The organism is Halorussus marinus, from assembly GCF_004765795.1.
GTDB classification, from domain to species: Archaea; Halobacteriota; Halobacteria; order Halobacteriales; family Haladaptataceae; genus Halorussus; species Halorussus marinus.
The window spans coordinates 436,180-489,583 of sequence record NZ_SBIV01000002.1 but is presented as its reverse complement, the minus strand read 5'-3'; the positions used below and the strand labels follow the sequence as shown (position 1 = coordinate 489,583).

Sequence of the window (53,404 nt, the reverse complement as noted above, 5' to 3'; positions counted from 1 at the left end):
GCGCGCGCTCGGGATCGAGACCTGAATCCGGCGGCCGGCCGCCACGGGCAGAGGCGTTTTGGTCCGCGCGCCCGTGTGTGTGTCCGTGGGGGTTCCGGAAGAGGTGGGCCGCGTCGCCGTCGAGACGTGGCGCGAGGCTCGCGACCGGCACGTCACGTTCATGGCGGGGAGCATCGCGTACCACGCGTTCGTCTCGTTGCTCCCGCTGTTGCTGTTCTTGCTGTTCGCGCTCTCGACGGTCGGTAACGCGGCGCTCACGCGCCGGCTCACGTCGATCGCGGGGACGTTTCTCACGCCGTACGCCCGGCGACTGCTGTTCGACTCGCTCGACGCCGGGTCGGCGCTGGCCGGCATCTCGGTTCTCGGTGCGCTCACCCTCCTGTGGGGGATGTCGAAGATCTTCCGCGGGCTCGACGTGGCGTTCTCTCAGATCTACGGGATCCGCGAGCGCAAGTCGCTACTCGAGCAGTTCGAGAACGCCGCCGTCGTCTTCCTCGCGCTCGGGTTCGCGGTCGGGCTCCTGGCTCTCGCCGGCGCGATCGGCTCGCTGACGCCCGACCTCCCCTACCGGACGGTTCTCAATCCGCTACTGCTGGTGGTCGGGCTCTCGGTCGCGTTCTTCCCGATCTACTACGTGTTCCCGGACGTGCCCGTCACCGCCCGCGAAGTCCTCCCGGGCGTGGTGCTGGCGGCGATCGGATGGGCGACCCTGGAGGGGATCTTTCACGCGTACGTGACGGTCGCCGGCCGGTACGAGGCGGCCTACGGGACCCTCGGGAGCGTCTTTCTGGTGCTCGTCTGGCTCTACTTCGGCGGGGTGATCCTCCTGTTCGGCGCGGTGCTCAACGCGGTGTTGGCGGGCCGGACGCGCGACGAGCACGCGCTCGGGATCACCGACGAAGCGAGCGCCGCGGGACCGATCGAAGAGCGCGGCCCCGACGCCGGCGTCCGGTCGATCGACGGCACCGACGACCGGCCGCGCGTCGTCGCCCGCGACGGCCGGGGAGCCGACCTCGAACCGACCGTCGAAGCCGAGGACGCCGACCTCGGCGCGGAGGTCGCGCGACTCGCGGCCGAAAACGAGCGCCTCAAGCGGCGCAACGAGGCACTCACCCGGCATCTGGAGCGCCAGCGCGACTCGGAGTCGGTGTGGGAACGGGCCAGACGACGACTGTTCGGCGAGTAGCGCGGCCCCACAACATATACGGCTATGTCTCGACTATCGCACATATGCCGACGTGGGAGTATCGGACGCTTCGACCGCCTCGCTCGAAGACGATGGACGAGGCGATCGATCCGGAAGCCGAACTGAACGAACTGGGCGCCGAGGGATGGGAACTCGTCGAGACGGTCGACTACATCGGGGGCGGAACCAAGTACCTGATCCTCAAACGGCCGGCGTCGGGGAGCGAGGACGCGCATGCGTGAGGGCGACGGCGACGACCACCCCCTGACCGGAGACGACGTCGAGACGGGCGACACCGTCCGCGCCCGCGCCGACGAGAGCAGTCTCAAACTCCGACTGTTGCTCCAGACGAACCGCCTCGTGGTGACCGCGGGGCTGGCCGGCGTCGTCTTCGCCGCGTTCGCCGGCGCGGGCGCGGTCCTCACCGCCTCGTTTCGAACCGTCGCCGCGAACACCAGCGTCCTCGATTACCTGTTCTCGTCGATGCTCGGGGCGCTCATCACCGGCGTGACGCTCGTCGTGACGATCAATCAGTTGGTGCTCTCTCAGGAGACCGGCCCGCTCGGCGACCAGCACCAGCGGATGAGCAACGCGATGGACGTCCGCAAGTACGTCGCGGACCTGATCGGCGGGACGCCGCCGGCGGACCCGTCGTCGTTTCTCGCCGCGCTGGTCCGCCAGAGTCGGGACCGCGCCGAGGCGTTCCGGGACGCGGTCGCCGACGCCACCTCCGAGGACCTCCGCGAGGAGACCGCGGTGCTCACCGGCGACGTCATCGAGAACGCCGCGGTCGTCGACGCCCGCCTCGACGGCGCGCAGTTCGGCACGTTCGACGTACTGTCGGCGGCGCTCAGCTTCAACTACTCGTGGAAGGTGTTTCACGCCGAGCGGATCGACGAGGAGTACGACCTCACCGACGACCAGCGGGCGGTGCTGGACGAGCTTCGGACCGCGCTGGTGATGTTCGCGCCGGCCCGCGAGCACGTCAAGACGCTGTACTTCCAGTGGGCGCTCGTGGACCTCTCGCGGCTGATCATGTACACCGCCATCCCCGCCATCGTCGTCGCGGGGGTCGGGATCACGTTCGTCGGCCCCGACTCGTTCCCCGGCGCGACGCTCGGGGTCAGCAACCTCCTCTGGGCCGTTTCGGTGGGGTTCACCGCGACGGTCGTCCCGTTCTTGTTACTCGTCTCGTACATCCTGCGCATCGCCACGGTGGCAAAGCGCACCCTCGCTATCGGCCCGCTGATCCTCCGAGAATCCGAGCGCTGACCGTCGATTGCGGGCTCTCGCCCGACGGGCCTCCTCGCGAGGGACCAACTCGCTACGCGTTCCGGACCGTCTTGAGCACGTCCGGCGCGTCTTCGAGCGCCTCGTCGAGCTTCTCGGCGTCGGGGCCCCCGCCCTGCGCGAAGTCCGCGGGACCGCCGCCGCCCCCGCCGACCTTGGCGGCGAGTTCGCCGACGACCTCGCCGGCGTTGACGCCGACGCCGTCGGGGACCGCGACCACGAACGTCGCGCCGTCGGCGCCGCTGGCGATGACCGCGATCTTCCCCTCGTCTGCGAGCGCGTTCGCGGTCGCCCGGAGCTCGTCCATGTCGGCGTCGATGCGCTGGACCACCGCGGTCGCGTCGCCGACGTCGACCTCCTCGCCGCCGCCCGAACCGCTCGCGCGGGCGGCCGCGAGCTCCTCTTTGAGGTCCTCGATCTGCTTGCCCCGCGCCTTCCACTCCTCGAAGAACCGCTCGGCGGTCTCGGGGACCTCCTCGGGGGTCACGTCGAGGATCTCGGCGGCGTCGGCGAGCGCGGCGTCGGTGCGCTGGGTCGCCTCGACGGCGGCCTCGCCGGCCGCGAACGTGAGGCGCTCGACGCCGTCCTGAACGCGCTCGGTGTTCAGGATCTTGATCGTCCCCACGTCGCCGGTGCGCTGGACGTGGGTCCCGCCACAGGCCTGAACGTCCTCGGCGACGTGGATGAGCCGGATGTTCATCCCCGCCGGGATGCCGCCCTGATAGAGGTCGAAGCCGTACTCCTCTTCGGCCTCGTGGCGGTTTGGCCACTCCTGCTGGACCGAGGTGTTCTCCATCACCAGCTCGTTGGCGACCCGTTCGATCTCCTCGCGGGTCTCGCGGTCGATGCGCTCGTAGTGGCGCACGTCGATGCGCGAGCTGTCGACGCCCTTCTGGGCGCCGGCCTGCCGGACGTGCTCGCCAAGCACCTCGCGGGCGGCGTGGACCACGATGTGGGTCGCGGTGTGGTGGCGCATCAGCCGGCGGCGGCGCTCGGCGTCGATCTGCCCGCGGACGATGTCGCCCTTCGAGACCGCCTCGTCGGTCCGGTGGAGGACGACCCCGTCCTCGATCTGGACGTCGGTGACCTGCACGCTGGCGTCGTCGGTCGAGAGGGTCCCGCGGTCGGCGGGCTGGCCGCCGCCCTCGGGGTAGAACATCGTCTGGTCGAGCACCACGTCGAAGCCGTCCTCGCGATCGAACACGTCGAGGACGACCGCCTCGAAGTTGGTGCCGTACTGGTCCTCGTAGTACTGGCGTTCGGTCTTGGGGAGTTCGGCCAGCGTGTCGTCGTCTCCCTCCTCCTCGTCGAACGCCTGCTCGCCGTCGTGGCGCGAGGCGACGAGGCTGTAGAAGTCGTCGGGCACCGAGACCTCGGTGCCGAACTCGGCCGCGATCTCCTCGACCATGTCGGGCTGGATGCCGTGCGAATCGTACAGCTCGACCAGCTCGTCGGTCGGGATCGGCTCGCCCTCCTCGGCGTAGCGCTTGGCGAGGCGCTCGACCCGGCGCCCGCCCTGTTCGAGGGTCTCGCGGTACTTCTCGACCTCGGTCCGGACGATGTCCCGGACCGTGTCGCGGTTCTGGTAGCCCAGCCGGTCGGCCTGCATGTCGACGAGCTCGTCGAGGGGCGCGTCGACGCCGACGTTGTCACAGAGCCGCTTGGTCCGCCGGAGCACCATCCGGACGAGATACCCCGTCCCGACGTTGCTCGGGACGATGCCGTCCCCGAGCATGTACGCCAGCGTCCGGCAGTGGTCGGCGACGGCGTAGATGTCTTCGAGGGGTTCGAGTAGCGCCTCGAGTTCGCTCGTGGCGACGCCGAGCTGGTCGGCGATGTTGTCCCGGGCGGCCTCCATGTCCTCGGCCTCGTCGATGTCCATGTGGCCCGCGAGTTTCGAGGCGCGGTGGACCAGCTCGGCCTCCGCCTCGGAGTGGTCGATGCCCGCGTTCTCCTTGAGGAACGAGATCATCTCGGGGTAGACCGCCTCGTACACCGTCGGCGTGCCCTGCGAGACCCACGTCCACCGCTCCAGCCCGTAGCCGGTGTCGACGATGTACGTGTCCATCTTCGAGTAGCGGTTGCCGTCTTTCATCTCGTAGTCGCCGTCGGCGTCCTGCTCCATCGACATGAAGACGAGGGTGGCGAGTTCGGCGCCCCGGTAGATGACCTCGATCGCGGGGCCGGCGTTGCCCCCGCCGACCCACGGGTCCTCGATGTAGGTGATCTCGTCGAGGTTCGCGCCCATCGACTCGAAGAACTCGTCGCAGTACTCGACGGTCTCGTCTTTCCAGTACACCTCGCCCTGATAGGCGTACTTGTCGGGGTCTTCGAGGTCCTCGCGGGCGTTGAACGCGTGGTGGGCCATCATCTCGAACGCCATCGTGTGGCGTCCGGTCTTGCCCACGTTGTCGATGTCTTGCATCCGGATGCAGGGCTGGCTGATCGTCAGCGGGTTGGCCGGCGGCGGCGTCTCGCCCGACGTGACCAGCGGCTGGAAGTCGTAGATCGACGCTTGGGTGAGCAACACGTCGTCGCGCCACCGGTTGGCCGCGACCGGGTAGGGGTCGATGCGCTCGTGGTCGTGGTCCTCGAAGAACGAGAGGAACGCCTCGCGCATCTCCTCGAGGCTGTGCTCGTCGTCGAATCCCGGGTTGTCGATGAAGCCGTACTCCTCGCACGGGGGCTCCCCGCAGGTGGTGCGGTCGGCGTCGCGCGTCCAGAAGTGGGCGCCACACTCCGAACACTCCTTTCGAACGAAGCCCTCGTCCTCGAAATACTCGAGGCGATACTCCGCTTCGAGTTCGCTCATTATTGTGCGTATTTCGCCAACGAACGGGTAAAACAGTTCCGCAAGCCCACCGGCGCGCGTCGCCGAGCGGACGCCTCGCCGACGCGTCCTCACACGGTCGCGCACCCGGCCCGCACCCAGTCGGCCGGAGAGCCGACCGATCAGTCGTCGGCGGCCGGGCGCGGTCCCGCCTCGCCGGTCCGCGTTCGAACCGGCTCGGCCCCGCAGTCGACGCAGGCGTAGTTGCCCTCGACCGTCTCGACGACGGGCGCGTTACACTCGATACACTTCAGGCGCGCGTCCCGTACTTGTCTCGGATAGCGTCCCATGATGTCCGCTCCCCGATACGCCGGACCCCGGCATAAGCGGGCCGGCCGTTCGGGATCGTTCGGCTCCGAAACGCGCGATTTCCGCGTCGGGCGCGACCCCCCGTCGCGATCTCGCGCCGAAAACGCGCGATTGGGCGTCGGTCAGTCCCGGGCTACTCGTCTTCGAGCGACAGCGACGCCAACAGCGCCTCCAACTGGACGCGCTCGTTGGCGCCCTCGGTGATGCGGTAGTCGACCTCGCCCACCCGGTCCATGAGTCGGACGGCGGCCTCGTCGTCGAGGTCGAACTCCCACACCGAGCGGTGGAGCTGGTCGATGATGTCCCCGCCCGCCATCCCCTTGTTCGACAGCAGGTCGTCGAGGATCGAGCGGGCCTTCGCGAAGTCGCCGTCGAGCGCTCGCCGGACCATCTCCTCGATCTCCTCGGGGCGGGCGGTGCTGGTGATCGAAAACACCGCGTCCTCGTCGACGGTCTCGCCCATCACGGCGGCGGCCTGCAACGCGTTGATCGCCTTGCGCATGTCGCCGTCGGCGGCGTAGACCAGCGCGTCGACGCCCTCCTCGGTCGTCTCGATCCCCTCGGCCTCGGCCACGATCCGGACCTGCTCGGCGATCGCCGCCTCGTCCAGCGGCCCGAACCGGAACGTCGCACACCGCGACTGGATCGGGTCGATGATCTTACTGGAGTAGTTACACGACAGGATGAATCGGGTGTTCGAGGAGAACTGCTCCATCGTCCGCCGGAGCGCCGACTGGGCGTCGGACGTGAGGGAGTCGGCCTCGTCGAGGAAGATGATGCGGTAGTCGTAGCCGCCGAACGACGACCGCGCGAAGTTCTTGATCCGGTCTCGGACCACGTCGATGCCCCGCTGGTCGGAGGCGTTGAGTTCGAGGAAGTTCTGCTCCCAGTCGTCGCCGTACAGCTCCTTGGCGATCGCGGTCGCCGACGTGGTCTTCCCGACGCCGGCCGGCCCGGAGAACAGGAGGTTCGGCAGGTCGTTGCGCTCGATGTAGCTCCGGAGGCGCGCGGTGATATCCTCGTGGCCCGCCACCTCGTCGAGCGTCTGGGGTCGGTACTTCTCGATCCAGATCTCCTGGCGACCCGGCCTCTGCTCGCCGTCGCCCTCGCTCTCGGCCTCGCTCATGTGTGTCCCGAGGGGCTTGCCGGTCTTAAAGCCCGCGAGGTGCCCCGCACGCGGCCCCGACGGCGGCTCGGCGCCGTCGGGCGCCGAAACGACGGTTACGCCCCGGGGCGGGACGGGCCGGCGCGGCGTAAGTCGGGCTTAACCGTGTGGCTCGTTCACAACGGGGAAATTACTATTTACCTGACGGGTGAGTGCTCCGACATGGAACGACGGTTCGCGCTCGCGATCGCGCTCGCGGTGGTGGTGACGCTGGCGGCCGTGCCCGCGCCGGTCGCGGCCGAGGAGACGCGGTCGGGGGGCACCGTCGTCGTCGACGCCGACGAGACGGTCGACGAGGATCTGACGGCGTTCGCCGGCACGGTCGTGGTCCGGGGGACGGTCGACGGCGACCTCACGGCGTTCGCGGGCAACGTGTTCGTCGACGGCACCGTGACCGGCGATCTGGAGGCGTTCGCCGGCAACGTCCGGATCAACGGCACCGTCGAGGGCGACGCCAGCGCGGCCGGCGGCAACGTCTTTCTCGCCCAGAGCGGCCGGGTCGGGGGCCAGCTCGACGCCGGGGCGGGCAACGTCGTGCTCGAAGGCGAGGTCGGCTCGGACGCCCGACTCGGCGGCGGGACCGTGACCGTCCGGCCGAGCGCGGCGATCGGCGGCGACCTAGAGTACAGCGGCCAGCTCGATCTCGCCGACGGTGCGACCGTCGACGGGCAGGTCCGCCAGACCGACGACCTCGACGTCGGCATCACCGGTCCGAGCTTCCCCGGCTGGCTCGGCTGGGCGTACGGCCTGCTGGTCAACCTCCTGCTCGGGGCGGTGTTGCTGTTGGTGTTCCCGCGGTTCTCGGGCGCGGTCGCCGGCCGGGCGATCGAGCGCCCGCTCCGGTCGGCCGGGGTCGGGCTCGCGCTGTTCGTCGGGGTGCCGGTCTTGCTGGTGGTGTTCGCGATCACGCTGGTCGGGATCCCGCTGTCGCTGTTCGGCGCGGTCGTCTACGGCCTCGCGATCTGGACCGGGCTGGTGTACGGCTCGTTCTCGATCGGGACGTGGCTACTCGCGATCGCCGACGTCGACAACCGATGGCTCGCGCTCGCGGTCGGGGTGCTCGTCGTCTCGATCGCGGACTTCGTGCCGGTCGTCAGCGGGCTGGTGCAGTTCGTCGTCGTCCTGCTCGGACTCGGGGCGCTCGCGCTCGCGATCTGGGACCGGTACCAGAATCGGAACCGGCCGGCCGGTCGCGGCTCGGCCGTCGGGACGGGCGCCTCGTAGTCCGACGCCCTCCCGCGAGCGCGTAGCCCGACACGCTTACCACCCGCCGCGAGCAATCCTGTGGCATGCACGTCACCGTCGAGGTCGTCGGCGAGGACAGCCACGACCTCGAAGTTCAGGACGCGACCTACGCCGACCTGCTCGACGCGGTGGGCCTGAGCCCCCACGAGGTGTCGGTGATGGTCGACGGCCGCCCGGTGCCCGAAGACCAGCCGGTCGAGACCGACCACGTCAGAGTCCTGCGACTCATCAAGGGCGGGAGCGCCGACGGAGTCGGGACCGTCGACGCCGAGGTTGACGGCTCGGCCCCCGACGGCGCCCCGAACCGGACCGGCCTCGACGCGCGCGAAGGCCCGGACGGACTCTCGGCGTTCGGGGTCTCGGCCCTCGACTTCGAACTCCCGAACGCCGGGGTCGGCCCCGACCCGCTCGCGCTCTCGACGCTGGCGGCCGACCCGACCAACGGCGTCGGCCGGCCGATCCCCCGGCGCCCGACGACGCCGCACAACGACGCCGTCGTCCTGTTCTTCCAGCGGGACTACCACAGCCGAACGTGTCGCGAACAGCTCCGGGCGGTCGCGGACCGCTACGGCGAGTTCCGGGCTCGTCGGGCCGCGGCGGTGGCGGTGGTCCCCGAGCCGAAAGCCCGCGCCGAGACGTGGCAACGCCGGCTCCACCTCCCGTTCGCGCTCGTCGCCGACGCCGACAAGCGGGTGGCCGAGCAGTACGGCCAGCCGACCCGGTTCGGCCGGCTCGGCGGGCTCCACGACCTCCTCGGTCGGCTCCCGCAGGTCGTGATTCTGGACACGCGCGCCGACCCGGAGCTGTACGCGATCCACCGGGGTGACGGGCCGAGCGACCGTCCCGCCGTCGAGGACGTGCTGGCGATGGTCGACCGCCTGCTCGCCGACGCCGAATGAGCGTCGCGGTCCGGGCGGCGACGCCCGACGACGGACTCGGGGTGCGTCGGGTCCTCGACGCCGCGATGCTCGACGTTCGGGCGGATCTCCCCGAGCGGATCGAGGCGGGCGACGTGCTGGTCGCGGTCGGGTCGGGCCCCGACCCCGGCGACTCGTCGGCCGACTCGCGAGACGCCGACGGCCCCGTGGTCGGGGCGCTGGTCGCGGTTCCGATCGAGTCGGGCGCGCGCATCGACGCGGTCGCGGTCCGGCGCGCTCGTCGGGCGCGGGGCGTCGGCACCGCGCTCGTTCGGGCGGCGGCCGCGGACCGCTCGCGGCTCGTCGCGGCGTTCGATCCCGACGTGCGCCCCTTCTACGAGTCGCTCGGATTCGACGTCTCGCCCGCCGGAGACGGGCGGCTCCGGGGAGTGTGGCCGCCCGACTGCGGGAGCCATCCCAAACGTTAACGTTCGGCGAGGAGAGTTCGACCCATGAGCGGTCCGACCGTCTGTCTCGGGTTCGACTTCGACGCGGTCTCGATCTGGATCCACGCCTACGGCGCGGCCGACAGCCCGACGACGCTCTCTCGGGGCGAGTACGGCGCGGAGGTCGCGGTCCCTCGACTCCTCGACTGTCTCGACCGGCTCGGGGTCCCGGCGACGTTCTTTACCCCCGGCCACACGGTCGACAGCTTCCCCGAGCGCGTCAAAGAGGTCCACGAGCGCGGCCACGACGTCCAGCACCACGGCTGGAGCCACAGGCACCCCGGCTCGTTCGAGAGCCGGGCGGCCGAGCGCGCCGACGTCGTCCGGGGCATCGAGAGCATCGAGGACGCGATCGGCGAGACCCCGACCGGCTACCGCTCGCCCGCGTGGGACTTCTCGGCCCACACTCTCGACGTGCTCCGGGAACTGGGCTTCGAGTGGGATTCGAGCCAGATGGGCCACGACTTCCGGCCGTACTACCTCCGGACGGGCCGGGAGGCCCCGACCGACGGCGCGTACGATCCCGGCACCGAGACCGAGATCCTCGAACTCCCGGTGTCGTGGCACCGCGACGACTGGCCCGCCCTCCAGTACGTCCCCGACGCCTCCGGGCGGACGGCGCCCGACGAGCCCGGCGTGTTCGATGCGTGGCGCGAGCAGTTCGAGTGGATGTGCGAGCGCGTCGACGACGGGGTGTTCTCGCTCACGTTCCACCCGCAGGTCGTCGGCCAGCCTCCGCGGCTCCGATACCTCGAATCGCTGGTCGCCGAACTACGAGCGACGCCGAGCGTCGAGTTCGAGACGTTCGATCGAGTCGCGGCGCGGTTCTGAGGGCGTCGACTGTCCGCGAACGCGCGGGCCGACCGTGAGGACGGGCGCGACCACACCGCAGTCTGGCGATTCGACGCCGCCACCCGAACGCTTTTGGCTCTCTCTGGCGTCCACCGACCATGAGTTCTGCCGACCCCGGCGGCCTGCAGGTACTGCCCGAGGAGCTCGAATCACGCGAGGCGTGGCTCGAGCCGTTCGACTGGTACCGAACGATGCGCGAGGACGCGCCGGTCCGGTACGACTCCGACCGTCGCACTTGGGACGTCTTTCGGTACGAGGACGTCAAGCGGATCCTCGACGACGACGAGACGTTCTCGGTCAACCCGAGGATGGCCGACGGGTTCCGAGAGCCCGACCGCCCCGAGGAGGGGCTGATATTCGAGACGATGCTGTTTCAGGACCCGCCGCGCCACGACGAACTCCGGGGCATCGTCGATGACGCGTTCGAACCGCGAGCCCTCACGGACCTCGAACCGAAGATCCGCGAGTTCGCGATCGACCTCCTCGGGGAGGCGTTCGCGGGCGAGGACGGGACGACGGAGTTGGTCGACGCGTTCGCGTACCCGCTCCCGGTCACCGTCATCGCCGAACTCCTCGGGGTGCCGGCCGAGGACCGCGATCGGTTCAAGCGCTGGTCGGACACCCTCGTCGAGGCCACGAGCGCCGACGAGGACACCGAGGAGTACAACGAGCGCCAGCGGGCCGCCCAGATGGAGATGGCGAGCTACTTCTTCGAGATGATCGAGGACCGCCGCGAGTCGCCGCGCGACGACCTCATGACCCAGATCGTCACCCGAGAGCTCGAGGACGGCTCCCGGCTCTCCGAGGAGGAGGCGCTCGGGACGTGTATCCTGTTGCTCGTCGCCGGCAACATCACCACGACGAACCTCATCACGAACGCCGTCCGGTGTTTCAGCGACCACGACCTGTTCGAGGAACTCCGGGGCGAGGCGAGCGTCCAGACCGCGATCGAGGAGGTGTTGCGGTACCGATCGCCGGTGCAGGCGATGAGCCGGGTCGCGACCGAGGACGCGACGATCCGGGGCTCGACCATCGAGGCGGGCGATCGCCTCATCGTGTGGCTCGGGTCGGCGAACCGCGACGAACGCCAGTTCGACGACGCCGACGCGTTCGTCCCGGACCGGACGCCGAACCAGCACCTCGGCTTCGGCCACGGGACCCACTACTGTCTGGGCGCGCCGCTCGCCCGCCTCGAGGCGAAGGTCGCGATCGAAGAACTCCTCGACCGCACGTCGACCGTCGAGGTCGCCGACACCGAACTCCAGCCGACCCGGAGCTCGCTGGTCTACGGCGTCGAGTCGCTCCCGGTCACGTACGAGACCTCCGAGTGAGTCCGTGATCGGCGCCTTTCGAGATCCCGGCCGGGCCGGGTCGCCCTACACCAGCGGTTCGACCAGTTCCCGGCCGGCCTCCAGCAGGGCGTCGACCCGGGCCTCGCTTGTGGCCTCGGCGTACACCCGCATCTTGGGCTCGGTGCCGCTCGGCCGGACGAGTAGCCACGAGCCGTCTTCGAGCAGGATCTTGAAGCCGTCGGTGGCGTTGACGTCGTCGACGCGCTCGCCCGCGACCTCCTCGGGGAGGGCGGCTTCGAGATCGACGAGCACGTCGGCCTTCCGGTCGTCCGGGCAGTCGACGCTCACCTTGTGCTGGTGGACCTCGCCGAACTGATCGAGCAGGGCGTCGACCCGGTCGTCGTACGAGCGCTCGGACTCGACCTGCGCGGCGAGCACCGCCATCAACACGCCGTCTTTCTCGCGGTTGTGGCCCCGGATCGAGAACCCGCCCGACTCCTCGCCGCCGATCAGCGCGTCGTGGTCGCCCATCGCCTCGGCGACCCACTTGTAGCCGACCGCGGTCTCGATCACGTCCTCGCCGTGGGCCTCGGCGATCCGGTCGATCAGGAAGGTGGTCGATACCGTCCGGACGGCCGGCCCCGAGTCACCGTCGGACTCGCTTCGCTCGCCCGACGAGCTTTCGCTCGCGGAAGCGTCTTCGAGCAGGTAGTCGTACGTCGCCGCGAAAAAGAGGTTCTCGTCCAGAAACCCCCGCTCGGGGGTCACGAGCGCGATGCGGTCGGCGTCGCCGTCGTTGGCGATGCCCAGATCGGCGTCGCCCTCCTCGACGGCCTCGACGAGCCCCCGGAGGTTCTCCGCGCTTGGCTCGGGGTTGGTGTCGCCGAACTCGGGGTCCCGGTCGCACCGCAGGCGCTCGACGTCGGCGCCGGCGCGTTCGAGGAGTTCGTCGGTGTAGCCTCGCCCCGAGCCGTGCATCGCGTCGTAGACTACGGTGAGCCCGTCGAGGTCGGGGTCGACGAGGTCGAAGACGTGTTCGGCGTACGGTTCGAGGAAGTCGACCTCCTCGACCGAGCCGTGGTCGGCCTCCTCGAGCGCGCGGGGCTCGCCGATCCGGGCCATGATCTCGTCGGTGACCTCGGGGAGGGCTGGCGCCGCGTCGTGGGGGAAGAACTTCACGCCGTTGTAGTTCGGGGGGTTGTGGCTCGCCGAGACCACCAGCGCGCCCGCCAGATCCCGGTCGGCGATCGCCCAGACCGCAAGCGGCGTCGGGCAGTCGCGTTCGGGCACCAGCGCGTCGAAGCCGTTGGCCGCCAGCACCCGACACAGCTCCTCGGCGAACCCTCGGGAGGTCTCGCGGGCGTCGTAGCCGACCGCGACCGTCCCGCCCTCCCGGTCCTCGACCTCCCGGAGGTAGTCGGCGACCGCCTGCCCGACCATCCGGACGCGGGGCGCGGTGAACTCGTCCAGCGTGGCTCGCCAGCCGTCGGTTCCGAACGAAATCGGCGTCTCCATACCCCGACTCTCTGTGCGCGCGCCGAAAAAACCACCGCGAGGGTCGATCGCACACCGTCCGGCCGGGGGTCCCCGCCCCGCCGAAACGTCTCACGGACCGTACAAAAACCGAGTTCCGGAAAGCGCTTTACCGATCGCTCCCGTAATTCCGACCAGTATGACCGCCACGCCGACCGTCGTCACGCTCGCCGGAAGCATGCGCGACGGCAGTTACACCCGCGTCGCCCTCCGTCACGCGCTCGCGGTCGCCGCCGACCGAGGGGCCGAGACCGAACTCCTCGACGTCCGGGAGTACGACCTGCCGGTGTTCGATCCCGACGCCGACGAACCGTCCGCGGCGACCGACCTCAAGCGCGCCATCCGAGGCGCCGACACGGTCCTGTGGGGGAGCCCGGTGTACCACGGCTCGTACTCGGCGGCGTTCAGGAACGTCCACGACTACTGCGGGTGGGACGAGTACGAGGACACCACCGTCGGCCTGCTGGTGGCGGCCGGCGGCGGCTCGTTCGGGAGCACGCTCGATCACATGCGGGTGACCGCCCGCGGCGTCCACGCGTGGGTCTTGCCCCATCAGGTCGGGATCCGGAACGCCGGCGACAAGATTCGGGACGGCGAGATCGTCGACGAGGACATCGCCGACCGGGTCCGGACGCTCGGCGAGCAGGCGGTCGAGTACGCCTTCATCGACCCCGTCGTGACCGCCGAACAGGCCGACGCCGAGGGCGCGGCCGGCGACGACTGACGGGCCCCGCTCACTCGCTCGGCCCCTCGACCAGCCGTTCTTTTCGGGGTCGCGAGAGCTGTTTGATCTCGTACTCGCGGGACATCGCCGCCGACTTCGTCTCGAACGCCTCGGTGTGGACGAGTTCGACGGGCGTGCGCCCGCGGGTGTACTTCGCGCCCTCGCCCCGGTCGTGTTCGCGGACTCGACGCTCGACGTCGGTGGTGTAGCCAGTATAGAAACTCCCGTCGTCGCACTCGATAACGTAGACCCAGTGGACCGTCACGCCCGACAGGCTTCGCGTGGTGGTTCTTTTGCCCTTCGGTTCCCGCCCGATTTGATGGGCTATACTCGAGCCTCTCTGGCGCGTTCGCGCGCGACCTCCGCGATTCCGGCGTTCGCCGAGCAGTCGGGGCAGGCTCTGACCTGACCGTCGGCGTCGGCGAACACACGAACGAATCGCTCGGAGACGTGCGCACTGCAGTGGTCACACTTAGGCATGTTCACAGCTGACAGGGTAACTGCCAGCGTTCGATCGTTTGTCCCCCATCGTAAAAAGTGCTTCCCAATATCTGTCCCAAATTTCCCGAACCGCAAGAATATTTTCCGTATACTCGGAGTCGCCCTACCTGTCGACGGCGCGAGCGATCAGACCGGCCTGCGCGCCGGCGACGAACCCCGCGTCGACGTTCACGGTCGATAGGACGGTGCAGGACTGCAACATCCCCGAGAGCGCGGCCTCCCCCTCGCCGCCGTGGCCGTAGCCCGTCGAGACCGGCAGGCCGATCACCGGGGTGTCGACCAGCCCGGCGACCACGGTCGGGAGCGCGCCCTCGCGGCCCGCCGCGACCACGAGCGCGTCGGTCGCCCGGAGGGCTTCGAGCTGGTCGACGATCCGGGTGAGCGCCGCCACGCCCACGTCGTCGATCCGCTCGACGGTCGCGCCCATCTCGGCGGCGATCGCCGCCGCCTCGCCCGCCGGTACCGCGTCGCTCGTCCCCGCGGTGACGATCCCGACCGTCGCGTCCAGCGACGGCGGCTCGAAGGTCGGGCCGTGGGCGACCACCACGCCCGATCGGTCGCGGACCGTCACGTCGGCGTCGGGGTGGGCCTCGCCGAGTCGGTCGCGGATCGCCCGTCGCTGGTCGGGGTCGGTCCGAGTCACGATCGCTCGCCCGGCGGTTTCGACCGCCGTCGCGGCCAGCGACGCCGCCTCGGCGGGGGTCTTGCCGTCGCCCAAGATGGCCTCGGGCACGCCGCGGCGGCGCTCGCGGGCCGCGTCGAAGCGCCCGGCTTCGTCGGTCGCGTAGCCGGCGAGTCGGGCCTCGGCGTCCGCCGGGCTGACCTCGCCGGCCGCCACCGCCTCCAGGAGTTCGCGCATACCCCACGCTGGGGGCTCCACGTACTCTTACCCTGCGACTTCGCGGTCGGCGCAAAACAACCGTATACTATTTATAAGTTTTGGCTATCGCCGGAGATATCCGCGAACCGAGCCACTTGGCGGCGTTCATGCGAATATTTGGGAAGCTTTATTACTGGCGGGCGGAAAACCAAGGTCGTATGGCAGACCTCATCGTCAAAGCCGCTGTCAAGGACGCACTGGACGACAAGAACGTGGCGTCGGACTTCTACGACGCGCTCGACGAGCGCGTCGAGGAACTCCTCGACGAGTCGGCCCGTCGCGCCGAGGCGAACGACCGAAAGACCGTCCAGCCGCGCGACCTGTAACTCGGGCGATTCCGTTCCCTTTTATCGAACGCTCGACTTCTGAGCCGCCGGCTTCTCGTCTCGAACGCGACTGCCGACCGAAACCACGGCTCAGAAGCGTCTGACGTCGACGCCGTCCTCGCGACCGACGTGGACCTCGTCGGCCATCCCCACGAACAGGCCGTGTTCGACCGCGCCGGGGATCGCCGCGAGGTCGGCCGCGAGCTCCGCCGGCCGCGCCACGCCGCCGAACTCGCAGTCGAGCACGAGGTTGCCGTTGTCGGTCACGACCGGCCCGTCCTTGCGCTCGGCGCGCCGGAGCGCGGGCGCACCCCCGAGCGCCCGCACCGCCGCGGTCGCGGTCGTGCGAGCGTCCGGGAGCACTTCGAGCGGGATCGGGTGATCGAGTCGATCGGCGGCCTTGCTCGGGTCCGCGACCACCACCAGACGGTCGGCCGCCGCGTCGACGATCTTCTCGCGAGCGTGGGCGGCGCCCCCGCCCTTCACGAGGTGGGGCCCCGAGAACTGGTCGGCGCCGTCGATCGCGAGGTCCACGCCGTCGACCGCGTCGAGCGACGCCAGCGGGATCCCGACCTCCCGGGCCAGTTCGCGCGACTGGAACGACGTCGGGACTCCCCGCACGTCGAGTCCGCTGTCGACCGCTCGCCCGATCGCCCGGATCGCGTGGGCCGCGGTCGAGCCGGTTCCGAGCCCGACCACCATCCCGTCTTCGACCGCCTCGGCGGCGCTCTCGCCCGCCGCGCGCTTCTCCTCGTCGCTACCGCCGGTCGCCTTCATGGCGCCACCTCCGGTTTCCGCCCCCAAAAGTGTGGCCGACCTCGCAACGATCCGTTTGGGTGCCCAACGGGCGCCACCGTTTTGCCAGTCGGCCCCGTACCTCGTGTGAAATGGCCGCCAGTCACTCGGACTCCGCGCCCGACGTGGGGCCCGACCGCGAGGACGCGGTGTCGCTTCGCGACGTGCGAAAGACCTACTACCTCGGCGAACCGGTCCACGCGCTCGACGGGGTGACCCTCTCGATACCCCGCGGTTCGTACACCGCGGTCATGGGACCGAGCGGGTCGGGCAAGAGCACGCTCCTCAACCTCATCGGCTGTCTCGACACCGCGAGCGAGGGCGAGGTGTTCGTCAACGGCACCGAGGTCTCGGAGCTCTCCGATCGGGACCGCACGCGGGTCCGGGGCGACGAGATCGGGTTCGTGTTCCAGACGTTCAACCTCATGCCGAAGCTCACCGCGGCCGAGAACGTCGCGCTCCCGCTTGTGTTTCAGGGCGTCTCGCGGAGCGATCGGCGCGACCGCGCCGAGGCGGTGCTTGCGGAGGTCGGGCTCGGCGACCGGACCGACCACCGGCCCAACGAGCTGTCGGGCGGTCAGCGCCAGCGGGTCGCGATCGCGCGGGCGCTCGTGACCGACCCCGCCATCATCCTCGCCGACGAGCCGACCGGCAACCTCGATCAGGAGACCGGCGAGCAGATCATGGGCCTGTTCCAGCGGCTCCACGACGAGGGCCACACCGTCCTGATGGTGACCCACGAGCGGCCCATCGCCGAGCACGCCGAGCGCGTGATCCACGTCCTTGACGGCACGATCGAGCGCGTCGAGGAGATCGAATCGCCCCGCCGCGTCGAGACCGACGTCTGATGGACGCCGCCGAGAGCTTCCGGCTCAGCTGGCGGGCGATCCGGAGCCACAAGCTCCGGTCGGCGCTGACCGTCCTCGGGGTCGTGATCGGCGTGGGCGCGGTCATCACCTTCGTCACCCTCGGGGCGAGCCTGCAGGCCGACATCCTCGGGCAGGTCGGCGGCGAGCGCACCCCGAACGTCTACGTCTGGGCCGGCCCGGAGGGTCAGAACGGCGGGCCGGGCGCGGGCGCCCAGCCGGTGTTCACCGAGCGCGACCTCGACGAACTCCGGGCGCTCTCGGGCGTCTCGGCGGTCGTTCCGCGCGGGATCGTCCCGACGGCGGCGGTCTCGTCGGGCGGGGACACGGTCGCCCAGCGGCAGGTGATCGCCACCTCGCCGGCGTCGTTCGACTCGGCGTCGTTTGCCGCCGGCCGGCCCTTCCGGCAGGGCGAGCGCGAGGTCGTGTTGAACGAGCGGGCCGCCCGGCTGTTCGAGACGCAGGCGGTCGTCGGCGACGAGGTGACCCTGCGGCTCGCGTCGGGCGAGTCGGTCGGCGCCGAGGTGGTCGGACTGCTCAACGCCTCGGCGGGCGGGGGCCCCTTCGCGGGGCTGGACTCCCAGCCGCTGGTGTTCGTGCCGACCGACCCCTTCTACGGGACGACCATCGAGAGCCCCGAGACCGGCGAGACCCAGCGCGTCTATCCGACGGTGACGGTGATCGCCGAGGACTTCGGCGCGGTCGCCGGCGCCAAGACCGACGTCCGGGCGTACCTCGACGACCGCTCGGACGCCGCGGCGCTCGTGCCCGACGACTACGCCTTCTCGGTCCGGACCGATCAGGACCTCGTCGACCAGATCGAGGAGCTGTTGAGCACGCTCACCGACTTCGTGACCGGGATCGCGGTCATCTCGCTGATCGTCGGCTCGATCGGGATCGCCAACATGATGCTCGTGAGCGTGACCGAACGGACCCGCGAGATCGGGATCATGAAGGCGGTCGGCGCCCAGAAGCGCGACGTGCTCCAGCTGTTCTTGCTGGAGGCGGTGATGCTCGGCGTGTTCGGCGCGGTCGCGGGCGTTCCGGTCGGAATCCTGGGCGCGTACGCCGCCGCCGAGTACGTCGGGCTGTCGCTGGTGTTTCCCCTCGAGTGGTTCGCCATCGCGGTCGGGGTCGGCCTGCTCGTCGGCGTCGTCGCGGGGCTGTATCCGGCGTGGAACGCCGCCCGGACCGACCCCATCGACGCGCTCCGTTACGAGTGACCGGTCGACGGACCGCTACTCTTCCAGTCGGTTCAACACCGCTTCGGGGTCGTAGCGAAGCGAGAGCTGTCGGGACCGGCCCCGGCCCTCGACGTTGGTGTAGGTCGCGTCGATGATGTCGAGTTGATCGAGCTTGTTGATGATCTCGGAGTAGCGGGTGTAGCCCAGATCGGTCCGGTCGTGGAAGGCGTCGTACACGTCACCGGCCTGCTCGCCGTCGTGCTCGGCGATGACCTCTAGCAGTTCGAGCTCGCTCTCGTTGAGCGCCCGGAGGCTGTGACTGAGATGGACGTACTTGGACTTCTCGTAGGCCTCCTCGACGTCGTCGACGCTGACGGTCTTGCTCGCGCGCATCTCGGCGTTCAGCCCCGCCCGCCGCAGGAGGTCGATCCCGACCCGGAGGTCGCCGCTCTCGGCGGTGAGTTTGGCCACCTCGTCGAGGACCGCCGGCGGGACGACGTCGTCGTGGAACCCCCGGTCGATGCGTGCGCCGAGGATGTCGACGATCTCCTCGGGGTCGTACACCGGAAAGTACACCTCCTCGGGCCGGAAGACGCTCTGGACCCGGCCGTCGAGCTCCTCGATCACGTCGAGGTTGAGGTCCGACGAGACCACCACGACCCCGATCTTCGCGCCCGAGTGTGCCTCGTGGGCTCGCAACAGCGAGTAGAGCGTATCCGAGGCCTCGCCCTCGTAGAAGAGATAGTTCACGTCGTCGAGCGCGACCACCAGCACCTCGTCGTCCTCGACCAGCTTCTCGGTGATCTGGCGGAACAGCTTCTTGAACGAGATGCCCGACGACGGGGGCTCGTACTCGAAGATCCCCTCGAAGATGCGGGAGAACACCGAGTAGCGCGTCGAGTCGACCTGACAGTTCACCCGCACCGTGCGGACGTCGGTCTGGGACGACAGCTCGCCGAACAGCTTCTGGACCGCCGTGGTCTTGCCCGTGCCCGGCGGCCCGCGGGAGATGACGTTCAGCGGCCGCGACCCGCGTGCGGCGGGACGGAGCGCGTACTTGAGACTCTCCATCTGGCTCTCCCGGTGAGCGAAGGTCTCGGGCACGTAGTCGATCTCGAAGACGTGTTCGTCCCGGAACACGGTCTCGTCCCACGAGAGCATCCCCTCGTCGGGGTCCTCTGCCATCACTTTCACCACGCTCTTCCAACTACTTAATCTTTCGGCGCCCGGAAATTCCGGCGCGTAGAGGCGTCCTCCCGACCGATTCGGGGGTCGGGATCGGGACTGGTGGCCGTTGCGCTCGAACGATGTAGGATGTATCATCTGTCACTAGATCTACCTTCCGGGCCGACTCGGATCTCCGCGCGAGTCGGGCCCCACCCGCGGCGCCGACCCGGCCGTCGCCGTCCCGTCGGTCCAACGAACCCACGCTCGGCGCCCAGACGCGACCGGAAACGGCTCTCAGAACTTCTCTAGCAGTCGGTCGTAGAACCCGCCGTCGTCGCCGTCCGAGAGCTTCTCGACGATGAGTTCGGGCGTCGAGCGCGCGAGGTGATTTTTCACCGGCGAGCGGTTCACCACCAGTTCGCCGTCTTCGAGCCCCTCGGCCTCGATGCCGTCGACCGGCACGTCGTAGTCGGCCATCTCGCGGATCTCGGCCGCGAGGTGCGAGACGAACACGCCGGTCACGTCCTCGCCGCGGAGCGCTTCGAGGATGCCCGCGATGATCTTGGCGGACGCGCCCGGCTCGGTGATGCTCTCTAACTCGTCGACCAGCACCAGCCGGTCGGCGCTCCCGTCGGTCAGCCCCGCGAACTCCCGGAGCGTCGACTCGAACGCGCCCGCGTCGAGCGTCCCCTGGGTCTTGGCGTGGTAGTGGAGCTCCGAGACGCGCTCGATCCGGACCGACTCGGCGGGCACCGGGAGCCCCATGTGGGCCAGAATCGCCACGAGCGCGACCAGATCGAGCGTCGAGGTCTTCCCGCCGCTGTTGACCCCCGAGAGCAACGCCACGTCCGAGACCGCGTAGTCGACCGGCTCGACGGCATCGAACCCGACGTCCAAAAGCGGCGAGCGCCCGGCCTCGATGTCGAAGCCGGACTCGCCGTCGCCGACGAACGCCGGCATCGTACAGTCGAAGTCGGCGGCGAACCGCGCGACCGCGAGCTCGACGTCGAGTTCGAGCGCGGTCCGGACGAGCGCCGCGGCGTCCTCGCGCCGGTCGGCGAGGTCGGCCGCGAGCTCGCGCTTGCGGCGGGCCGCTCGGCGGTCTCTGGCGGCGACGAGGTCCTCGCGGAGCCGCGAGACCGTCTCCTCGTCGTGCTCGACCGGGAAGGCGGGTTCTTCGGGGAACGCCCGGCGGGCGAGTTCGGCTTCCCCGCTGTCGAGGTCGAGCGCCTCCGCGAGGTGGTCGCGGGCCGCCGCGACCGCGGCGGCGTACTCGTCGCTGAGCTCCCGGGACAGAAGCGAGTCGACGCCCGCGCCCTGTTCGACCAGCGAGAGCAGGTCCGACCCCTCGACGGTCACGTCCCGCTCCTCGATCGCGTCCCGGAGGTGGTCGTTGGCGACGCTCTCGGCGGTCGCGACCGCGGCGTCCAGATCGTCGATCGCCCGACTCAGCCGGTCGAGTTCGTCGTCGCCGACGACGGTGCCGTCGGCGTCGACCCGGTCGAGGGCGTCCTCCAGCGCGTCGAGGTCCAGCGGCGGGTCGATGCCGGCCGCCCGGTGGACCGCGGCGGCGGCCCGGAGGCTGTCGCGGTTCGCCGCGAAGAACGCGAGCGAGCGCTCGGGCACCACGTCGGCCGGCCGCTCCAGGGCGTCGGGCTCGACTCGCACGTCGCCGTCGACGCTCACGCCCGCAAACGCCTCGTCGAGCGCGACGACCGTCGAGTACCCCCGCGCGAGGTCCGCGAGGTCCCGGGCGTCTTCGACCACCTCGACGCTGAGCTCGGGGATCGCCTGCTGGGCCTCGCTGTAGCGCTCGGCGTCGGCGGTCGCCAGACACCGGTCTCGAACCACCACGTCGCGGGGCTCGGCGAGCGGTTCGACGTCGGCGAGCGCCCCCAGTACGTCCTCGTCGGGGTCGCGGTCGAGCGCCCGCTCGGCGAACGCCCTGACCTCCTCGATCCGCGAGCGCACGCCGCTCGGGTAGAGCGTTTCGAGGCGCTTCTCGCCGTAGCTCGTGACGGTGCGCTCCCGAAGCAGGCCGAGCACCGCCCGGTAGAGCTCGGTCGCTCGATCGGTCGCCAGGAAGCCGCCGGGGTCGTCGTGGCGCTCTCGGATCGCCGCCCGCGCGATACTGGCGGCCCGGCCCTCCGAGATGCCCGGCGCGCTCGCGAGCGCGGCCACGTCGCCCGATTCGAGCGCGCCCTCGGGGTCGTCGAGCTCCGCGAGCGCCGCGGCGGTCTTCGAGCCGACGCCGGATATGGCCTCCAGCTCCATCGGGGCGTAGTTCCGACCGCTGGTTTAAAAACGTTCGCGGGTCGGCGGGGCGTCGACGCCCGGGACGGGCCGCGTTCGCCGACCCCGCCGACGTGGCGTCCAACGCGCTTTTCTCCCGTCCGTCCCAAAGCTCGGGACATGGCTTCAGTCGAGGCGAAAGCGCAGGCGATCAGAGACGACCTCGCCGACCGGGAGGGCGTCGTGGTCGCGTTCTCGGGCGGCGTCGATTCGAGCGTGGTCGCGGCGCTGGCCCGCGATGCGCTGGGCGAGGACGCCGTGGCGTGTACCGCCAAGAGCGAGACCCTGCCGGCCGCCGAACTGGACGACGCCACCCGGGTCGCCGAGGAGATCGGCATCCGCCACGAGATCGTCTCCTTCTCGGAGCTCGAGGACCCCGACTTCGTCGAGAACGACGGCGACCGGTGTTACCACTGCCGGACGATGCGGCTCGGCAAGATGTTCGAGACCGCCGAGCGACTCGACATCCCGGTGGTCTGTGACGGCACCAACGCCAGCGACGCCGACGGCGGCCACCGCCCGGGACTCCAGGCGGTCGAGGAGCTCGACGCCTACTCGCCGTTGCTCGCCCACGGAGTCACCAAAGACGAGGTCCGCGAGCTCGCCGACGAGTACGATCTCTCGGTCGCGGACAAGCCCTCGATGGCGTGTCTCTCCTCGCGGATCCCCACCGGCCTCGAGGTCACCGAGGAGAAACTCACCCGGGTCGAGCGCGCCGAGGCGGTGCTCCGGGACTGGGGGTTCGACCAGTTTCGAGTGCGCGACCACGACGGACTCGCCCGCATCGAGGTCGGTCGCGACGAACTCGACGTCGCGCTCGACCCCGACTTCGCGGCGGCGGTCCGCGACCGGCTGACCGAGATCGGCTTCGAACACGTCACTCTCGACCTCCACGGCTACCAGACGGGGAGCGTCAGCCCCGAACGCGAGGCCGACCCCGACGCCGACGGGGCGGACGAGCCGGTGGTCGAGGACGTGTTCGCGGCGGAGTACCCGACCGGCGAGTAGCGCCCGGCGCGGTCGCTGTCGGCTCGGGACCCGAGAAAGTTGTATGGGCGTTCGCACCCAGGGTGGCAGTTTGCTGGCACGCGAACTGCGTATTGTAGCTGCTGGCACGCGAGCTAAGTGGCAGGCACGAACGCTACGAACACCTACGGATTCGCCCGCCTTAGTTATATGCCGATTACGCTCGTGAAATTTGTCGTTGACCGGACGGGACTCCTCACCGACCGGTCCACTTCAGGAGCAACAGCGTGCCCTCGAACAGCAGGATCATCGTCGCGGTGGTGAGGATCGGCGCCATCCCGGTCGGGTCGGGGGTGAACAGGAACGAGACGCCGAGGAACGCCCCCCAAAACAGCAACCGCCGGTCGGCGAGCCACCGTCGGGTGGTCAGCCCCATCATGATGGCGAGCATGATAAACAGCGGGATCTGGAACACCACCGCCAGATACCCCATCAGCATCAGGATGAGGTTGAACGTCTTGGTCAGCCCGAACGCGAGCAGGTCGGTCGGGCCCTCGGTGTAGTAGATGAAGTAGGTAAAGATCGCGGGCAACACGGCAAAGTGGGCGAAGCTGACGCCGACGAACGCCAACACGAGGCTCGTCGGCACCGCCGCGAGGTAGTAGCGCCGCTCGTGGGGGTAGAGGCCGGGTCGCATGAAAAGGTACGTCTGGTAGACGAAGATCGGGAGCGCCACGATGATGCCCGCGAGGCTGGCGACCTTGAGTTCGGTCAACACCAGCGCGAGCGGGTGGTAGATCCGGGGGCGGCCCTGATCGCCGACCTCCGCGATCGAGATGATGTCGTTCCAGAGGAAGTTGATGACCTCCTCGGCGAACGGAAGCGCGATGGCGGTGATCCCGCCGGCGACGACGACGACGACCGCGAGCCGCTTGACCATCTCCTCGATGTGGTCGGCGAGCGGCATCTCCTCGTCTTCGAGGGGCTCTTCGGGCGCTGTCGGGCCGGTAGGGTCGCGGTCCCCCAGCGACTCCGAGCCGTCCTCGGGCGTCGCTGGGGAAATGTTGCTCGCGGTCGCCTCCGGTTCGTCAGCCATTCAGTCGGTCTAAGCGCGGGCTCTATTATAGGCCTTTTGCGAGCGCCCCGAAAACCGGGCGCCACGAGGGGTCCAAGCGCCGGCCCCGCGCGACTCGACCGGGATTGATACCTCCTTCGCGACGAGATCGAACCGACCTCGTCGCCGGGCGAGCGCGGGCGCGTGACGGTCGATTCTCCGGTTTAACAAGAAGATTGATAACCGAGACACGGCTACCACGTCCAAGGAATGTCTGGAACTGGAAGTAGCATCGTCGACGAGGACACCGCCCGCGCGGTCAACAGCGGGCGCGAGACCGTCGGTGCGATGCTCTCGACCGCCCAGGACCACCTCCGGAAGGTGTTCGTGGTGTTCCTGCTGGGCTTTCTGGCGAGCTTCTACGCGATCCGGGGCGCCGGCTGGCCCTATCTCAAGGAGGTCACGACCGCCCAGATGTCGCCGGACCTCGCCGAGAGCATCAACGTCGTCGCGGTGACGCCGTTCGACGTCATCCTCCTGCAGGCGAAGATCGGCCTCGTCGTCGGGATCCTGTTTTCGGTGCCGATGTTGCTGTACTACGCCCGCGACGAGTTCCGGGACAAGTCGTGGCACCCCCAGTCCCCGATCGCCCGGTGGAAGATCGCGACGCTCGCGGTCCTCGCGTTCGCGCTCTTTTTCGGCGGCATCCTCTACGGCTATCTGGTCTTCTTCCCGCTGATGTTCCAGTTTCTCGCGGACAACGCCACGTCCGCGGGGTTCCAGACCAACTACTCGATCGTGAAGTGGACCGAGTTCATCCTCTTTCTCTCGCTGTCGTTCGGCCTCGCCGCCGAGCTCCCGCTCGCGATGAGCGGGCTCGGCTACACGGGGATCGTCCCCTACGAGACGTTCCGGGACAAGTGGCGCTACGCGATCCTCGGCATCTTCCTGTTCGGCGCCCTCGCCTCGCCTCCGGACCCGTTCACCCAGCTGATGTGGGCGACGCCGCTCATCCTGCTGTACGTCTTTAGCCTCTATCTCACCAAGGCCGTGGTGACGCTCAAGCGCGGGAGCGAACAGCTCAGCCTCGCCGGCGTGATCCGCGACGACTGGATCCGGATCCTCGGCGCGCCCGTCCTCGTCTTCCTCGGCGTCCGGATGGCGCTGACCGGCGGCGGCCGCGAGACGGTCAACGACTCGCTCCCGGCCGACTACCAGCTCCCGCCGGTCGAGTCGGTCGTCGGGCTCCCGCGGACCCAGTCGGTGCTGGCGGTCGCCGGCGCGCTCGCGGTCGTGACGCTCGCGCTCGCGGTGCTCTACTACTTCTTCCGGGCGCTCGACGAAGTCGACACGGGTCCGAGGCCCGCTCGCGGCGGCTCGCCCGCCGACATCGACCTCGGCCCGCTCGACGCGGGCGCGGTCCGGGCCGCTCCGCCGGAGGTGTTCGAGGAGATGAGCGAGGAGGACGCGGTCGGCTACGCACGGCAGGCGATGGACGAAGACGAGGCCGAGAAGGCCCAGGCGATCCTCGACCGCTACGACGAACTCAACCCCGACGACGAGGAGGCCGACGACGAAGCCGCGGCGGCCGCGACCGGGGACGCCGAGGTCGCCGACGGCGACGCCGGGGAGTCGTCCCCTGACGACCCCGAGGACTCGGCCAATCCGGTCCAGAGCACCGCCGCGGGGATGGCCGACGCGTTCACCGAAGACGAGACCACCGAGGAGGACATCGGCGGATGGTACTACGACATCCGGTTCATCCTCGACAGCCTCACCTCGAAGGTGTTCTGGCTCGTCGGCATCTTCATGGCCGTGCTCGCCGCGGTGTTCACGGCCCTCTACATGGGCGGGATCGGTATCATCCGCCAGGACTTCCTCCAACGGGTCCCGGCGGACGTCCGCCCCGAGCCCGGGTCGAGCGGCGAAATCCTCGACATCGTGGTGCTCCACCCGGTCGAGGCGCTCATCTTCGAGGTGAAGATATCGACGCTGTTGGCGGGGGTCGCGGTCGTGCCCGTCCTGCTGTACTGGGCGTGGCCCGCGATGAAAGAGCGCGGGCTGGCGTCGGGCGACCGCCGGGTGTTCGGCGTCTGGGCGGCCACTATCGGGGTCGGACTGCTCGCGGGGAGCGCGCTTGGCTACCTGTTCGTCGCGCCGAGCGTCATCTCGTGGCTGGTCGCCGACGCGGTTCGGGCCGAGATGGTGATCTCTTACCGGGTCAGCAACTTCTTCTGGCTCGTGTTCTTCACCACCGCCGGCATCGGACTGCTCGCCGACGTGCCCCTGACGATGTGGCTGTTCCACTGGGGGGACATCGTCCCGTTCGACGCGATGCTCGATCGGTGGCGCGAGGTCACCATCGCGGTGTTCGCGGTCGCCGGCCTCGTGACTCCAGACAGCCTCTACACGATGTTCCTGCTCGCGATCCCGATCTCGCTGGCGTACGGCGTCGGACTCGGCGTGCTCTGGCTGGTGACCGTGGGCGGGCGTCGGTAGCCGCTCCGCTTTTCGATCCGCCCGTCGGTCCGTGACTCGTCGGCGCCGGCCCTACCTCTCCGGCGTCGAACAGTTTATACGACCGAGCGATAATACTCGGATATGACCAAGATAAGCGTGGAAGTGCCCGACGAGCTACTCGACGACCTCGACGACCACGTCGGGGAGGAGGGGAAGTTCGTCAATCGGAGCGAGGCGGTGCGGGCGTCGGTTCGCAAGATGCTCGACGTGCTCGACGAGATCGACGAGCGCCACGGGAGGCTGGAGGATGAGTAGCGGGTCGAACCCGTACCGCGGCGAGGTCGACGCGCTCGCGACGGGCCGGATCGCCCTCGTGGCGCTGTTCGTCACCGCGCTGGTGACCGCCCAGCTCACCGCCTCGAAACTGCTCGCGTTCTCGGTGCCGGTCGCGCTCCCGCTCGCCGGCGAGTCGCTCGTGATGCCCGGCGCGGCGCTGGCGTACGCGCTGACGTTTTTCGCCTCGGACTGCTACTCCGAGCTCTACGGCCCAACCGAGGCCCGGAAGGTCGTGCTCGTGGGCTTCGCGATGAACTTCGTGTTGCTCGGACTGGTGTGGTCGACCATCGCCGCGCCTGCCGCACCGTTCAGCGACGTCGATCCCGCGACCTTCGAGCGGGTGCTCGGCGCGAGCACGAACATCGTGGTCGCGAGTCTGCTCGCGTACGTCGTGAGCCAGAACTGGGACGTGGCGGTCTTCCACCGCGTCCGCGAACTCACCGGCGGAGCCCACCTCTGGGCGCGCAACCTCGTCTCGACCGCGTCGAGCCAGCTTCTCGACACCGTCATCTTCGTCGGCGTCGGGTTCGCGGTCATGCCCGCACTCCGCGGGGCCGACCCGCAGGGGCTCGGCGCGCTCGTCTCGCTGGCGGTCGGCCAGTACGTCCTGAAGCTGTTGATCGCGCTCGCGGACACGCCGTTCGTCTACGCGGTCGTGGGCTACCTCCGTTCGCGGGGCCACGTCCCGACTCCGGCGAGCGCCGCCGACTGAGCCTCGGCGTCCGCCGTCGGTCGCGCTCCGCACTCGCCCTCGATGGGCCGGGATCGTGCGGACACCGACACCTCTTTTTGGCTCCCGCGACTTCGGGCGGTACATGCGACGCAATGCCCTCCTCCTGTTAGCGGTCGGCTGTCTCGTCGTCCTGGCGGGCTGTTCGGGCGCGCTTCCGGGCGGAGCCGACGAACCGACGACCGCCGACGCGGCGGCCGAGATGAACTACCCCGACGCGGTCTCCGCGAACGGGACCAACGTCTCCGCGCTGGCCGCCGGCCACGCCGAGGCGCTCAACGGCACCGGCTTCTCGCTGTCGCTCGCCACGGCCCAGAACGGCTCGTCGGGCGAGCAGTCGGCCGAACTCGACGCCGCGGTCGGCCCCGACCGCGAGCGGGTCCGCGCGAACGTCTCGGGCGCGGGCCAGCGCACCGAAATCTACGCGACCGCCGAGAAGCGCTACCAGCGGCTCTCGGCCGGCAACGAGACCGCCTACCGCGTCACCAACCGCACGTCTCAGGCCTCACAGGTGGTCCCGTCGTCGCTCTCGGGCGCGGTGTACCTCGAACAGTACGCCGCGGCGACGAACGCGAACCTCACGCCCGACGGCGTCCGGGAGATCGACGGCACGACGGTCGTCGTGCTCCGAGCCGACGGCGCCAACGTCTCGGTCCCCGGCGGGACGAACGTCACCGCCTACGACGCGACCGCGCTGGTCGACGAGCGCGGCATCGTCCACAGCTTCGAGGTCTCGGTCGACACCGCGCAGGCCGACTCCGCGGCCACCCTCTCGGTCTCGATGAACGTCTCGGACGTTGGCGAGACGACCGTCGCCGAGCCGTCGTGGCTCGACGAGGCCAAGAACAGTTCGACCGCGTAGGGGCGTTTCGCCGTCCGACTTTTCAGGACCCGCGGCGTGGCTTGGGCATGGGTAGCGACGGCCTGATCGAACTCGACCAGTCGTGTTGGTCGGCGCTGGCGAAGTACAACCTCGTGCTGGCGACCCTGTTCGGCGTCGTGCTGTTGGTTGTCCGCCAGGTCGATCCCCAGCAGGCCCAGCTGTTCTTACTCGTGGAGAACGGCGTGCTGGCGCTGGTGTTCGGCGCGATCCAGACGTACTGTTGGATCTCCCGTTAGGCGAGCTCGGCGAACCCGAACCGGGGTTTGATCTCGGTGATCCGCACCTCGACGGTCTCGCCCTCGTCGGCGCCCGAGACGAAGAGTGTGAACCCTTCGACCTTCGCGATACCGTCGCCCTCCGAGCCGGTGTCGACGATCTCGACTTCGATCTCCTCGCCCTCGCTCACGGGCGCGGTCGTCCGGCCCTTCGCGACGAGATACACCTCCGAGGAGGAGTCTCTGGAGGCGTCGGGGCTCATCGTCCGGACGTACTGGAACTCCTCGTCGATCTCCGCGCGGAGGTCGTCGAGGTCCGGCCCTTCGAACACCTTCACCGCGAAGTCCCCGCCCGAATCGAGCACGTCGAGGGCGGTCTCGAACGCCTGACGGGCGAGGTGGACCGACCGGGCGTGGTCGACCGAGTACTCGCCGGTCATGTTCGGCGCCATGTCCGAGAGGACGACGTCGACCGACTCGCCGGCGACCGCCCGGACTCGCTCTTTGGTCTCCTCGTCGGTCATGTCCCCCCGGACGGTCTCGACCCCGTCGATCGGGTCGATGCGCTGGAGGTCGACGCCGACGACCGTGCCGCCCTCCCCGACCGTCTCGGCCGCGATCTGGAGCCAGCCGCCCGGGGCGGCTCCGAGGTCGACGACCGTCCGATCGGACCCGAGGAGGTTCTCCTCGCGGTCGAGTTGCTCGAGCTTGTAGGCCGCCCGCGATCGGTATCCCTCCTGTTTCGACTTGTTGTAGTAGTGGTCCTTGTGACTCATTTACCGCTTGTAGCCGGCCGCGCTCCTTACGCGCTTCGCTTGTCGGACCGCATCGACCGGCGCTCGTCCGGCCCCCGATCTCGACGGATTCGTAACCGGAATGGGTAACTCGACCGATCCCGCCGCGTCTCTGTCGGTGACACGCTCTCGAGCGGGCAACCGCTATCGGTTTCGATTCGAAAGTAAGGTTTAATATCTGCCTTCCCGACCGTTATTCACATGCCGATACAACGGCGGCGGTTCCTGCAGACCGCGGGCGTCGCGGCGACGCTCGGGCTCGCAGGCTGTACCGGGGGCGATTCGACGGCACAGGAGACGACGACCACAGGGCAGTCCGCCGACACCGGCGGCGGGGACATCGGCGACGGCGAACTGGTCCTCGCGACGACCACGAGCACGTACGACACGGGACTGCTCGACGCGCTCCACCCGCCCTTCGAGGAGGCGTTCGGCGTCACGATCAAGACGCTCTCGAAGGGGACCGGCGCGTCGATCCGGACCGCCCGGGACGGCGACGCCGACGTGATCCTCGTCCACGCCCGCGGCGCCGAAGACAAGTTCCTTCAGGACGGCCACGGCGTCAACCGCCGCGACGTGATGTTCAACGACTTCGTCGTCGTCGGGCCGAGCGACGACCCCGCGGGCATCGAGGGGATGGACAGCGCCACCGAGGCGTTCGCGACCATCGCCGACTCCGGGGAGACGTTCGTCTCCCGGGGCGACGACTCGGGCACGAACAAGAAGGAACTCAACATCTGGGGGCAGTCGGACGCCGAGCCGAGCGGCCAGTGGTACCAGCAGGTAGGCAAGGGGATGGGCGACACGCTGGTCCAGACCAACCAGATCGGCGGCTACACGCTCGCCGACCGCGGGACGTACCTCTCGATGCGCGACGAGATCGACCTCACCATCCTCGTCCAGGGGCCGCTTCAGGGCGGGCCGACCATCCTCAAGAACCCCTACGGCGTCATCCCGGTCAACCCCGCGAAACACGACAACGTCAACTACGAGGCCGCGATGGCCTACGCCGGCTACCTGACGAGTCCGCGAGGCCAGTCTATCATCGACAACTACACCGCGAACGGCTCGCAGTTGTTCTTCCCGAACGCGCTGTCGGAGGAGCCCAACTTCGGCCAGTACGTCCCGCAGGGCTACTCCGCCGAGCAGGCCGAGTCCCTCTCGAAGCGCGACCGCCAGTTCCTCTACTGGGTGGACACACAGGTGCCAAACGACTACTGAATGCTCCTCCAGTCCGCCGTGCTTCCGGACGCCGGGTGGAACTACTTTCTCAGCATCGTCGCGGTCTCGCTGTACGTCAGCGGGACCGCGGTGGCGCTGAGCACGCTCGCGAGCCTGCCGGTCGCGCTCGCGGTCGGGTTCGGGGACTTCCCCGGCAAGCGCGCGGTGGCGGCGGTCATCAACACCGGCATGGGGTTCCCGAGCGTGGTGGTGGGACTGCTCGTCCTGTTGCTCGTCTCGAATCAGGGACCGCTCGGGGAGCTCGGGTTGGTGTTCACGCCGAAGGCGATGATCCTCTCGCAGTTCGTGCTCGCGACGCCGGTCATCACCTCGATCAGCCTCTCGGCGGTCGAGAGCGTCGGCGAGGACGTTCGAGACGCCGCGTTCGCGCTCGGGGGCACCGACGCCGACGTGGCGCTCGCGGTGATCAAGGAGGCCCGCTACGGCATCGTCACCGCGGTGCTGGCGGGGTTCGGCCGGGCGATCAGCGAGGTGGGCTCGATCCTCATCGTCGGGGGCAACATCGTCTACAGCGACGGCACCTCCTACACCCGGACGCTGACGACCGCCATCACGGTCGAGGCCCGTCAGGGGCGTTACGAGGCTGGGCTCGTGCTCGGGGCGGCGTTGCTCGCGCTCGTGCTCGGCGTGAACTGGCTCGGCTCGTGGGTCCGGAGTCGCGGCCGCGGGAGGGGGTCTCAGTGAGCCCGCCCGACCGGGACGACGGCGTCGAGCAAGCCGCCCGTCGCCGCGAAGATTCCGCCGACTCGAGACGCGTCGCGCCGGCGCGCTCGACTGACGAGCGGGCCCCGACCCTGACCGCCGACGACATCCGCTACGCCTACGGCGACGAACCCCTGTTCTCGGCGGCGTCGCTGTCGGTCGCGCCTGGCGAGGTGCTCACGGTGGTCGGCCCCTCCGGCGCGGGCAAGACCACGCTTTTGGGCCTGCTCGGGCTGTTTCGGCCGCCCGACGCCGGCACCGTCCGGTGGGAGGGTCGGGACGTCTGGGGCCGGTCCGACGAGGAGCGCCTCGCGATCCGGCGCCGGATCGGGACGGTGTTTCAGGAGCCGGCGCTGTTCAACGAGAGCGTCGCGCGCAACGTCGGCTACGGGCTCCGGGTCAGATCGTCGTGGCGCGACCGACTCCGGGACGCCGCGGCCCGCGCGATCGGACGGACCGACCCGTCCGACCGCGTCCGGGAGGCCCTAGAAACCGTCGGGCTCGCCGAGAAGGCCGACCGGAACGCGCTGTCGCTGTCGGGCGGGGAGGCCCAGCGGGTCGCGTTCGCGCGCGCGCTGGCGGTCGAGCCCGACGTGCTCTTGCTCGACGAGCCCACTTCGAACCTCGACCCGCGAAACACCGCGGTGCTGGAAGCGGTCGTCGCCGAGGCCCGCGAGGCGGGGCTGGGCGTCGTCGTGGCCACCCACGACATGCATCAGGCCGAGCGGATCTCCGACCGGGTGGCGGTCCTGCTCGACGGCACCGTCATCGAGACCGGCCCGCCCGAACAGGTGTTCGACGACCCCGACGACCCCAGAACGCGAAAGTTCGTAACCGGGGAGCTGCTGTACTGAGTATGAGCGATTCGCCCACCCGCGAGTTCGAGGCCCGCCTCGCCGCCGACGGCGTGGTGTTCGACGAGCGCGACGCCGACCTCCTCCGGGCGATCCGGGCCGCCGGCTCGCTGAACGCCGCCGCCGGGGAGCTGGGCCGGTCGTACGCCCACGCCCACCGACGGCTCGGCGAGCTCGAGGCGGCGTTCGGATCGCTCGTCGAGCGCACCCGCGGGGGCTCGGACGGCGGCGGAAGCGCGCTCACGGCCGACGCCCGCGCGTTGCTCGCCCGCTTCGACCGGCTCTGTGCGGAGTTCACCGGCCTGACCACCGCCGACGAGAACGTCCTCCGTGGCGAGGTCCGCGACCGCGACGGCGAACTCGTCGCGGTCGAGACCGACGCCGGGCGGGTCCACGCGCTCGCGCCCCCCGACGCCTCGACGGTGCAGGTGACCGTCCGGGCCGACGCGGTGACGCTTCACGAGCCGGTCGATGCGCCGGGCGAGACCGCCACCAGCGCCCGGAACCGGCTCGCCGGGGCGGTCGCGGGCGTCTCCGGCGGGGAGACCGTGGGCCGGGTCGCGGTCGACGTGGGCCTCGACGAGCCGCTGGTCGCGGTCGTCACCCTCGACAGCGTCGACCGGCTCGGGCTCGAACCCGGGGTCGCGGTCGTCGCGTCGTTCAAAGCGACCGCCACCCGGGCGACGCCGGCCGCCCGAGACGCCGACCCCTGACCGGCTCCGGTCCCGCGAGCGCTCGACACTCGTCGCCGAGGCGCCCCGACGGGCCGGGACTGCCCGACGCCGAGACCGTCGGGGCCTCGCGCGTGCGCGCCCGAACGGGTGTTTTTTATGGCGGGGGTTCGTAGCCCTCGGCAAGATGTTTAAGGCTATCGTGAGCGCTGACACGCTCCGGGATGCTATCGATTCCGTGAGCGTGCTGGTGGACGAGTGCAAGATCCACCTCGAAGAGGACGGGCTCTCCATCCGGGCCGTCGACCCCGCGAACGTCGGGATGGTGGACCTCGAACTCTCGGCGACCGCGTTCGAATCCTACGAGGCCGACGGCGGTATCATCGGCGTGAACCTCGATCGACTCGACGACATCGCGGGGATGGCGAGCGGCGACCAGCCCATCCACCTCGAACTCGACGAGGAGACCCGCAAGCTCCACATCCAGATCGACGGCCTCGAGTACACCCTCGCGCTCATCGATCCCGACTCTATCCGACAGGAGCCCGACATCCCCGACCTCGACCTCTCCTCGGAGATCGTCGTCGAGGGCGCCGACATCGACCGGTCGGTCACCGCCGCCGACATGGTGAGCGACCACATCGCGCTGGCGGTCGACCCCGACGCCGAGACCTTCGTCGTGGAGGCCGAGGGCGACACCGACGACGTGCGCCTCGAACTCGACCGCGAGGACCTCATCGACCTCGACGCGGGGCCGGCCCGGTCGCTGTTCAGTCTCGACTACCTCAAGGACATGAACAAGGCCGTCCCGGGCGACGCCGAGGTCACCGTCGAACTCGGCGAGGAGTTCCCCGTCAAGCTCCACTTCGCGATCGCAGAAGGGCAGGGCAACGTCACCTTCATGCTCGCGCCCCGGATCCAGAGCGACTGAGCGCTCGCTCGACGCTCCCGGCGATTACAGGCTTCGGTCGATGACAGCCTTCGCGGCCTCGGCCTTCTCCTTCCAGCCGTACCCCGACTCGTAGACGTGGCGTTTGCGGGCCACCAGCTCCTCGGGCGAGGACTCCTCGAACCCGCCCCGGGACCACGTCCCGGTCTCGCGGAGCCAGTCGACGACCCGCTCGCGGGTCTCGTCCCACGAGAGGCCGACCATCTCGTACCACGCGATCATCGCGAACACGGCGTTGTCGTGGGCGCCCGGCACCGACCCCTTCTGGGCGACGGTCTTGATCGGCTCGATGGTCGGGTCGGTGACATGCTCTTTGTACTCCTCGGCGGTCAGCAACTGGAGGTCGCCGCTCTCGGTCTCCAGCACGCGCTGTTCGTGCTGGAGTCGCTCTACGGCGGCCTGGTGGAGCTTGTCCCACGCCCCGTGGACAGCCTCCCGGAGGTCGTCGGCTCCTCGCGGCCCGCCCGAGAGGACCGCCACGACGTCCGTGTAGGCCTTCTCGATGTCGGCCCACTCCTCGCCCTCGAACCGGCAGTCGGGGCCGTGGAGGTTGGTGGTGGTCCGGCAGTCGGGACACGGGTAGTCGAACCGCGGCACAGATGGGCTGTCTGTTTCGGGGTACAAAACTGGTCTGATTCTCGGCTCGACAGCGGCCGCGCTCGGGGCGTATCGCCCTCCGAGCGACTTTTGACTCGGACGTGCCTACCTCCCGCCAGTGAACCTCCACGTCCGGTACGAGGGCGACGACGACCCAGACAAGTGCACGGCGCGCAAGCTCGCGCGCTTCGACCTCGCCGAGCTCCACCGGAGCGACCGCGAGACGCCCTACGGCATCGTCCTGAACCCCCACGCCGAGCGGGCGCTCTCGCCGGCCGACCGCGCCGAGACCGACCGGCTGGTCGCGCTCGACTGCTCGTGGGAGACCGCCGAGCGGGCGCTGTTCGAGATGCCCGGGGTCCACCGCGCGCTCCCGTTTCTGGTCGCGGCCAATCCCGTCAGCTACGGGACGCCCTTCGAACTCAACACCGTCGAGGCGTTCGCCGGCGCCCTGACGATCCTCGGCGAGCGCGAGCACGCCGAGGCGATCCTCTCGAAGTTTACGTGGGGCGAGACGTTTCTGGACCTCAACGCCGAGCCCCTCCGGCGGTACGCCGACTGCGAGGACTCCGCGGACGTCGTGGCGGTCCAGCAGGAGTACCTCGACGCCGGCGAGGACTCGCCGTAGTCGCCGAGACGGCGCCCCGCCGAGCCCACTCGGTAAGGTTTAAACGCGGCGGCGGCCAACCCACCCCTATGGCTAGCTTCGAGAAGGCGGAGTCGCGAATCCTCGACAAGATGATCTGCATGCGGTGTAACGCCCGGAACCCCAAAGAGGCCGACAACTGCCGGAAGTGCGGCTACGGCAACCTCCGGCCCAAGAGCAAAGAGCCGCGCAACGCCTGATCGCGGACTGTCGCTTCTCGACCGTCTCTCGCGTCCGAACAGCGCCGACGCCGGGCTACTCGTCGGGGTACTTTGGCTCGCGGCGCTCGGCCCGCTCCAGCGCGCGCTCGATGACCGCGGTCACGTCGCCGTGGAACGACTCGCCGTGCCCGGCGTACATGCGCTCGACGCTGGCGGGGAGTCGCGTCAGGATCTCTCTAATGCTCTTGATCTCCCGCTCGCGCGACTGGCCGGTGGCGTCGGTCCGACCGAAGCTCCCGTCGTCGAACGCGCCGTCGCTGTAGGTCACCACGTCGCCGGTGAAGATCGTCCGCTCGGAGACGAACGCGAGGTGGTCGTCGGCGTGACCCGGCGAGTACACCGCCTCGAACGTCTCGTCGCCGATCTCGACGATGTCGCCGTCGTGAAGCTCGCGGGTCCGGCGCGGATGATCGTCGTAACACAGCAGTTCGGGCTCGAACGCGTCGAGCACCGCGTCGAGTTCCCCGACGTGGTCGCCGTGCTGATGGGTGAGCACTACCGCGTCGACGTCGTCGACGCGCTCGCGGACGACGTCGACGACGCCCGGCATGCTCCCGACGTCGACCAGCACCGTTCGGTCGCCGACCGCCAGAAACGCGTTCGACGTGAACGTCTCGGCGTCGTCGGTGACGTTGTAGACCTCCATAGCGGACTGTTTACGCCCTCCTCTCAAAAGCCTGACGGGCGGGCGGGAGACTTTAGTGACCCAAGCGTGTAGTATCAATCAGCCATGGGATTTGGGAGCTACGACGAGTCCGAACAGGACAATCAGGAGTACGACTCTGATTTCGACGACGACAGCGGCGTCAACACCGAAGAAAACTCCCACGAAGGCAGCGTGGACTTCGAAATTGGCGCGTCGAACGACGAACTCATCGACCGTCTCAAAGACATCAAAGACGAGGAAAACGAGGCCTGACCGGTGAAACCCGGCGTTCGAGCGCTGGGCGTCGCGGAATCCTATCGGGCGGAACAGACCACACTCGCGGGCGCGGTCGTCCGCGCCGACCGCGTCGCGGACGGGTTCGCCTACGCCACCGCCACCGTGGGCGGTCTCGACGCCACCGACGCAGTTATCGACCTTTTCGACCGACTCGACCGCGAGGACGCGAGATACGTCTTCGTCGCGGGGATCGCGCTGGCGTGGTACAACGTCGTCGACCTCCGGCGGCTCGCCGACGCCGTCGACCGCCCGGTCGTCTCGGTCACCTTCGAGGCGAGTCCGGGGCTCCGCGAGGCGCTGGCCGCCGAGTTCGACGGCGAGGCGCTCGACCGCCGACTCGCAATCTTAGAGGCTCAGCCGCCCCGCGAGCGCCTCGCGGTCAACGACCAGACCGTGTTCGTCCGGTCGGTCGGTCTCGACGCCGGGGCCGCCCGCGACCTCGTCCGGGCGTTCACGCCCGAGGGCGGCCGACCCGAACCGCTCCGGGTGGCCCGGCTCGCGGCCCGGGCCGGCGACGACCTCCGCCGGGCGGAGTGACGGCCGACCGCAGGCCACCGACACTTACTATCCCCGGCCCGTGTCCCCGCTCATGGGAGACATGGACGGACTCGACGTGACCGCGTGTACGAACTGTCCGGCGCTGGTCGAGTCCCGGAGTCGCATCGTCAACGGGACCGGCCCCGCGGACGCCGACGTGCTGTTCGTCGGCGAGGGGCCGGGCGAGCAGGAAGACAGAGATGGCGAGCCGTTCGTCGGCCGGAGCGGGACGATCCTCGACGACACGCTCCGCGAGAAGGGGCTAGCGCGGGCCGACGTCCGGATCACCAACTGCGTGCGGTGTCGCCCGCCCGAGAACCGCGACCCCACCGGCGAGGAACTCGAAAACTGTCGGGGGTACCTCGAAGCCGAGATCGAACTGATCGACCCCGACGTGGTGGTCGCGCTCGGGAAGGTGCCCAGCGAGCACCTGCTCGAACGGGACGTGGCGGTCACCAGCGAGGCCGGCACGATCGAGCGGGCGACGCTCGGGGGCGCCGATCGGGACGTGCTGATCTGCGTCCACCCCGCCGCGACGCTGTACGACCGGAGTCAGGAGGAGACCCTCGACGCCGCACTCGAGAAGGCCGCCGCGATGGCGGGCGACGGGGGAGCCGGCGGCCAGTCGCAACTCGGCGACTTCTGAGAGCCCGAAAACGAGGGTCGAACCCGCGCCGCCGACGGGGCGAGTTGCCGACTCTACCGCCACATCGACTCGGCCATCCGCTGGGGGAACTCCGTCAGTAGCTGGAGCAGTCCCTTGGTCTCGGCGTCGTCGTCGGCCCGGATGTACGACCGGGTGCGCTGGCTGATCATCTCGACGCTGATGACCAACACGAGGATGACGAGGATGGTCGCCATCATGTTGGTGTAGTGGAACAGCCCGCGTTCGGTCGAGAGGACGTACCCCAGACCGCCGCCGCCGATCAGCCCCATCGTGACCGCGATCCGGACGTTGATCTCGAGGATGTACATCGTCCACGCGATGAACGGCGTCACGACCTGACTCAGCATGCCGAAGACGATCGTCTGTCGGCGGTCGGCGCCGGTGGACTCGATCGCCTCGATCGGCCCGGTCTCGACCTCTTCGAGCGCGTCGGTGAACAGGCGCCCGAGGTTGCCCATCGTGTCGGTGCCGATCGCGAGGGTCGCGGTGAACGGGGTGACGCCCCCGAGCGGGATGTAGATGAGCGCCCACACCAGCGCCGGGATCGCGCGGATGGTGCTCATCATCCCGCGGAAGATGAAGTTGAACGGGAACGGCGTCACGCGCTCGCTACCGAGCACGCCCAGGAGCAACGCTCCGGGGAGCCCGAGTAGCGTGCCCGCAAAGCCCATCGAGAGGGTGATGATCGCCTTGCCGAACAGCCCCCGCTCGACGATGAACGCCCAGTAGGCGTCGAAATCGAGGAAGACGAGCCCGCCGACGTACGTCGTCGTCGGGAAGAACTGCCCGAGCGCCTCCCGGAACGAGGGCCAGTAGTAGATGATCTCGCCGATAGAGAACCCGACCTGATCGAGCGCCAGATTGAACAGCACGCCGACCAGCGCCACGACGAGGAGCATCCCGAACCGCCGGATGCGCTTCATCCGCTTGAGGTCGCCGAGCCGCTCGGTGACCCGGTCGCTGACGTCGTCGGTGTCGACGCTCATGCGTTCGCCTCCCGCTCGTTTCGGATCGAACTGGTCTCGATGTTGCCGTAGATGCGGTCGATGACGTCGACGGTGAGGTCCTCGCGGTAGCCGTCGAAGACGAGTTCGCCGTCCTTCAGGCCGACGAACCGCTCGCCGAACTCCCGGGCGAGGTTCACCTGATGGAGGCTGGCGATGGTCGTCAGGTTGCGGCTCTTGGCCGCGTCCCGGATGTACCCCATCACCGTCTCGGCGCTCGCGGGGTCGAGGCTCGCGACGGGCTCGTCGGCCAGCAGGAGGCTGGGCTGTTGGACGAGCGCCCGCGCGATGCCGACCCGCTGTTGCTGGCCGCCGCTCATCCGCTCGGCGCGCTGGCCGGCCTCGTCGAGGAGGCCGACGGTGTCGAGCGCGTTCAGCGCCTCGATCTTGTCCGCGCGGTCGTTGCGCTGGAGCAGGCTCCGGAGGAACGGCGTCCGGTTGAGCGACCCGGTGAGCGCGTTGCCGTACGCGCTCATCTGGCCGATGATGTAGTGTTGCTGGAAGATCATCGCCACGTCGTCTCGCGGCCCGGTTATCTCTTCGTCGCCGATGCTGATCGTCCCCTCGGTCGGCGAGGTCAGGCCGTTCAGACAGCGAAGCAGCGTCGACTTACCGGCTCCCGACTCCCCGAGCAGGACGACGAACTCGCCGTCCGGGATCTCGAAGGAGATGTCGACGAGCGCTTCCACGTCGCCGTAGGTCTTGGTGAGATTCTCGACTGTGATCGTGCTCATGCTTAGGTCTCTGTTCGGTACGGGCCGGTCCCGTCCGAGTCCGCCTATCTCTAATGGGAGAGTACTGGGTCTAAAACAATGCGATCGAGTGTGAGTTTAGACCTGACCGAGTTCGAGGCCCAGTTCGTCGATGACTTTCTGAACGGGCTCGTAGTCGCTCACGGAGCCTTCGTTGACGCCGGTGAACCAGAGTTCCTCCTCGGCGTTCTCGTCGACGAGGTCGCTCTCTTCGGCGTTCAACAGCGCCTCCCGAACGCCGTCGCGGGCGTCTGCCTCCCAGTCGCGTCGGACCAGAATCGGCGCGCGCGGGATCGGATCGGACGCCTGCAGCAGGTCCAGCTGGGGGTCCTCGCTGCCGGCGTCCTCGACGCTGGGGTTGTACTTTTTCACGCGGTCGGGGAGCTGGCTCTTGGGGACGTGGGTGATCGTCGAGAACGCGCCGGTGCCGGCGGCCATCACGGGATCGCGGTTGACGAGCGTCTCCCGTGCGGTCGAGTGGTCGGACCACTGGCCTTTGAAGTCGACGGGGTCGCCCTGCGGGGCGTCGCCCACGTCGAGGCCCGCCTGACTGAGCATGTACAGCGGGAACAGCGAACCGCTCGTCGACAGCGAGTCCGCGAACGCGATGGTCTCGCCTTCGAGGTCTTCGAGCGACTCGATGTCGTTGTCCGCGAGCGTGGTGATGAACGAGAAGTACTTGGCGGCGCCGTACGCGACTCGGATGCCCATCACGTCGGTCGAGCCCTGATTGTCGCCCTCGATCGCGACCGCGGGCGCGGCGTCGGCGATATCGGCCTGTCCGCTGTCGAGCGCCTGAAGCACCGCGGCGTAGTCTTTCGCTACGTTGGACTCGATCGTCACGCCCGCCTCCTCTTCGAGGTGGGTGAAAAGCGGCTCGTACTGCTGTTGGACGTCGACGTCGGACTCGGCTGGCGACAGGATGAAGTTGACTGTCTCGCTGTTGCCACCGCCCGAGAGGTTTCCGATACAACCGGCCGTGAGGCCGAGCGTTCCGACCGCAGCCGTCGACGTGAGGAATGTACGCCGTTCCATGGGTGAGTCGTCTGAATCCTCAGACAGATGTCGGTTAAATCTTCCTATTTTTTCTATATATCTATCGTCGAATTCCGGGCTCGATCGCGAGGAGGCCGGGGCTCCGCGCGCCGACCGGCACGGCGACGGCCGGCCAAGGGAAAGGAACTTGGCCGCGCCGCGCCCACGTTCGACCATGAGTACGCAGCGCGCCCGCGACCGAGAGCGCGGCGACCTCGCGTCGGTCGTCGTCGTCGACTACGGACTGGGGAACCTCCGGAGCGTCACCCGCGGCCTCGAGCGGGCCGGCGCGAGCGTCGAGATCAGCGACGATCCCGCGGCGTTCGAGTCGGCCGACGGCGTCGTCTTACCGGGAGTCGGCGCGTTCCGGGAGGGCGTCGAGAACGCCGGCCCGTACCGCGAGCCGCTCCGCGAGGTCGCCGAGACCGGCACGCCCGTGTTCGGCATCTGCCTCGGGATGCAGATGCTACTCACGACCAGCGAGGAGGCCGAGCGCGCCGGCGAGGGCGACGTCCGAGGGCTCGATTTCGTCCCCGGAACCAACGTCCGGTTCGCCGAGGGCCAGAAGGTCCCCCACATGGGGTGGAATCAGCTCTCGGTCCGGCGCGACCACCCGCTGGTCGACGGCGTCGACGGCGAGTACGCCTACTTCGTCCACTCGTACTACGCCGAGCCCGACGACGAGAACGCGGTGGTCGCGACCACCGACTACGAGATCCAGTTCCCAGCGATCGTCGCCGACGAGTCGGGCACCGTCTTCGGGACGCAGTTCCACCCCGAGAAGAGCGGCGAGACCGGGCTGACGATCCTCCGGAACTTCGTCGACATCTGCGCCGACGACTAGAGGAAGTCCCGCACGTCGGAGTACCACATGTCGTGGGCGTCGACCTCGCCGACCCGCTCGGCGATAGCGACCGCGATGACGTGCCAGCAGAGTTCGGTCGGGTCCCCTGGGTCGAGGTTGTACTCGCTGTCCCGACAGCCACACCCCTGTCCCTCGACGACGTACTCGTCGTCGTGGCCGACCACGACGGTGAAGTCCCGGTACTCTTTGACCCGGCCCTCCGAGACGGCCTCGATGGCTCGGGCGCCGCGGTCGCCGTGGACCGAGAGGATGCGGTCGGTGACGCCGGGTTCGAGCGTCCCGGCCTCGGCGAGGTCGGTCTGCCACCGTTCGACCGCGTTCACGGCGACCACCGCCCGAGCGGGGGCGAGCGGTCGCGCTCGACGCTGGGAGCCGGGAGCACGCCTGCAGGGTTCGAACGGCGGGCCTAAACAGATTCCGGTGTCGCGACGCCCGGGGTCACTTCCGGTCGCGGGTGTCGCGGCGGGCGACCCGCTCTGCGTCCTCGCGGTCCATGCGTTCGCGCTCGCCGCGCTCGGCCCGAACCAGCGCGTAGAGCGCGAGCGGGGCGCCGACCGCGAGCGCGACGACGACGAGCAACGACGCTCCGACGGCCGTCATCCGAGGAACACGTCGACGATGTCGCTCGACCCGGACGTCGTGTCCCGGTAGAGCTCCGAGTAGCCGCAGTTCGTACACGACACCACTTTGAAGCTGTTCGTCTGGATGTCGAACATCTTCGAGAGGCCGCCGCCGGTCGTCGAGATGGTGCCGACCTCCGTCTCGGTGTGGTCGCACTTCGGACAGCCGCGGTCGTCTGATTCGGGGACCATACGCGGACGTGCGTCCGCGACTCGTATCAATCTTCTGTCGCCTGCGGAACCCGCACCGTTTTTCGCCCGGGAGCCCCGAGTCCGCATCATGAACGTGACCGAGGGCGGGGTCGAGGTCGAGGTCCCCGAACAGGGCGAGGAGGGGATCGGCGACGAGGTGTTTTTCAACCCCGTCCAGGAGCTGAACCGCGATCTGACCGTGGCGACCCTGCGGGCCTACCGCGACCGGGAACCGCGCGCCGAGTCGTACCTCGACGCGATGGCGGCCAGCGGGGTCCGGGGCGTCCGGGCGGCCGCCGAGGGCTGGACCGCCACGCTCGCCGACATCGACGCCGACGCGGTCGACCTCTGTCGGCGGAATCTCGAGCGCAACGGACTCGACGCCGAGGTGGTCCACGGCGACGCCAACGTCGTGCTCCACGACTCGGTGTTCGACGTGGTCGACATCGACCCGTTCGGGACGCCGATGCCGTTCGCCGACGCCGCGTTCGCCAACACCCGCGATCTGGTCTGCGTGACCGCGACCGACACCGCGCCGCTCTGTGGCGCCCACTTCGAGAGCGGGGTCCGCAAGTACAGTGCGGTCCCCCGGAACACCGACTACCACGCCGAGATGGGCGTCCGGATCCTGCTGTCGGCGCTCGCCCGCACCGCCGCCCGGTACGACGCGGGCGTGACGCCCATCCTCACCCACGCCACCAACCACTACGTTCGGACGTACCTCGAACTCGACCACAGCGCGACCGACGCCAACGCGGCGATCGACCAACTGGGTCACGTCTACCACTGCGAGGACTGCCTCTACCGCGAGCACGAGACGGGCCTCGTCGCCGACCCGCTCGACGTCTGTCCGGCGTGTGGCGGCGAGCGACTCCTGACCGCCGGGCCGGTGTGGCTCGGCCCCACCCACGACGCCGACTTCGTGGCCGCGGTCCGCGAGGCGGTGACCGACGACATGGGGACCGCGACCCGGGCGCGGCGACTGCTCGACGACCTCGAAGCCGAACTCCACGAGCCGACCCACTACGACCAACACCGGCTCTGCAAGGAGTGGACTCGGTCGGCCGCGAAGATGGAGACGTTCCTCGACCGGCTCCGGGCGGCGGGCTTTGTGGCCTCGGGCGCCCACTACGGCGGGACGACGTTCAAGACGCCCGCGACGGTCACCGAGATCCGCGAGGCGACCCGCCCGGAGTGATCCGACGGTCGGCCTCCGACTCGCGGGAAGTGCCAATGAATATTTGTATCCGGTGAGCGAAATAAGTCGCGTGCCCAGTCTCGGAACTGTCGTGTCAGTCGGTCGCTCGGTCGTCGAGGAGGCCCGAGAGCAGGAGATCACGTTTCTGGCGGCGAGCCTCGCCTACTACGCGTTCGTCTCGCTCATCCCCGCGCTGTTGCTCGCGTTCGTCGTCACGTCGTTCGTGGCGGGCGAGGCGTTCGCCGAGCGCGTCGTCACGCAGGCCTCCGGGCTGTTGACCGCGACCGGTCAGGCCCAGCTCCGGGAGTTCGTCCTCAACCCCGCCGGCGGGAGCGGGACGACGCTCATCGGACTGCTCGTGCTGGGATGGAGTACTCTCAAGGTGTTTCGCGGGCTCGATACGGCGTTCTCGAACATCTACGCGACGGTCTCTTCGTCCGGTCTCCTCGACCAACTCAAAGACGCCGTGATCGTGCTGGTCGCCATCGGCCTCGCGGTCGTCGTCGTCGTGTTGACCGGCGCCGCGACCGCGCTGTTCCCGGCGTTTCCGTTCGTCGACCTCCTGTCGACGCTGATCCAACTGGTCGCGCTGGTCCCAGTCTTCCTTCCGCTGTACGTCGTCTTCCCGGACGACGGCGTGTCGGTCCGGGAGGCGCTTCCCGGCGCGGTGGTCGCGACCGTCGGCTGGACGGTCCTGCAGGTGCTGTTTCGGGTCTACGCGGGGGTCAGCTCGACCAGCCCGTCGCAGTTTCTCGGCACCGCCATCCTGCTGGTGACGTGGCTGTACTTCGGGAGCATCGTCTTGCTCCTCGGGGCGGTGGTCAACACCGTGCTCGCCGAGCGGGGCAGCTACGCCGAGCGCATCGAAGACGAGGAGGACAGCCGGCTCGAACGCAAACAGGAGTTACTCGCCCAATACATGACAGACGACGAGTCCGCTCCCGACATCGTCGAGCTCCGCGAGGAGCTCCGGGAGCTGCGCGCCGACGTCGAATCGTTCGAAGAGGACATCGAGGCCCGGACGGTCGAGAAGCCGGAGGTCGAGTCCGAACTCAAACAGTACGTCCGGTCCCAGCTCCGCCGGGGCCGCGCTCGGGGCTGGGGGCCGTACCTCGTGTTGCTGTACGGGACCGCGATGACCGTCGCCGCGTTCCTCGAACTGACCGGCGGGTGGGCCATCGCCGCGATGCTGGTGGTGTGGCTCTCGACGCTCGGACTGTACGTCCTGATGGTGCTGTTCGGGTTCGGGATCGGCGCGCTCGGGCTCCCCAAGCGCATCGCCGACCGAATCGGGGACATCCGGTCGTAGGGTATAACTCTCCGGGGCGTCGAACTTCGTCCGAATGAACGGACGCGGACTCGGAGTCGTCGACGCGCTCGCGGAGGCGCTCCCGCAGGTGATCCGGGAGGCGTTCGTCGTCCTGACCCAGCTCGGGGACGCGTGGTTCATCTTCGTCGCGACCGCGCTCGTCTACTGGTACGAGGACCGCGACCGCGGAGCGTTCGTGCTCGCGGCGGTGCTGGGCGCGCTCGCGTTGACGGTCGCGCTCAAGGGGCTGTTCGGCCTGCCCCGCCCGCCGGCCGAACTCCACGTCGGCCACGCCGACAGCTACGGCTTCCCGAGCGGCCACGCCGTCGGCTCGTCGGTGCTGTGGGTGGTACTCGCGCTCGTGCTCGACCGCGGGACCCGGGCCCAGCGGCTCCTCGTCGCCGGGGCCGCGGTCGCCGTGGTCGCGACCTCTCGGGTGGTCATCGGCGTCCACTACACGGTCGACGTCGTCGTCGGCGTCGCGGTCGGACTGGCGTACCTCGGCCTGCTCGTCCGGGCGACCGACTGGGAGCCCGGACGGGGGTTCGCGGTCGCGTCGGCGGTCGCCGCGGGGGCGCTGGCGACCAACGGGCTCACCCCCGACGCCGTCGCCATCGTCGCGGGCGTCCTCGGCGCGACCGCGGCGTGGTCGGCGTTCGGCGTGGCCTCGCGCGGCCGGGTCGGCCCCGGCGTCGCGCTCGCGACGCTCGCGGGGCTGGGCGCGCTCGGCTACGCCGGCAACTCCCTGTCGGCGTCGCTGGCGGCGGTGTTCGTGTTGAATCTGGTGGTGCCGCCGGTGATCCTGTTGCTCCCGGTGGCGGTCGAGCGCGTGAAAAGAGCGAGCGGCGAGACGCCGACCTAGAACTTCTCGAGGTACTTCTCTTTCTCCCACGAGGAGACGTGGGCCTTGTAGTCGGCGAAGTCCGTCCGCTTGGCCTGGAGGAACTTCTCGGTGACGTGGTCGCCCAGCGCCGCCTCGATGACCGGATCGTCTTCGAGTTCGTCGAGCGCCTGCCCGAGACTCCCCGGCAGGGTGGTGATGCCGTACTCGTCGCGTTTTGCCTCGTCGAACTCGTAGATGTCTTCCCGAACCGGCTCGCCGGGGTCGGCGTCGTTCTCGATGCCGGCGAGTCCGGCCTTGATGACCGCCGCCAGCGCGAGGTAGGGGTTACACGACGGGTCGGGGCTCCGGATCTCGAACCGCGAACTGGCGCCCGCGGCGTCGGGAACCCGGATGAGCGCCGAGCGGTTCACGTCGCTCCACGCGACGTACACCGGCGCCTCGTAGCCGGGGACGAGGCGCTTGTAGGAGTTGACCGTCGGGTTGGTGACCGCGGTGAACGCCTGGGCGTGGTTCAGCACGCCGCCCATGAACTTGTAGGCGGTCTCGCTGAGGTTGAACTCGTCGTCCTCGTCGGCGAAGGCGTTGCCGTCCTCGTCGAAGAGGCTGATGTGGCTGTGCATGCCCGAACCGTTGATCTCGCCGATCGGCTTGGGCATGAACGTCGCGTGGAGGTCGTTCTGCTCGGCGACCGCCCGGACGACCGCGCGGAACGTCGCGATGTTGTCGGCCGTGCCGAGCGCGTCGTCGTACTTGAAGTTGATCTCGTGTTGACCCTCTGCGACCTCGTGGTGGCTGGCCTCGATCTCGAAACCCATCTGTTCGAGGGTGAAGATGATCTCGCGGCGGACGTCGCTCGCGAGGTCCTTGGGCGCGAGGTCGAAGTACCCGCCGGCGTCGTGGGGCTCGGTCGTCGCGTTCCCGTCCTCGTCCTTCTCGAACAGGAAGAACTCGGGCTCGGGGCCGATCGAGACGCTGTAGCCCATCTCCTCGGCCTCCGCGAGGACGCTCTTTAGCACCTGGCGCGGGCCGCCCTCGAACGGCGTCCCGTCGGTGTTGACCACGTCGCAGATCAGCCGAGCGCTCGCGGTCTCGCCGTTCGAACGCCACGGCAGGATCTGGAACGTCTCGGGGTCGGGTTCGAGACGCATGTCGCTCTCTTGGATCCGGACGAACCCCTCGATCGAGGAACCGTCGAACCAGATGCCCTCGTCGAAGGCCTTCTCGACCTGCGAGGCGGGCACGCTCACGTTCTTGACCGTCCCGGTGATGTCCGTGAACTGCAGGCGCACGAAGTCCACGTTCTCCGCTTCGATCTCGTCGAGTACGTCCCGTTCGGCCTCTGTCAGCCCCGATTCGTCGCCGGCTTCCATTTGTCCATCCGTCATCTTTGTCGTCGGTATACACCACTATCTCTACTATTAAAACGTTACTGGTCCGCGCAATTCTGTTACTCGCGGCCAGAATTGGATGTTCGTAAAATTCTAAAGGGTGGCGTTCGTCTGTGAACGTAATGACGTACGAAAACCTCGATGCGAAGTTAGTGAACGCGCTGTTGGGCGACGGTCGAGCCAGCCTCCGGAGCCTCGCGGAGGATCTGGACGTGTCGGTGACGACGGTGTCGAACCACCTCCAGGATCTCGAATCCGAGGGCGTCATCGACGGCTACACCCCGAGAGTCGACTACGACGCGCTCGGCTACGACGTGACCGCGATCGTCCAGCTCAAGGTCGAGGGCGACGCGCTCCCGGACGTGACCGGCCGGCTCCGGGAACACGACCAGATGATCAGCGTCTACGAGGTCACCGGCGACTACGACATCATCGCGGTCGGGAAGTTCACCGACACCGACGGCATGAACGCCCAGATCAAGACGCTCCTCAACGACCCCGACATCAAAGAGAGCAACACCAGCGTCGTGTTGAACGCCGCCAGCGAGCACGAGCAGTTCGAGCTCGACATCAAAGACTGACGATATCTCGAAATCGTCACGAAGTTGTCCACTGACCGGTAAATTTTCAACAAAGCGAGAGAAGTGTGATGCAAATGAGTCTCATCGCGGAGTTCTCGCTCCGATCCCCGGACCTCCTGCTGTCGACCGCGCTCGGGGCCGCCCGAGAGATGACCGTCGAACTCGAACACCAGATGGCGAGTCGGTCGAGCACCCCGGTGTTCGTCTTCTGGGCGTCGGGGGGCAACTTCGACGCCCTCGAGGCGGGCCTCGACCGCGACGACACCATCCGGACCAGCACCGTCATCGAGGAACTCGGGAGCAAGCGGCTCTATCGGACCCGACTCGCCGTCGAGAACCTCGTCTCGATCTACCCGGAGTACCAGCGGCTCGGCGCCGCGCCGTTGGCCGCCACCGGCACCCACGAGCGGTGGCAACGCCGGGTTCGGTTCCCCGATCGGGAGTCGGTCGTCCGAATGCGGGAGTTTTGCGCCGACCGCGACGTCTCTTTCAGCCTCGATCGGCTCTACACGCCCGGTGAGTCGGAGCTCGAAGACGAGTTCGGCCTCAGCGCCGAACAGCGCGAGGCGCTGGTGACCGCCGAGCGTGCGGGCTACTTCGGCGTGCCCCGAGAGGTGTCGCTCGACGAACTGGGCGACCGGCTCGGCGTCAGCGGTCAGTCGGCCTCCGAGCGCGTCCGACGCGGGGTCTCGAAGCTGGTCTCGAACACCCTGTTGAGCGACTTCTCCTGAACCGCCGGCCGCGTCTCTCCCGACGGCTCGAGCCGCGGCTGGGGACGTGAGCGTCGAAAAAACGACTGATTCCGAGTGCAGTCAGTCGACAGCGAACGGTTCGGCCCGAACGTCGGGCGAGGCGGTGCGGTCGGCGGGTGCGGTGGGGGTTATGTGAGTTGGCTGTGGGCCTGTTTCACATTGCGCCGCCCATGCCGCCCATACCGCCCATGCCGCCCATGCCGCCGCCCATACCGCCGGGGCCGCCGGCGCCGGGGCCGCCCGCGTCGTCGCCGCCGTCGTCGGGGTCGACCTGACCGCCCGAGAGGTCGCCCGCCGCGATGACGTCGTCGATGCGCAGCAGCATCACGGCCGCCTCGGTGGCGGACTCGATGGCCTGGGTCTTCACGCGGAGGGGCTCGACGACGCCGTCGGACTCCATGTCGACGATGTCGCCGGTGTAGGCGTCCAGCCCCGCCGTGAACTCGCCGCCGTCGTGCTGGCTACGGAGGTCCACGAGCGAGTCGATCGGGTCGAGACCGGCGTTCTCTGCGAGGGTGCGCGGGATGACTTCGAGGGTGTCGGCGAACGCCTCGACCGCGAGCTGCTCGCGCCCGCCGACCGAGTCGGCGTAGTCGCGAAGCTGGAGGGCGAGCTCGGTCTCGGGCGCGCCGCCGCCGGGGACGACCTTGCCGTCCTCCAGGGTCACGCGCACGACGCCGAGACTGTCCTCGATGGCGCGCTCGACCTCGTCGACGACGTGCTCGGTGCCGCCCCGAAGGATGAGGCTGACCGACTTGGCCTCCTCGACGTCCTCGACGAAGATGCGCTGGTCGCCGCCGACGTCCTTCTGGGCGACGCTCCCGGCGAAGCCGAGGTCGTCGTCCTCGATGTCGTCGACGTTGCTCACGAGGTTCGCGCCGGTCGAGCGAGCGAGCTTGTCGAGGTCGTCAGACTTCGCACGTCGGACGGCGATGATGCCCTCCTCGGCGAGGAAGTGCTGGGCCATGTCGTCGATGCCGCCGTCGACGAAGACGACGTCGGCGCCGACGTCGGCGAGCTGGTCGACCATCTCGCGGAGCTGTTCTTCTTCCTGGTCGAGGAACTGCTGGAGCTGGTCGGGGTCGGTGACGTTGACCTCGGTGTCGATCTCGGTTTCTTTGATCTCGAGGGCGCTGTCGACCAGCGCGATGTTCGCGTCCTCGACGAAGTAGGGCATGTTCTCGTGGACGCGCTCTTTGTCCACGATGACGCCCTCGACCAGTTCGGACTGGTCGATCGAGCCGCCGACGACCGTCTCGACTTTGACGTTGTCGGTGTCGATGCCGTCGTCGTCGGCCACGCTCTGGACCGCGCGGACGACGAGCTCGGCGAGGTAGTCTTTGGAGTTCTCGGCGCCCTTGCCGGTCATCGCCGTCGAGGCGATCTTCTCGAGGGTCTCGGTGTCGTCGGCGTCGACGTCGATGGCCTTCTCCTCGAGGATGTCTTTGGCTTCCTCGGCGGCCTGACGGTACCCCTGTGCGAGCGTGGTCGCGTGGATGTCCTGATCGAGGAGCTCCTCGGCCTTCTCGAGGAGTTCGCCCGCGACGACGACCGCGGAGGTCGTGCCGTCGCCGACCTCGTTCTCCTGGGTCTCGGAGACCTCGACGACCATGTTGGCCGCGGGGTGCTCGATGTCCATCTCCTTCAGGATGGTGACGCCGTCGTTCGTGACGACCACGTCGCCCGTCGAGTCGACGAGCATCTTGTCCATCCCTTTGGGACCGAGTGTGGTCCGGACGGCTTCCGCGACCGCGGTCCCGGCGGTGATGTTCATCGACTGTGCGTCCTTTCCTTGGGTACGCTGGCTGTCCTCGGAAAGTACGATCATCGGCTGGTTGCCCATTCGCTGTGCCATGTTCGGTTCAACGATTGATTGCCATTCTACATAAATCTTTTCCTAAGGGTCGTGAGAATCGACCGCACAGATACGGAAACGCATTGTGGGAACAGTTATCACGGTATGTTTATATACTAATCCGAGACCGCCCGCTCGGCGGCGAACGCTCCGGGTTTCTCGGCACGGCGAAAATATCCGACGCGGCTCAGACGGGACGAGCGGCCCGCCGATCGACTACCCGGTGAACTGGTGGAACTCCATCCCCTGGCGTTTCATCTCGTTGCGCTTGCGTTCGAGGAACGAGTACACCGAGCCGTGGGGCGCGCCGTCCAGGATCATCTCGGCGGCGCTCCGGACCACGTCGACCTGCGTGGGGTTGCCGATGATTCCCATCGTGGTGCCGTAGATCACGACGCTCGCGCCGGTCAGCTCCTCCATGAGCTCGCGCGTCCGGCCGTTCTCGCCGATGAGACGTCCCTTCTGGCGTTCGAGGTCGTTCTTGTTCCGGGCGGCGGCGTCGACGTCGATGAGGTCGAACATCATCATGTCGTCGTCGAGCAGCGACAGCGCCTCCTCGGGCGCGAACCCGCGGCCGATGGCCTTCACGATCTCGGGGCCTTTGAGCCCTCGGATGGGGTCGCCGGTCTTCTCGACCTCGACTTTCCCGTTCTCGGAGTCGATGTCGAGTCGTACCTCCGCGCGGCTCTCGATCTCGCGCATCGTCTCGCCTCCCTCCCCGATGAGAACGCCGATTCGGTCCTGCGGAATCTTCACATGTTGCATGCGTAGCTTTAGTCGCTCGGAGCGTTTTAAGCCTTTGTCCGCGCCGCTGGGCCGGGGCGGCTCCCGGCCGCGCGACCCGCCCGGTCCGCCCCGTCGGCCGACTCACCCGAACAGGTCCGTCCCGGCCGGTCGCGCTCGCGCGCGCTCGTCGGCGGTGAGCCGATACGGCTCCAGTTCGGCTTCGAGGTCGCCGAGCGCCGCCCGCCGCGCGCGGTGGGCTTCGAGGAAGTCAGCGATGCGCTCGGACGCGTGGGCCTTGAGCTCCCCGCTCAGCAACTCGCCGGCCCGGTACGCCTCGGCGAGCCGTTCCAGCCGTTCGTCGTCGTCCTCGAAGAAGAACGCGAGATACTGGTAGGCCACGTCCGCGTCGGGGTCGCCGCCGTGTTCGCGGTGGGCCGCGAGGCTCGATCGGCCGCCCGAGTGGGCGTGGTCTCGCACCTTCCGCTCGACGGTCTCGCGGTCGTCGGTCAGGTGGATCGCGGGCGCGTCGTCGGAACTGCTCATCTTGCCCGGCCCGTCGAGGGTCGGCAGGAACTTGCTCAGCAGGGCCGCGGGCTTGTCGGCGTCGACGGCCTCCTTCGCGGCGAGATCGCGGGCGAGTCGGACGTGGGGGTCCTGATCGGCCGCGATGGGGACGAGGGTGTCGTGTCGCCCGCGGAGTAACTGGGGCACGAGGAGGTGGGCGATCTGGACCGCCGGGTAGAACGACTGGCCGACGTTGTCCGGACTGCCGTAGGTCGCCTCGACCGTCGACTGGGTGAGCCGCTCGGCGAACCGCACCGCAAGCGGGTAGATCACGTCGGCGTCTGCGGTGTCGATCACGATCCGGGTCCGCTCGGGGTCGAAGCCGACCGCGAGGAGGTCCCGGAGGTTCTGGCGGGCGTACTCGCCGATCTCCCCGAGCGAGAGGTCCTTCGTGAAGTATTTCTCGTCGTCCGAGAGCGGCACGTAGACCGACGCGCCGATCTGCTCTTGGAGGTGCTTTGCGTGGTAGAACTGCATGGCGTGACCCAGATGCATCGGTCCGGAGGGGCCGACGCCGGTCACGACCGAGACGCGGTCGCCCCGCTCGACCGCGTCGAGAAACCGGTCTACGTCCCGCCCCGCGAAGAACACTCCTCGGCGGACCATCGGGTGCGGATCGGGAAAGCGCGATCGCTGTTCGTCGGTCACCTGCTCGGCACCGAAGCGCTCGCAGAGTTCTCGGTAGTCGACGTCGCCTTCGACCGTCTCGGGCGTGACTGTACTCTCGTCGGTGTCGTGTGCTGGCATGGTGTCGTGACTGGTCGCTGTCGGTCGGCGATCGGTGCGCGAGAAAGCGAGTGAGCGCCGCCGCCGTCGGCGCCCGGTGAGGCCGGTGCGCCGTCGGTCACGACACTGTCCGCTCTCCGGGCGAGCGCCAGCGCCAAGCGCGGAGAGCGAGACTCATCGGAAACGACTACTCGCGTCGGCAATTTGAACCTTTCGTCTACCGGTCGGGGTCGGCGTTCTCGCGGATCCACGCCTCCAGATCGTCGCCGTGTACGTCCATCCCCTGTCGCTGGAAGAACGACGCGACGTTCGCACAGTCGCGGGTCAGAAAGTCGTCGCTGTTCGGGTGGTGGACCGTCACTGCCTGTCCGAGGTCGATGAAACAGAGTTCGCCGTCGTGGACGACGATGTTGTACTCGCTGAGGTCGCCGTGGACCAGCCCGACGTCGTAGAGCCGGCGCATGTACTCTCGGACCACTTCGAAGGCGGTCTCGGGGTTTTCGAGGTGGGCGTCGTCGAGCGTGGGGGCGTGGTCGCCGTCGTCGCCCAGAAACTCCATCACGAGGACGTTTCGCTCGACCGCGATCGGGGTCGGGACCCGGACGCCCGCCTTTGCGGCGCGCTTGAGGTTAGCGAACTCCTTGCGGGTCCACGCCAGTACGACCCGCTTTTTGTTCCCGCCCAACTCCTCGAACCGGGGGTCGCCGACGAGGTACTCGCGCATGTCCCGAAAGTCCGAGGCGTTGATCCGGTAGATCTTGACCGCGACCTCGCCGTACGCCTCCCCGCCGAGAGCGAGGTAGACGGTCGCTTCTTTCCCCGAGGAGATGGGCCCGCCGAACGCGTCGACGTAGCCGTCCTGAACGAGCTTGTAGAGGGCCCCGAGCGTCGCGTCGTCGAACACCGACTGCTCGACTTTGAACTGCTCGGTGTTCTTGAGCCGCTCGCGGAACTGATTGAACTCCCGGTCGCGCTGGCGCTGGACCTTGTCGGCCTCGGTGTCGGATACGTCGATCTCCTCCCACTCGTCGCCGACGCCGTCGGCGTTCTCGGGTTCGAGTAGCCCGTACTCCTCGGTCATCTACCCCGACCTAGCGCGCCCAGCGATAAAAGGGTGGGCTTCGGTACCGAACGGCGAATACCCAGATTCGCGCCGCCGAGCCGTCCGCCGAATCGCTCGTCCCGACAGTCCACAGCGAGCACCTAGCGCTCGCCCCGCGAGCGAGGGCAGGCCCGGGCGAGCGAACCGAGGAACCCTCGGGCGAGCGCCCGAGCGAAGCGAGGGCGCGAGGGGGGTGACCCCGTGGTTTTCATGAACGTTTTGCAAGGGCGCGCCGCTTGTGGCGCGCCCCCAGCAAACGGTTCTACTGGATGTGGCCTTCTTCCCGAAGCTGGTCGGCTTCCTGCTTCTCGTAGCGCCAGGTGATGTCGGCTTTCTCGTCTTGCCAGTCCCACGGCTCGACCAGTACCACGTCGTCTTCCCGGATCCAGATGCGCTTTTGCATCTTGCCCGGGATCCGAGCGGTTCGTTCCTGTCCGTCGGCGCATCGCACCTTCACGCGGTTCGCGCCCAGCATGTTAGTGACGGTGGCGAACACCTCGTCGTCTTCGGGCATGCGGAGGTTCTTCCGCCGTCCGCCGTCGTTGTCACTCATGTGCCCGCATTCGTCGCGGGGACGTTTAAATCCGCCGCAGCGCGGCTACGACCATCGTCCCGGAGCAACGG

General features: G+C 68.8%; 61 protein-coding genes and 1 pseudogene (1 of these 62 cut by a window edge). 36 read left to right on the top strand and 26 right to left on the bottom strand.

Annotated features, from left to right (window positions below):
* The 4 genes in view from EPY72_RS06425 to EPY72_RS19265 are tightly spaced (at most 60 nt apart) and all read left to right on the top strand, a layout consistent with a single transcriptional unit that may run on beyond the window.
* A protein-coding gene (locus EPY72_RS06425; protein ID WP_134671113.1) for an HD domain-containing protein crosses the window boundary here: on the top strand, positions 1-25 show its 3' end. It extends 1,139 nt beyond the left edge of the window; the window shows 25 of its 1,164 coding nt (coding positions 1,140-1,164); the start codon falls outside the window, past its left edge; the stop codon is at positions 23-25.
* 60 nt (positions 26-85) lie between these two features.
* A complete protein-coding gene (locus EPY72_RS06420) occupies positions 86-1,186 on the top strand; it encodes a YhjD/YihY/BrkB family envelope integrity protein (RefSeq protein WP_244605531.1) in 1,101 nt (366 codons plus the stop codon).
* Positions 1,187-1,230: 44 nt separating this feature from the next.
* Positions 1,231-1,428, top strand: a complete 198-nt coding sequence (locus EPY72_RS06415; protein ID WP_135805886.1) for a Sp36 family protein — start codon at positions 1,231-1,233, stop codon at positions 1,426-1,428.
* Positions 1,421-2,458 carry a DUF7972 family membrane protein gene (locus EPY72_RS19265; RefSeq protein ID WP_168215999.1) on the top strand — a complete coding sequence of 346 codons (1,038 nt, stop codon included), beginning with the start codon at positions 1,421-1,423 and terminating at the stop codon, positions 2,456-2,458. The genes EPY72_RS06415 and EPY72_RS19265 overlap by 8 nt, the downstream gene beginning before the upstream one ends.
* A gap of 52 nt (positions 2,459-2,510) precedes the next feature.
* Here EPY72_RS19265 and alaS read toward each other — a convergent pair whose 3' ends face one another.
* From alaS to EPY72_RS06405, 3 genes are all read right to left on the bottom strand, one after another.
* The gene (gene alaS, locus EPY72_RS06410; RefSeq protein WP_134671111.1) at positions 2,511-5,288 is read right to left on the bottom strand and encodes an alanine--tRNA ligase; all 2,778 of its coding nucleotides are present in this window, start codon (positions 5,286-5,288) and stop codon (positions 2,511-2,513) included.
* 140 nt (positions 5,289-5,428) lie between these two features.
* Entirely contained in the window at positions 5,429-5,596 is a 168-nt protein-coding gene (locus tag EPY72_RS19260; protein ID WP_167599449.1) for a hypothetical protein, read from the bottom strand.
* 152 nt (positions 5,597-5,748) lie between these two features.
* Positions 5,749-6,741 (bottom strand): replication factor C small subunit, encoded by a 993-nt coding sequence (locus EPY72_RS06405; protein ID WP_134671110.1) that lies wholly within the window; start codon positions 6,739-6,741, stop codon positions 5,749-5,751.
* 201 nt (positions 6,742-6,942) lie between these two features.
* Here EPY72_RS06405 and EPY72_RS06400 point away from each other — a divergent pair, with 201 nt between their 5' ends.
* From EPY72_RS06400 to EPY72_RS06380, 6 genes and pseudogenes are all read left to right on the top strand, one after another.
* Entirely contained in the window at positions 6,943-8,004 is a 1,062-nt protein-coding gene (locus EPY72_RS06400) for a bactofilin family protein (RefSeq protein ID WP_134671109.1), read from the top strand.
* A 65-nt stretch (positions 8,005-8,069) separates the two neighbouring features.
* A pseudogene (samp2, locus tag EPY72_RS19790) lies at positions 8,070-8,264 on the top strand (ubiquitin-like small modifier protein SAMP2); the annotation flags it as partial.
* Positions 8,244-8,924: a peroxiredoxin family protein gene (locus tag EPY72_RS06395; protein ID WP_244605538.1), complete on the top strand. Its 681-nt coding sequence runs from the start codon at positions 8,244-8,246 to the stop codon at positions 8,922-8,924. The pseudogene samp2 and the gene EPY72_RS06395, both read left to right, overlap by 21 nt.
* Entirely contained in the window at positions 8,921-9,370 is a 450-nt protein-coding gene (locus tag EPY72_RS06390; RefSeq protein WP_135805885.1) for a GNAT family N-acetyltransferase, read from the top strand. The genes EPY72_RS06395 and EPY72_RS06390 overlap by 4 nt, the downstream gene beginning before the upstream one ends.
* Before the next feature lie 24 nt (positions 9,371-9,394).
* The gene (locus tag EPY72_RS06385) at positions 9,395-10,219 is read left to right on the top strand and encodes a polysaccharide deacetylase family protein (protein WP_135805884.1); all 825 of its coding nucleotides are present in this window, start codon (positions 9,395-9,397) and stop codon (positions 10,217-10,219) included.
* 119 nt (positions 10,220-10,338) lie between these two features.
* Positions 10,339-11,571 carry a cytochrome P450 gene (locus EPY72_RS06380; protein WP_135805883.1) on the top strand — a complete coding sequence of 411 codons (1,233 nt, stop codon included), beginning with the start codon at positions 10,339-10,341 and terminating at the stop codon, positions 11,569-11,571.
* A 45-nt stretch (positions 11,572-11,616) separates the two neighbouring features.
* Here EPY72_RS06380 and EPY72_RS06375 read toward each other — a convergent pair whose 3' ends face one another.
* Positions 11,617-13,047 (bottom strand): phosphoglucomutase/phosphomannomutase family protein, encoded by a 1,431-nt coding sequence (locus EPY72_RS06375; protein WP_135805882.1) that lies wholly within the window; start codon positions 13,045-13,047, stop codon positions 11,617-11,619.
* 157 nt (positions 13,048-13,204) lie between these two features.
* Here EPY72_RS06375 and EPY72_RS06370 point away from each other — a divergent pair, with 157 nt between their 5' ends.
* On the top strand, positions 13,205-13,789 hold the full coding sequence (locus EPY72_RS06370) for an NADPH-dependent FMN reductase (RefSeq protein WP_135805881.1): 585 nt from the start codon (positions 13,205-13,207) through the stop codon (positions 13,787-13,789).
* A 10-nt stretch (positions 13,790-13,799) separates the two neighbouring features.
* On the opposite strand, the gene EPY72_RS06365 is transcribed toward EPY72_RS06370, so the two are convergent.
* The 3 genes from EPY72_RS06365 to larB form a co-directional block, all read right to left on the bottom strand.
* Positions 13,800-14,054, bottom strand: a complete 255-nt coding sequence (locus tag EPY72_RS06365; protein ID WP_135805880.1) for a GIY-YIG nuclease family protein — start codon at positions 14,052-14,054, stop codon at positions 13,800-13,802.
* A 59-nt stretch (positions 14,055-14,113) separates the two neighbouring features.
* Positions 14,114-14,269, bottom strand: a complete 156-nt coding sequence (locus EPY72_RS20150; RefSeq protein ID WP_449272292.1) for a DUF7563 family protein — start codon at positions 14,267-14,269, stop codon at positions 14,114-14,116.
* A gap of 124 nt (positions 14,270-14,393) precedes the next feature.
* Positions 14,394-15,149 carry a nickel pincer cofactor biosynthesis protein LarB gene (gene larB / locus EPY72_RS06360; RefSeq protein ID WP_135805879.1) on the bottom strand — a complete coding sequence of 252 codons (756 nt, stop codon included), beginning with the start codon at positions 15,147-15,149 and terminating at the stop codon, positions 14,394-14,396.
* Positions 15,150-15,328: 179 nt separating this feature from the next.
* Here larB and EPY72_RS06355 point away from each other — a divergent pair, with 179 nt between their 5' ends.
* Complete coding sequence (locus EPY72_RS06355) at positions 15,329-15,496, top strand: DUF1931 domain-containing protein (protein WP_134671101.1); 168 nt, start codon at positions 15,329-15,331, stop codon at positions 15,494-15,496.
* 90 nt (positions 15,497-15,586) lie between these two features.
* On the opposite strand, the gene rpiA is transcribed toward EPY72_RS06355, so the two are convergent.
* Positions 15,587-16,273: a ribose-5-phosphate isomerase RpiA gene (gene rpiA / locus EPY72_RS06350; RefSeq protein ID WP_134671100.1), complete on the bottom strand. Its 687-nt coding sequence runs from the start codon at positions 16,271-16,273 to the stop codon at positions 15,587-15,589.
* Between the two features lie 110 nt (positions 16,274-16,383).
* On the opposite strand from rpiA, the gene EPY72_RS06345 reads away from it, so the two are divergent.
* Both EPY72_RS06345 and EPY72_RS06340 read left to right on the top strand, forming a co-directional pair.
* Positions 16,384-17,139, top strand: coding sequence for an ABC transporter ATP-binding protein (locus tag EPY72_RS06345; protein ID WP_135805878.1), 756 nt, complete (start codon positions 16,384-16,386; stop codon positions 17,137-17,139).
* Positions 17,139-18,380: an ABC transporter permease gene (locus tag EPY72_RS06340; protein ID WP_134671098.1), complete on the top strand. Its 1,242-nt coding sequence runs from the start codon at positions 17,139-17,141 to the stop codon at positions 18,378-18,380. The genes EPY72_RS06345 and EPY72_RS06340 overlap by 1 nt, the downstream gene beginning before the upstream one ends.
* A 15-nt stretch (positions 18,381-18,395) precedes the next feature.
* Here EPY72_RS06340 and EPY72_RS06335 read toward each other — a convergent pair whose 3' ends face one another.
* Complete coding sequence (locus tag EPY72_RS06335) at positions 18,396-19,526, bottom strand: ORC1-type DNA replication protein (protein WP_134671097.1); 1,131 nt, start codon at positions 19,524-19,526, stop codon at positions 18,396-18,398.
* A 276-nt stretch (positions 19,527-19,802) separates the two neighbouring features.
* The gene (locus EPY72_RS06330; protein WP_135805877.1) at positions 19,803-21,782 is read right to left on the bottom strand and encodes a MutS-related protein; all 1,980 of its coding nucleotides are present in this window, start codon (positions 21,780-21,782) and stop codon (positions 19,803-19,805) included.
* A gap of 138 nt (positions 21,783-21,920) precedes the next feature.
* Between EPY72_RS06330 and larE the strand changes: the two genes are divergently transcribed.
* Positions 21,921-22,808 carry an ATP-dependent sacrificial sulfur transferase LarE gene (gene larE, locus EPY72_RS06325; RefSeq protein WP_135805876.1) on the top strand — a complete coding sequence of 296 codons (888 nt, stop codon included), beginning with the start codon at positions 21,921-21,923 and terminating at the stop codon, positions 22,806-22,808.
* Positions 22,809-23,022: 214 nt separating this feature from the next.
* Here the strand turns inward: larE and tatC are convergent, their stop codons facing one another.
* Positions 23,023-23,862, bottom strand: a complete 840-nt coding sequence (gene tatC, locus EPY72_RS06320; protein ID WP_134671094.1) for a twin-arginine translocase subunit TatC — start codon at positions 23,860-23,862, stop codon at positions 23,023-23,025.
* A gap of 228 nt (positions 23,863-24,090) precedes the next feature.
* Between tatC and EPY72_RS06315 the strand changes: the two genes are divergently transcribed.
* The 5 genes from EPY72_RS06315 to EPY72_RS06295 all read left to right on the top strand — a co-directional run bounded on the left by EPY72_RS06315 (position 24,091) and on the right by EPY72_RS06295 (position 28,465).
* Positions 24,091-26,319: a twin-arginine translocase subunit TatC gene (locus EPY72_RS06315; RefSeq protein ID WP_135805875.1), complete on the top strand. Its 2,229-nt coding sequence runs from the start codon at positions 24,091-24,093 to the stop codon at positions 26,317-26,319.
* A 102-nt stretch (positions 26,320-26,421) separates the two neighbouring features.
* A complete protein-coding gene (locus EPY72_RS06310; protein WP_134671092.1) occupies positions 26,422-26,595 on the top strand; it encodes a ribbon-helix-helix protein, CopG family in 174 nt (57 codons plus the stop codon).
* Positions 26,588-27,328, top strand: coding sequence for a queuosine precursor transporter (locus tag EPY72_RS06305; protein WP_134671091.1), 741 nt, complete (start codon positions 26,588-26,590; stop codon positions 27,326-27,328). Before EPY72_RS06310 ends, EPY72_RS06305 begins: the two co-directional genes overlap by 8 nt.
* A 103-nt stretch (positions 27,329-27,431) precedes the next feature.
* Positions 27,432-28,208, top strand: coding sequence for a DUF7537 family lipoprotein (locus EPY72_RS06300; RefSeq protein ID WP_135805874.1), 777 nt, complete (start codon positions 27,432-27,434; stop codon positions 28,206-28,208).
* 47 nt (positions 28,209-28,255) lie between these two features.
* Positions 28,256-28,465, top strand: coding sequence for a hypothetical protein (locus EPY72_RS06295; RefSeq protein ID WP_135805873.1), 210 nt, complete (start codon positions 28,256-28,258; stop codon positions 28,463-28,465).
* Here the strand turns inward: EPY72_RS06295 and EPY72_RS06290 are convergent.
* On the bottom strand, positions 28,462-29,220 hold the full coding sequence (locus EPY72_RS06290) for an SAM-dependent methyltransferase (RefSeq protein WP_134671088.1): 759 nt from the start codon (positions 29,218-29,220) through the stop codon (positions 28,462-28,464). The genes EPY72_RS06295 and EPY72_RS06290 overlap by 4 nt on opposite strands.
* 219 nt (positions 29,221-29,439) lie before the next feature.
* Between EPY72_RS06290 and EPY72_RS06285 the strand changes: the two genes are divergently transcribed.
* From EPY72_RS06285 to EPY72_RS06265, 5 genes are all read left to right on the top strand, one after another.
* Positions 29,440-30,459: an ABC transporter substrate-binding protein gene (locus EPY72_RS06285; protein WP_134671087.1), complete on the top strand. Its 1,020-nt coding sequence runs from the start codon at positions 29,440-29,442 to the stop codon at positions 30,457-30,459.
* Positions 30,460-31,164, top strand: a complete 705-nt coding sequence (locus tag EPY72_RS06280; RefSeq protein WP_134671086.1) for an ABC transporter permease — start codon at positions 30,460-30,462, stop codon at positions 31,162-31,164. It begins immediately after the preceding gene.
* 110 nt (positions 31,165-31,274) lie between these two features.
* Positions 31,275-32,036, top strand: a complete 762-nt coding sequence (locus tag EPY72_RS06275; RefSeq protein WP_135805946.1) for an ABC transporter ATP-binding protein — start codon at positions 31,275-31,277, stop codon at positions 32,034-32,036.
* 2 nt (positions 32,037-32,038) lie between these two features.
* Positions 32,039-32,749 carry a TOBE domain-containing protein gene (locus EPY72_RS06270; RefSeq protein ID WP_135805872.1) on the top strand — a complete coding sequence of 237 codons (711 nt, stop codon included), beginning with the start codon at positions 32,039-32,041 and terminating at the stop codon, positions 32,747-32,749.
* A gap of 145 nt (positions 32,750-32,894) precedes the next feature.
* Entirely contained in the window at positions 32,895-33,638 is a 744-nt protein-coding gene (locus EPY72_RS06265) for a DNA polymerase sliding clamp (protein ID WP_134671084.1), read from the top strand.
* 24 nt (positions 33,639-33,662) lie between these two features.
* Here EPY72_RS06265 and EPY72_RS06260 read toward each other — a convergent pair whose 3' ends face one another.
* Positions 33,663-34,253, bottom strand: coding sequence for a DUF7474 family protein (locus tag EPY72_RS06260; protein WP_134671083.1), 591 nt, complete (start codon positions 34,251-34,253; stop codon positions 33,663-33,665).
* Positions 34,254-34,371: 118 nt separating this feature from the next.
* Here EPY72_RS06260 and EPY72_RS06255 point away from each other — a divergent pair, with 118 nt between their 5' ends.
* Positions 34,372-34,881 carry a DUF367 family protein gene (locus EPY72_RS06255; protein ID WP_135805871.1) on the top strand — a complete coding sequence of 170 codons (510 nt, stop codon included), beginning with the start codon at positions 34,372-34,374 and terminating at the stop codon, positions 34,879-34,881.
* A 68-nt stretch (positions 34,882-34,949) separates the two neighbouring features.
* On the top strand, positions 34,950-35,099 hold the full coding sequence (locus tag EPY72_RS06250; RefSeq protein WP_134671081.1) for a 50S ribosomal protein L40e: 150 nt from the start codon (positions 34,950-34,952) through the stop codon (positions 35,097-35,099).
* Positions 35,100-35,154: 55 nt separating this feature from the next.
* Here EPY72_RS06250 and EPY72_RS06245 read toward each other — a convergent pair whose 3' ends face one another.
* Positions 35,155-35,766 carry an MBL fold metallo-hydrolase gene (locus EPY72_RS06245; RefSeq protein WP_135805870.1) on the bottom strand — a complete coding sequence of 204 codons (612 nt, stop codon included), beginning with the start codon at positions 35,764-35,766 and terminating at the stop codon, positions 35,155-35,157.
* Between the two features lie 84 nt (positions 35,767-35,850).
* On the opposite strand from EPY72_RS06245, the gene EPY72_RS06240 reads away from it, so the two are divergent.
* From EPY72_RS06240 to EPY72_RS06230, 3 genes are read left to right on the top strand one after another with little or no spacing between them, the layout of a single operon-like run.
* Positions 35,851-36,039 (top strand): DUF5786 family protein, encoded by a 189-nt coding sequence (locus tag EPY72_RS06240; RefSeq protein WP_134671079.1) that lies wholly within the window; start codon positions 35,851-35,853, stop codon positions 36,037-36,039.
* Positions 36,040-36,042: 3 nt separating this feature from the next.
* Positions 36,043-36,600 (top strand): endonuclease dU, encoded by a 558-nt coding sequence (locus EPY72_RS06235; protein WP_135805869.1) that lies wholly within the window; start codon positions 36,043-36,045, stop codon positions 36,598-36,600.
* Between the two features lie 52 nt (positions 36,601-36,652).
* The gene (locus EPY72_RS06230; protein ID WP_134671077.1) at positions 36,653-37,246 is read left to right on the top strand and encodes a uracil-DNA glycosylase; all 594 of its coding nucleotides are present in this window, start codon (positions 36,653-36,655) and stop codon (positions 37,244-37,246) included.
* A 53-nt stretch (positions 37,247-37,299) separates the two neighbouring features.
* On the opposite strand, the gene phnE is transcribed toward EPY72_RS06230, so the two are convergent.
* The 3 genes from phnE to EPY72_RS06215 form a co-directional block, all read right to left on the bottom strand.
* Positions 37,300-38,253, bottom strand: coding sequence for a phosphonate ABC transporter, permease protein PhnE (gene phnE / locus EPY72_RS06225; RefSeq protein ID WP_134671076.1), 954 nt, complete (start codon positions 38,251-38,253; stop codon positions 37,300-37,302).
* Positions 38,250-39,005, bottom strand: coding sequence for a phosphonate ABC transporter ATP-binding protein (gene phnC, locus EPY72_RS06220; RefSeq protein ID WP_134671075.1), 756 nt, complete (start codon positions 39,003-39,005; stop codon positions 38,250-38,252). The genes phnE and phnC overlap by 4 nt, the downstream gene beginning before the upstream one ends.
* Before the next feature lie 96 nt (positions 39,006-39,101).
* Positions 39,102-40,058: a phosphate/phosphite/phosphonate ABC transporter substrate-binding protein gene (locus EPY72_RS06215; protein WP_135805868.1), complete on the bottom strand. Its 957-nt coding sequence runs from the start codon at positions 40,056-40,058 to the stop codon at positions 39,102-39,104.
* Between the two features lie 175 nt (positions 40,059-40,233).
* Between EPY72_RS06215 and hisH the strand changes: the two genes are divergently transcribed.
* Complete coding sequence (gene hisH / locus EPY72_RS06210) at positions 40,234-40,902, top strand: imidazole glycerol phosphate synthase subunit HisH (RefSeq protein WP_134671073.1); 669 nt, start codon at positions 40,234-40,236, stop codon at positions 40,900-40,902.
* Here the strand turns inward: hisH and EPY72_RS06205 are convergent.
* The 3 genes from EPY72_RS06205 to EPY72_RS06200 form a co-directional block, all read right to left on the bottom strand.
* A complete protein-coding gene (locus EPY72_RS06205) occupies positions 40,899-41,246 on the bottom strand; it encodes a hypothetical protein (RefSeq protein ID WP_209019607.1) in 348 nt (115 codons plus the stop codon). The genes hisH and EPY72_RS06205 overlap by 4 nt on opposite strands.
* A 115-nt stretch (positions 41,247-41,361) precedes the next feature.
* Positions 41,362-41,523, bottom strand: coding sequence for a DUF8143 family protein (locus tag EPY72_RS19255; protein ID WP_167599448.1), 162 nt, complete (start codon positions 41,521-41,523; stop codon positions 41,362-41,364).
* Positions 41,520-41,735 (bottom strand): zinc ribbon domain-containing protein, encoded by a 216-nt coding sequence (locus tag EPY72_RS06200; protein WP_134671071.1) that lies wholly within the window; start codon positions 41,733-41,735, stop codon positions 41,520-41,522. Before EPY72_RS06200 ends, EPY72_RS19255 begins: the two co-directional genes overlap by 4 nt.
* A gap of 88 nt (positions 41,736-41,823) precedes the next feature.
* On the opposite strand from EPY72_RS06200, the gene EPY72_RS06195 reads away from it, so the two are divergent.
* The 3 genes from EPY72_RS06195 to EPY72_RS06185 all read left to right on the top strand — a co-directional run bounded on the left by EPY72_RS06195 (position 41,824) and on the right by EPY72_RS06185 (position 45,104).
* Positions 41,824-42,933, top strand: coding sequence for a tRNA (guanine(26)-N(2))-dimethyltransferase (locus EPY72_RS06195; protein ID WP_134671070.1), 1,110 nt, complete (start codon positions 41,824-41,826; stop codon positions 42,931-42,933).
* A 91-nt stretch (positions 42,934-43,024) separates the two neighbouring features.
* A complete protein-coding gene (locus tag EPY72_RS06190; protein ID WP_244605529.1) occupies positions 43,025-44,242 on the top strand; it encodes a YihY/virulence factor BrkB family protein in 1,218 nt (405 codons plus the stop codon).
* Between the two features lie 34 nt (positions 44,243-44,276).
* Complete coding sequence (locus EPY72_RS06185; protein ID WP_134671068.1) at positions 44,277-45,104, top strand: phosphatase PAP2 family protein; 828 nt, start codon at positions 44,277-44,279, stop codon at positions 45,102-45,104.
* Here the strand turns inward: EPY72_RS06185 and glnA are convergent.
* The gene (glnA, locus tag EPY72_RS06180) at positions 45,101-46,471 is read right to left on the bottom strand and encodes a type I glutamate--ammonia ligase (RefSeq protein WP_135805867.1); all 1,371 of its coding nucleotides are present in this window, start codon (positions 46,469-46,471) and stop codon (positions 45,101-45,103) included. The two genes, EPY72_RS06185 and glnA, sit on opposite strands and share 4 nt — an antisense overlap.
* Before the next feature lie 125 nt (positions 46,472-46,596).
* Between glnA and lrp the strand changes: the two genes are divergently transcribed.
* Complete coding sequence (gene lrp / locus EPY72_RS06175; RefSeq protein WP_134671066.1) at positions 46,597-47,055, top strand: HTH-type transcriptional regulator Lrp; 459 nt, start codon at positions 46,597-46,599, stop codon at positions 47,053-47,055.
* Positions 47,056-47,129: 74 nt separating this feature from the next.
* A complete protein-coding gene (locus EPY72_RS06170) occupies positions 47,130-47,786 on the top strand; it encodes a helix-turn-helix domain-containing protein (protein ID WP_135805866.1) in 657 nt (218 codons plus the stop codon).
* A 175-nt stretch (positions 47,787-47,961) separates the two neighbouring features.
* Here EPY72_RS06170 and thsA read toward each other — a convergent pair whose 3' ends face one another.
* From thsA to eif1A, 5 genes are all read right to left on the bottom strand, one after another.
* Positions 47,962-49,662 (bottom strand): thermosome subunit alpha, encoded by a 1,701-nt coding sequence (gene thsA / locus EPY72_RS06165; RefSeq protein ID WP_368276175.1) that lies wholly within the window; start codon positions 49,660-49,662, stop codon positions 47,962-47,964.
* A gap of 216 nt (positions 49,663-49,878) precedes the next feature.
* Positions 49,879-50,427: a KH domain-containing protein gene (locus EPY72_RS06160; protein WP_134671064.1), complete on the bottom strand. Its 549-nt coding sequence runs from the start codon at positions 50,425-50,427 to the stop codon at positions 49,879-49,881.
* Between the two features lie 102 nt (positions 50,428-50,529).
* A complete protein-coding gene (locus EPY72_RS06155) occupies positions 50,530-51,699 on the bottom strand; it encodes a tryptophan--tRNA ligase (protein WP_134671063.1) in 1,170 nt (389 codons plus the stop codon).
* A gap of 196 nt (positions 51,700-51,895) precedes the next feature.
* A complete protein-coding gene (rio1, locus tag EPY72_RS06150; protein ID WP_134671062.1) occupies positions 51,896-52,759 on the bottom strand; it encodes a serine/threonine-protein kinase Rio1 in 864 nt (287 codons plus the stop codon).
* Positions 52,760-53,042: 283 nt separating this feature from the next.
* Entirely contained in the window at positions 53,043-53,333 is a 291-nt protein-coding gene (gene eif1A / locus EPY72_RS06145) for a translation initiation factor eIF-1A (RefSeq protein ID WP_134671061.1), read from the bottom strand.
* Positions 53,334-53,404: the final 71 nt, after the last annotated feature.

Bases quoted from the DNA above. Each gene is read 5' to 3' on its own strand.
- EPY72_RS06415 (WP_135805886.1), top strand. From the start codon at position 1,231: ATGCCGACGTGGGAGTATCGGACGCTTCGACCGCCTCGCTCGAAGACG.
- EPY72_RS19265 (WP_168215999.1), top strand. From the start codon at position 1,421: ATGCGTGAGGGCGACGGCGACGACCACCCCCTGACCGGAGACGACGTC.
- alaS (WP_134671111.1), bottom strand. From the start codon at position 5,288: ATGAGCGAACTCGAAGCGGAGTATCGCCTCGAGTATTTCGAGGACGAG.
- EPY72_RS19260 (WP_167599449.1), bottom strand. From the start codon at position 5,596: ATGGGACGCTATCCGAGACAAGTACGGGACGCGCGCCTGAAGTGTATC.
- EPY72_RS06405 (WP_134671110.1), bottom strand. From the start codon at position 6,741: ATGAGCGAGGCCGAGAGCGAGGGCGACGGCGAGCAGAGGCCGGGTCGC.
- EPY72_RS06400 (WP_134671109.1), top strand. From the start codon at position 6,943: ATGGAACGACGGTTCGCGCTCGCGATCGCGCTCGCGGTGGTGGTGACG.
- EPY72_RS06390 (WP_135805885.1), top strand. From the start codon at position 8,921: ATGAGCGTCGCGGTCCGGGCGGCGACGCCCGACGACGGACTCGGGGTG.
- EPY72_RS06385 (WP_135805884.1), top strand. From the start codon at position 9,395: ATGAGCGGTCCGACCGTCTGTCTCGGGTTCGACTTCGACGCGGTCTCG.
- EPY72_RS06380 (WP_135805883.1), top strand. From the start codon at position 10,339: ATGAGTTCTGCCGACCCCGGCGGCCTGCAGGTACTGCCCGAGGAGCTC.
- EPY72_RS06375 (WP_135805882.1), bottom strand. From the start codon at position 13,047: ATGGAGACGCCGATTTCGTTCGGAACCGACGGCTGGCGAGCCACGCTG.
- EPY72_RS06370 (WP_135805881.1), top strand. From the start codon at position 13,205: ATGACCGCCACGCCGACCGTCGTCACGCTCGCCGGAAGCATGCGCGAC.
- EPY72_RS20150 (WP_449272292.1), bottom strand. From the start codon at position 14,269: ATGCCTAAGTGTGACCACTGCAGTGCGCACGTCTCCGAGCGATTCGTT.
- larB (WP_135805879.1), bottom strand. From the start codon at position 15,149: ATGCGCGAACTCCTGGAGGCGGTGGCGGCCGGCGAGGTCAGCCCGGCG.
- EPY72_RS06355 (WP_134671101.1), top strand. From the start codon at position 15,329: ATGGCAGACCTCATCGTCAAAGCCGCTGTCAAGGACGCACTGGACGAC.
- rpiA (WP_134671100.1), bottom strand. From the start codon at position 16,273: ATGAAGGCGACCGGCGGTAGCGACGAGGAGAAGCGCGCGGCGGGCGAG.
- EPY72_RS06345 (WP_135805878.1), top strand. From the start codon at position 16,384: ATGGCCGCCAGTCACTCGGACTCCGCGCCCGACGTGGGGCCCGACCGC.
- EPY72_RS06340 (WP_134671098.1), top strand. From the start codon at position 17,139: ATGGACGCCGCCGAGAGCTTCCGGCTCAGCTGGCGGGCGATCCGGAGC.
- EPY72_RS06335 (WP_134671097.1), bottom strand. From the start codon at position 19,526: ATGGCAGAGGACCCCGACGAGGGGATGCTCTCGTGGGACGAGACCGTG.
- EPY72_RS06330 (WP_135805877.1), bottom strand. From the start codon at position 21,782: ATGGAGCTGGAGGCCATATCCGGCGTCGGCTCGAAGACCGCCGCGGCG.
- larE (WP_135805876.1), top strand. From the start codon at position 21,921: ATGGCTTCAGTCGAGGCGAAAGCGCAGGCGATCAGAGACGACCTCGCC.
- tatC (WP_134671094.1), bottom strand. From the start codon at position 23,862: ATGGCTGACGAACCGGAGGCGACCGCGAGCAACATTTCCCCAGCGACG.
- EPY72_RS06315 (WP_135805875.1), top strand. From the start codon at position 24,091: ATGTCTGGAACTGGAAGTAGCATCGTCGACGAGGACACCGCCCGCGCG.
- EPY72_RS06310 (WP_134671092.1), top strand. From the start codon at position 26,422: ATGACCAAGATAAGCGTGGAAGTGCCCGACGAGCTACTCGACGACCTC.
- EPY72_RS06305 (WP_134671091.1), top strand. From the start codon at position 26,588: ATGAGTAGCGGGTCGAACCCGTACCGCGGCGAGGTCGACGCGCTCGCG.
- EPY72_RS06300 (WP_135805874.1), top strand. From the start codon at position 27,432: ATGCGACGCAATGCCCTCCTCCTGTTAGCGGTCGGCTGTCTCGTCGTC.
- EPY72_RS06295 (WP_135805873.1), top strand. From the start codon at position 28,256: ATGGGTAGCGACGGCCTGATCGAACTCGACCAGTCGTGTTGGTCGGCG.
- EPY72_RS06290 (WP_134671088.1), bottom strand. From the start codon at position 29,220: ATGAGTCACAAGGACCACTACTACAACAAGTCGAAACAGGAGGGATAC.
- EPY72_RS06285 (WP_134671087.1), top strand. From the start codon at position 29,440: ATGCCGATACAACGGCGGCGGTTCCTGCAGACCGCGGGCGTCGCGGCG.
- EPY72_RS06280 (WP_134671086.1), top strand. From the start codon at position 30,460: ATGCTCCTCCAGTCCGCCGTGCTTCCGGACGCCGGGTGGAACTACTTT.
- EPY72_RS06270 (WP_135805872.1), top strand. From the start codon at position 32,039: ATGAGCGATTCGCCCACCCGCGAGTTCGAGGCCCGCCTCGCCGCCGAC.
- EPY72_RS06265 (WP_134671084.1), top strand. From the start codon at position 32,895: ATGTTTAAGGCTATCGTGAGCGCTGACACGCTCCGGGATGCTATCGAT.
- EPY72_RS06250 (WP_134671081.1), top strand. From the start codon at position 34,950: ATGGCTAGCTTCGAGAAGGCGGAGTCGCGAATCCTCGACAAGATGATC.
- EPY72_RS06245 (WP_135805870.1), bottom strand. From the start codon at position 35,766: ATGGAGGTCTACAACGTCACCGACGACGCCGAGACGTTCACGTCGAAC.
- EPY72_RS06240 (WP_134671079.1), top strand. From the start codon at position 35,851: ATGGGATTTGGGAGCTACGACGAGTCCGAACAGGACAATCAGGAGTAC.
- EPY72_RS06230 (WP_134671077.1), top strand. From the start codon at position 36,653: ATGGGAGACATGGACGGACTCGACGTGACCGCGTGTACGAACTGTCCG.
- phnE (WP_134671076.1), bottom strand. From the start codon at position 38,253: ATGAGCGTCGACACCGACGACGTCAGCGACCGGGTCACCGAGCGGCTC.
- phnC (WP_134671075.1), bottom strand. From the start codon at position 39,005: ATGAGCACGATCACAGTCGAGAATCTCACCAAGACCTACGGCGACGTG.
- EPY72_RS06215 (WP_135805868.1), bottom strand. From the start codon at position 40,058: ATGGAACGGCGTACATTCCTCACGTCGACGGCTGCGGTCGGAACGCTC.
- hisH (WP_134671073.1), top strand. From the start codon at position 40,234: ATGAGTACGCAGCGCGCCCGCGACCGAGAGCGCGGCGACCTCGCGTCG.
- EPY72_RS19255 (WP_167599448.1), bottom strand. From the start codon at position 41,523: ATGACGGCCGTCGGAGCGTCGTTGCTCGTCGTCGTCGCGCTCGCGGTC.
- EPY72_RS06200 (WP_134671071.1), bottom strand. From the start codon at position 41,735: ATGGTCCCCGAATCAGACGACCGCGGCTGTCCGAAGTGCGACCACACC.
- EPY72_RS06195 (WP_134671070.1), top strand. From the start codon at position 41,824: ATGAACGTGACCGAGGGCGGGGTCGAGGTCGAGGTCCCCGAACAGGGC.
- EPY72_RS06185 (WP_134671068.1), top strand. From the start codon at position 44,277: ATGAACGGACGCGGACTCGGAGTCGTCGACGCGCTCGCGGAGGCGCTC.
- glnA (WP_135805867.1), bottom strand. From the start codon at position 46,471: ATGACGGATGGACAAATGGAAGCCGGCGACGAATCGGGGCTGACAGAG.
- lrp (WP_134671066.1), top strand. From the start codon at position 46,597: ATGACGTACGAAAACCTCGATGCGAAGTTAGTGAACGCGCTGTTGGGC.
- EPY72_RS06170 (WP_135805866.1), top strand. From the start codon at position 47,130: ATGAGTCTCATCGCGGAGTTCTCGCTCCGATCCCCGGACCTCCTGCTG.
- thsA (WP_368276175.1), bottom strand. From the start codon at position 49,662: ATGGCACAGCGAATGGGCAACCAGCCGATGATCGTACTTTCCGAGGAC.
- EPY72_RS06160 (WP_134671064.1), bottom strand. From the start codon at position 50,427: ATGCAACATGTGAAGATTCCGCAGGACCGAATCGGCGTTCTCATCGGG.
- EPY72_RS06155 (WP_134671063.1), bottom strand. From the start codon at position 51,699: ATGCCAGCACACGACACCGACGAGAGTACAGTCACGCCCGAGACGGTC.
- rio1 (WP_134671062.1), bottom strand. From the start codon at position 52,759: ATGACCGAGGAGTACGGGCTACTCGAACCCGAGAACGCCGACGGCGTC.
- eif1A (WP_134671061.1), bottom strand. From the start codon at position 53,333: ATGAGTGACAACGACGGCGGACGGCGGAAGAACCTCCGCATGCCCGAA.